Consider the following 41790-nt stretch of genomic DNA (forward strand, 5'->3'; position numbering starts at 1 on the left):
CGACAAGATCATCTGGGCGATGATCCTGATCCCCGGCCTGCTGGCCATCTTCGGCGGCTGGCGGGCCCGCAGGGCCGCCGCCGCTGCGGCCGGCGCGCCGGCCGGCATCCGCTGAAGCACCGGCCCGCGCGCGCGGGCCGTCAGAGCTGGCGCTGCCGCGCCAGCGGCGGGTTCTTCGCGAAGTAGCGCTGGATGCCCACGCTCAGGGCCCTGACCAGCTCTCGCTGGTAGGCCGTGCTGCGCAGCTTGGCTTCTTCCTCGGGGTTCGAGATGAAGGCCGTCTCGACCAGGATGCTCGGGATGTCGGGTGCCTTGAGCACCGCGAAGCCGGCCTGCTCGACACGCGGCTTGTGCAGGCGGCCGACGCGGTCGAGCTCGCCCAGCACCTCGCCGCCCACGCGCAGGCTGTCCTTGATCTGCGCGTGCGTGCTCATGTCGAGCATCGTGCGCAGCACCTGCGCATCGGCCGAGCGCACATTGACGCCGCCCACCACGTCGGCGGCGTTCTCGCGGTTGGCCATCCAGCGCGCCGCGGTGCTGCTGGCGCCGCCCTGCGACAGCGCGAACACCGAGGCGCCGCGCGCCTTGGGCGTGATGAAGGCGTCGGCGTGGATCGACACGAACAGGTCGGCTTGCACGCGACGCGCCTTGTTCACCCGCTCGTGCAGCGGCACGAAGAAGTCGGCATCGCGGGTCATGAAGGCGCGCATGCCGGGCACGGCGTTGATGCGTTCGCGCAGCTGCAGCGCGATGGCCAGCACCACGTCCTTCTCCCGCAGGCCGCTGGGGCCGATGGCGCCGGGATCCTCGCCGCCGTGCCCCGGGTCGAGCGCGACCACGACCAAGCGGTCGATCTTGCTCTGCGTCTCCGCACGCGGCCCGAGGGCCGGCGGCGTGGCCGGGGGCGGCATGGGGGCGGCCGCCACCACCGGCGGCGGCACCACGGCCGGTGCTGGCGGCAGGGTGCCCGGCGGCGGCGCTTCGGCCACGGGCGGCGGCGCACCGACGCGGCCGATGAATTCACCCAACGCATCCTGCACCGACTGCGCCGCCTCGCGCTCGGATTGCTCCTTGTCGCGGATCAGCGCGAGCAGCGGGTCGACCGGCTGCGTGGGGTAGAGGTCGAACACCAGGCGATGCTGGTAGGCCGCCACCGGCGCCAGCGCGAACTGCTGCGGCGCGGTGGACTGCTTGAGGTCGATCACCAGCCGCACGACGCGCGGCTGGTACTGCCCCACGCGGATGCCGGCGATGAAGGGGTCGTCCGCGCGCACCTTGCCCACCAGCTCGCGCAGCTGCGGGCTCAGCTCCAGGCCGTCGATGTCGACCACCATGCGCTCCGGTCCGGTGATCAGCTGGTGCGAGGCGGCGAGGGCCTGGTCGGACTCGATCGTGACGCGGGTGTAGTCTTCGGCCGGCCAGACGCGCACGGCCACGATGCCGGCACCGTAGGCCAGGTCGCCCGCACCGATCAGCAGCACGACGCTGCCGAACTGGCGCAGCACTGCGCGGCGACGGAGCGGGGGCGCCGTCGTCACAGGGCGTGCAGCAGCGCGAGGCCGCAAGGGGTGTGGGCGTGCAGGGTCACGGCCCGTTGATCATCGTCGAGCGGTGCGAGTTCCATGCGGAGGTCCGGTGCGGGCAGGGCGGCGGCCACTTTCTCGGGCCATTCGGCCAGCTTCAGGCCGGGCTGGGCGAACACGTCCCGGAAGCCCGCGTCGTCCCATTCGGCGGCGTCTTCGAAGCGGTAGAAGTCGAAGTGCGCCACGGGCGGGCCGTCGGCCAGCTCGTAGGGTTCGAGCACGGCATAGGTCGGGCTCTTGATGCGGCCCTGCACGCCCAGCGCGCGCAGCAGGTGGCGCACGAAGGTCGTCTTGCCGGCGCCCAGCGGCCCATGCAACTCGATGAAGGCATTGCGCAGCGCAGGCTGCGCCGCCAGCGCCTGGGCGGTGGCGGTGCAGGCGGCCTCGTCGGGCCAGCGCAGGATGCGGGTTTCTAGAATCGGGCGATGCGGGAGCGTCATCACGACATCGACGGGCAGGTACTGCTGGTGCAGCTGCGCACGTGGGCTCGGGAGCTGGGATTCTCCCAGATCGGTGTTTCCGGCGTCGATCTCACCGATGCGGAGCCCGGCCTGCAGGCCTGGCTCGATGCGGGCTTCCATGGTTCGATGGCCTACATGGCGGCGCACGGCCTGAAGCGGGCGAGGCCTCAGGTGCTGGTGCCGGGCACGGTGCGCGTGGTCACCGCGCGCATGGACTACCTGCCCGGCGGCACCGCCGACGGGTGGCGCGATGCCGAGTGGACGCGCATCGGCCGGCCGCAGGCGGCCACCGTGTCGGTCTATGCCCGCGGCCGCGATTACCACAAGGTCATGCGGGCCCGGCTGCAGAAGCTGGCCGACCGGCTGGGCGAGGCCGTCGGGCCGCTGGGCCACCGCGTGTTCACCGATTCGGCCCCGGTGCTCGAGGTTGCGCTGGCCACCCGCAGTGGCCTCGGCTGGCGCGGCAAGCACACGCTGGCGCTGCGCCGCGATGCCGGCTCGATGTTCTTCCTCGGCGAGATCTACATCGACCTGCCGCTGCCGCTGACCGAAGCGGAGCCGCCGCATTGCGGGCGCTGCACGGCCTGCATCGAGATCTGCCCCACCCAGGCCATCGTCGGCCCGTACCGGCTCGACGCGCGGCGATGCATCTCGTACCTGACGATCGAGCACGCCGGTCCCATCCCCGAGCCGCTGCGCGCAGCGATCGGCAACCGCATCTACGGCTGCGACGACTGCCAGCTCGCCTGCCCCTGGAACAAGTACGCGCAGCGCGCCGTGCTGCCCGACTTCGACGTGCGGCCAGCGCTGGCCGAGCCCACGCTGCTCGCCCTGTGGGCGTGGGACGAGGCCGAGTTCCTGCGCCGCACCGAGGGCAGCGCGATCCGCCGCATCGGCCACGAGCGCTGGCTGCGCAACCTGGCCGTGGCCCTGGGCAATGCGTGGCGTACCACCGGCGATCCGGCCATCGCCGAAGCCTTGGCCGGCCGGCGCGACGCGGCGACCCCGCTGGTGCGCGAGCACATCGACTGGGCGCTGGCTCAGCGCAGCGGCGGGCCGAGCGCGGCGAAGGCCGCCAGCGCCAGCGGTACGCTCAGCATGCCCAGCAGCGTGGACACCGTCACCAGCCCGGCGACGAAGCTGGCGTGACCGCCCAGCCGGGCCGCGAGCACGTAGCAGCTCGAGGCGGTCGGCAGCGCCGAGAACGCGACCACGACCAGCTGCTGCACCGGCGGCAGGTCGGTCCAGCGGATGAACACCACCGTCAACAGCGGCAGCGCCAGGTGCCGGATGGCCAGCAGCGCCGCCGCCAGGCGCGGTGCATCCCGCAGCGCGCCGAAGCGCAGCCCCGCGCCCACCGCCATCAGCCCAATCGGCAATGCAGCCAGGCCGATGCGGTTCAGCGTGGTGCCCACGGCCTCCGGGAAGCGCACGCCAATCAGGCTGGCCGCCAGGCCGGCCAGCGTGCTGACGATCAGCGGGTTGCGCACCAGTTCGCGCAGGAAGCCGTGGCCGCCGTGCCGGGCCAGCGGCCACACCGCGGCGATGTTGCAGGCGGGCACCGCGACGGCCACCAGCAGCGCGACCGCCGCCAGCCCGGGCGCCCCGCCGATGCGCTCGGCCAGGGCCAGCGCGATATACGAGTTGAACCGGAAGGCGACCTGGGCGCCCGAGGCGTGGATGCGCGCATCCACGCCGGGCCAGCGTGCGAGCGACAGCGACAGCAGGATGCCGGTGCCCACCACCGCCAGGCCGGCCACGCCCAGCGTCGCCAGTGCGCCGGGCTGCAGCGGGTTGCGCACGATGGAGTTGAACAGCAGCACCGGGAAGAGCAGGTAGTACACGAGGCGCTCGGCGCCGTCCCACACGCTGCGGTCGAGCGGCGTGTAGCGGCACACGAAGAACCCCACGACGATCAGCAGGAAGTCGGGCAGCAGGAGAAAGGCGGTCTGCATGCGGCCGAGTCTGCCATCGCGCAGCGGCATGAATGGCAGGCCACATAATTCCCGCTTCGCAACAGGAGAGCTTGCCGATGAAACGCAACACCCTCAAAGCCCTGGCCTCGCTGAGCGCGCTGACCCTGCTGCCGGCGGTGCTGCCCGCCTGGGCGCAGTCGTATCCCAGCAAGCCGGTTCGCCTCGTGGTGCCGTTTGCGCCCGGCGGGACGACCGACATCATTTCCCGCGTCGTCGCCGAGAAGGCCAACCTGGCGCTGGGCCAGACGGTGGTGGTCGAGAACAAGGGCGGCGGCGGCGGCTCGATCGGCGCGATCGAGCTGATCCGCGCCGCACCCGACGGCTACACGCTGGGCACGGCCACCGTGTCGACCACGGCGTCGAATCCGGCGATCAACACCAAGATCGGCTACAACCCGATCACCGACTTCACGCCCATCATCAACATCGCGGCCACGCCCAACGTGATCGTGGTGCACCCCTCGTTCCCGGCCAAGGACTACAAGACCTTCCTGGAAGTCATCAAGAAGAACCCCGGCAAGTACAGCTACGCCACGTCGGGCACCGGCGGCATCGGCCACCTCCAGACCGAGCTGTTCAAGAGCCTGACCGGCACCTTCATCACCCACATCCCCTACCGCGGCGCCGGCCCCGCGCTGAACGACACCGTGGCGGGCCAGGTGCCGATCATGTTCGACAACCTGCCGTCGGCGCTGCCGTTCATCAAGGACGGCCGGCTGGTCGCGATCGTGGTCGCGGCGCCGCAGCGCCTGGCGGTGCTGCCGAACGTTCCGACGTTCAAGGAAGTGGGCCTGGAAGCCGCCAACCGCATGGCCTACTACGGCATCCTGGGCCCCAAGGGCCTGCCGAAGGACATCGTGGACAAGGTCGCCGCCGCGGTGAAGAAGACCGCGGAACTGCCCGATGTGAAGAAGCGCATCGAGGACACCGGTTCGCTGCTGGTGCTGAACACGCCGGACGAGTTCGCCGCGCAGATCCGCGCCGAGTTCGACGTGTACAAGAAGGTCGTGCAGCAGCAGAAGCTCACGCTGGAGTGATGCCGCAGCCGCCTGGACAAGCCGCGTGAGCCCGCGGGAACAAAGCCAGGCGCTGATCGACCGCTTCGTCGATGCCTTGTGGATCGAGGACGGCCTGGCGGCCAACTCGCTGGCCGCCTACCGCCGCGACCTGCAGGGCTGCGCGGACTGGCTGGCTGCCGAACCGGCCAAGGCGCTCGACGCGGCAGGCGAGGCCGACCTGCTGGGTTACATCGCGGCCCGCCATGCGGGCTCGCGTGCCACCAGCTCGAACCGCCGGCTGACGGTCTTCAAGCGGTTCTTCCGCTGGGCGCTGCGCGAGCGCCTGGTGGCCGCCGATCCCACGCTGCGCCTGCGCATGGCCAAGCAGCCGATGCGTGTGCCCAAGACCTTGAGCGAGTCGCAGGTGGAGGCGCTGCTGTGCGCGCCGGACACCGGCAAGCCGCTGGGCCTGCGCGACCGCGCGATGCTGGAACTGATGTACGCCAGCGGCCTGCGGGTGAGCGAACTCGTGGGCTTGCAGACCATCCAGGTCGGGCTGGCCGAGGGGGTGCTGCGCGTCACCGGCAAGGGCTCCAAGGAGCGGCTGGTGCCCTTCGGCGACGAGGCGCACGCCTGGATCACACGCTACCTGGCGGACGCGCGCGCCGCGATCCTGCAGGGGCAGGCCAGCCAGGCGCTGTTCGTCACCGCGCGCGGCGGTGGGATGACGCGGCAGATGTTCTGGGCCATCGTGAAGAAGCACGCGCTGACGGCGGGGATCACCGCGCCGCTGTCGCCGCACACCCTGCGCCACGCGTTCGCCACGCACCTGCTGAACCACGGCGCGGACCTGCGCGCGGTGCAGATGCTGCTGGGGCATGCCGACATCTCGACCACGACCATCTACACGCACGTGGCGCGCGAACGGCTGCGGGCGCTGCATGCGCGCCACCATCCACGCGGCTGACACCCAAAGAAAAACGGCCCCGAAGGGCCGTTTTCGATTCGGATCCCGGCGTGCCGGAGATCAGAAGTTGTGGCGCACGCCCAGGGCGAAGGAGCTGGGATCCTTGCCGAAGCCGGCAGAGGTGCCGTAGCTGACGTTCGACTTGTTGTCGACGGCCGTGTAGAAGGCGTAGACCTTGGTGCGCTTGGACAGGTTGTAGTTGTAGCCCAGCGTCCACTGCGTGGCCTTGCTGTCGTCGGTGTCGTCCCAGTCGTCAGCCATACCGACGTTCACGTGGAACTCGGAGGCACCCATGGTGTACATGCCCGACAGGCGGAACGCATTGCGCTTGCCGAAGCCGACTTCCTTGACGTCGCTGCGCTGGTAGTAGCCGCCGAACGTGAAGGCGCCGAGTTCATACAGTGCGCGGATCGCGAACTGGTTGCTCTTCGTTTCCGCCTGGCGCTCGTAGCCGAAGCCCAGGTGCAGCGGACCCGCGTCGTAGTTACCTGCCAGGTTCAGCACCTTGGCTTCGTCCACGCCTTCGCCGGCCGACTGGGAGATCTCGCCCACGAAGCCGCCGAAGTTCGGCGTCTGGTAGGAGATCGTGTTCTTGTTGCTGCTCAGGTACGTGTACAGCTTGTCTTCCGACGTGCCGGTGTCGTGGTTGTGCAGGCTGACGTAGTCGGCGGTGGCGTAGTACGCGGCGCTGGTCAGGCGGCCGGCGCGCAGGTTGCCGAAGCCACCCGACAGGCCAACCCACGAGTCGCCCGACCAGAAGTCGCCGTTGGTGGTGCCGGTGTCGCTGTTGAAGCGGTGCTCGAGGAAGAAGTCAGCCTTCAGGCCGCCACCGAGGTCTTCGGTGCCCTTGAAGCCCAGGCGCGAGGCGTTGTTCTGCAGAACGGTCTGCTTGCCGTCGACGGCGACATCCTTCTGGTACTCAACGGTGGTGTTCACACGGCCGAACACGGTCACGGAGCTTTGGGCCAGAGCGGCGCTCGTGCCCAGGGCGGCCACGGCAGCAACGATCAGAGTGCGCTTCATGAGGTTCCTTTTGGATTGAGAGATCGGTCTACGCAACGCCGAGACAACTGCAAGCGCTGCGCGTGAAGAAATTGTAGGAGTCGGTTTGCTGGAAAACGAGCATAGGGGTCACACGGATGTCATCTGCTCGGCAAGAAAACAACAGTGCAACTTTGGGGGGTCCCTGCTAAGCGCAGGCTCGCCGAGCACGCGAAGGCAGAATCCGCCGCCCATGGACCACACCTTCGTCTCCGCGCTGCTGCTGCTGCTGCTGGTGCTCGACCCGTTCGGCAGCCTCCCGATCTTCATCTCGGTGATGCGCAACGTGGCGCCGGAGCGCAGGGCGCGCGTGGCGGTGCGCGAGGTGGTGCTGGCGTTCGGCGTGCTGGCTCTGTTCATGGTCGGCGGCCGTTCGTTCCTGTCGCTGCTGCACCTGTCGGAGCGATCGCTCGAAGTGGCCGGCGGGGTGATCCTGCTGATCATCGCCATCCGCATGATCTTTGCCTCGGGCGGCGAGATCTACGCCACCGACGGCACCGGCCGCGAGCCGTTCATCTTCCCGCTGGCCGTGCCGCTGCTCGCGGGGCCGTCGGCCATGGCCACGGTGCTGCTGCTGGCGTCGCGGCAGCCCGAGCGGCTGGCGGAGTGGGTCGGCGCGCTGACCGTGGCGATGGCCATCTGCGGCATCGTGCTGCTGATGGCGGACCGGCTGCGGCGCCTGCTGGGGGCCTCGATGGTCAGCGCCATCGAGAAGCTGATGGGGCTGGTGCTGACCGCGGTGGCCGTCGAGATGATCCTCGCCGGCCTCAAGCGCTACTTCTTCGGCACCTGAACGGTCATCGCCCGCGCAGGTGCGCCGGCGCTTCGAGCCGCTTGGCCAGGCCCGCCAGCAGCAGCGTGAGCACCAGGTAGATCGCCGAGATGAGCAGGTACGGCTCCCAGTAGCGGGAATACGCCCCCGCAACCGTTCGTGCCGCCAACGCGAGTTCGGCCAGGCCGATCGCGGAGACGAGCGAGGAGTCCTTGATGAGCGTGACGCCCTCGTTGACGAGCGCTGGCATCATTCGGCGGAAGGCCTGCGGCAGGATCACGTGGCGCATCGCCTGGGCGTGCGTCAAGCCCACGCTGTAGGCCGCCTGCGTCTGGCCCCGGTGGATGCTGAGGATGCCGGCGCGGAAGATCTCGGAGATGTAGGCGCCGGCGTTGAGCGTGAGCGCCAGGGCGCCCGAGAAGAAGGCGCCGTACTCCTGCCGGAAGCTGCGCGCCGCCTCGCCCGCCAGCAGCACGCCGTGCTCGGGGTGCACCAGCGTGGGCATCAGCGCGAAGTGCACCAGCAGGATCTGCACGAAGAGCGGTGTGCCGCGGAAGAAGGTCACGTAGGCCAGCGTGACCAGGCGCGCCGCGCGCAGCAGCAGCGCGAGCACCGGCGACTTGGGCGCGGGCGCGTCGGACGAACTGCTGATGAGGCCGAACACCACGCCCAGCACGAGGCCGACGCCGATGGCGACGACGGTGAGCTTCACCGTCATCCACAGGCCCGAAACGAACAGCGGGCCGTAGCCCGCCAGAATTTCCCAGCGCAGGTCCACGGCCCGTCGTCTCCTGGATCAGGCTCAGTTCGAAGCGGCGGAGGCCGGCGCGGCGGCCGACGGCGCGGCACCGAAGTACTTCGCGTAGATCCTGTCGTAGGTGCCGTCGGCCTTGATGTCGGCCAGGCCCTTGTTGATCTTGTCGAGCAGCTCGGTGTTGCCCTTCTTGACCGCGATGCCGTACTGCTCGGGCGCGAAGCTGCTGTCGGACACCGTCTTGAACTTGGCGTCCGGGTTGTTGGCGACGTAGTGGATGACCACGCCGTTGTCGGCCACCACGGCGTCGACGCCGCCCGCTTCCAGCTCCTTGAGCGCCAGCGGCGTGGACTCGAACCGCTTGACGTTGCTGCTCGTCTTGCCCAGCAGCTTGGTCACCACCTCATCGCCCGTGGTGCCGGTCTGCACGCCGACCTTGAGCTTCTTCAGGTCGTCGAACCGGGCCACCTTGCTGTCGGCCTTGACGGCGATCAGCTGCACCGCATCGAAGTAGGGCGCGCTGAAGTCCATCGTCTGCTTGCGCTCCTCGGTGATGGTGATCGACGACGAGAGCAGGTCGCGGTCGCCCTGCTGCAGCGAGTTGAAGATGCCCTCCCAGGGTGTGTTGACGAACTTCACTTCGAAGCCGGCCTTCTGGGCCACGGCGCTGACCACGTCGATCGTGAAGCCGACGATCTCCGCCTTGTCGTTCTGCGATTCGAAGGGGGCGTAGGCCGCGTCGGTCCCGACCACGTAGACCTTGGCCGGGGTGGGCGCGGGGGCCGAGGCGGCTTCGGGGGCGGACGCCACGGGCGCCGGCGCGGGCGGCTCCTGCTTGCCGCAGGCCGCGAGGACCAGACCGGCCGCCATCAGGCCGACACGTTGCAGGAAACGTCGGGTGGAAGCGTCAGGGGACGTGGACATGGAGTTACCGGAAGGGGGATGGAGGTGGCGGCAGTGTAAGGCGGGGTCGGGGCCGCGGCCGATACTCGCAAGCCCTGTTCCAGGCGCCTTCGCCCCCGTGTCAGGGATGGGGCCCGGGCCCCTGTTCGAGCGCGGCCAGCTCTTCCGCGGTGAAGCCGGCCGCCTCCCTCGCGGCGCGGTTGAACGGCGGCCGCAGGCGGGGCGCCTGGTACTCGCGCACCAGCACGGCATAGTGCGCAACGGGGTCGAGCGCGTCGCGCTCGCACAGCCAGCGGTACCAGTGGTTGCCGATCGCCACGTGGCCCACCTCGTCGCGCAGGATCACGCCGAGGATCTCCACCGCGCGCTGGTCGCCCGCCTTGCCGAGCTTGGCCTGCAGCGGCGGCGTGGCATCGAGGCCGCGCGCTTCGAGCGTGCGCGGCACCAGCGCCATGCGCGCGACGACGTCGTGGCGGGTGCGCGCGGTCATCGTCCACAGGCCGTCGTGCGCATCGAAGTCGCCGTAGTCGTGCCCGAGCGACAGCAGGTGCTCGCGCAGCAGCGTGAAGTGCAGTGCCTCCTCGCTGGCGACGCGCATCCAGTCCCGGTAAAACGCATCGGGCATGCCCGCGAACCGCCAGACGGCGTCGGCCGCCAGGTCGATCGCGTTGAGCTCGATGTGCGCGATCGAGTGCAGCAGCGCCGCCCGGCCTTCGGGCGTGTGGGGCGATCGGCGGGGCAGCGCCGTGTGCGGCACCAGCCGCGGGCGGCCCAGCCTGCCGGGCAGGCCGGGCGGCTCGTCGATCGCGGCCGCCGCGTCGATGTGCAGGGTGTCGAGCGCGGCGTACAGCGCACGGGCTTGCGCCGCCTTGGCCACCGGGTCCGCCAGGCGCAAGACCCGCAAAGCGTGACGTCGAAGCTCCATTCCTACAATTCTGCCTTTCTGCGCGTTGGGACCTCGGTGATGAGTGAGTTGCACAAGTTCTTGTTCGAAGGCCTGCCGGTGCGAGGCATGCTGGTGCGCCTGACCGACGATTGGAAGGAAGTGCTGCGCCGCCGGGAATCGCTGGGCGCCTTCGCCGAGCCGGTGCGCCGGCTGCTCGGCGAGATGGCCGCCGCGGGCGTGCTGATGCAGTCCAACATCAAGTTCGAAGGCGCGCTGGTGCTCCAGATCTACGGCGACGGGCCGGTGAAGCTGGCCGTGGTCGAGGCGCAGCCCGATCTGCGCTTCCGCGCGACGGCCAAGGTGGTCGGCGACGTGCCGCCCGAGGCGGGCCTCGCGGCGATGGTCAACGTGCACGGCCAGGGCCGCTGCGCGATCACGCTGGATCCGGCCGAAAAACAGCCGGGCCAGCAGCCCTACCAGGGCGTGGTGGCGCTGCACGGCGACCGGCACGAGCCGCTGCAGCAGGTCAGCGAGGTGCTGGAGCACTACATGCTGCAGTCGGAGCAGCTCGATACGCGGTTGATCCTGGCCGCCGACGACGAGGTGGCCGCCGGCCTGCTCATCCAGCGCCTGCCGGTCGAAGGCGAGGGCAACCTCGGCCGCAACGAGGACGAGATCGGCATCAACGAAGCCTTCAACCGCATCAGCCACCTGGCCTCGACCCTGACGCGCGAGGAGCTGTTGACGCTCGACGCCGACACGGTGCTGCGCCGGCTGTTCTGGGAGGAACAGGTGCGGCGCTTCGAGCCGCAGCGGCCGCGCTTCGCCTGCTCGTGCTCGCGCGAGCGCGTGGCGCAGATGCTGAAGGGGCTGGGGCGCGAGGAGATCGAAGGCATCCTCGCCGAGCGGGGCGACAACGTGGAGATCGGTTGCGACTTCTGCGGCCTGCAGTACCACTTCGATCCGATCGACGTCGGCGGACTCTTCACCCCGGAACGCGACCAGCCGCCGCCGACCTCGGCGGTGCACTGAGGGCGCGTCAGCCGGTGTGCAGCAGGCGCTCGCAGCCGGGATCGAGGCAATCCAGGCAGCGCCGGCGCCAGCGGATCCGCGCCTGGCGTGCCGGTGCCTCGGCGGGCGGCTGGGATGCGGCGGGCAGCACGGGCTGCCAGCGTTCGACGGCCCGCAGTGCGGCATCGACACGCGCGGCGCCTTCGCCGTACACGACGCCGTAGCCGATGCCTGCACGGGAGAGGGCGGTGCGCAGCAGCCGGTCCACGGGCTCGCGCACCTGCGGCCCGTCGCGCATCAGGCCGTCCGGCAGCCAGGGCAGGTCGAGCGCGGTCAGCAGCGTGAGGCCGGCGTGTTCGCGCTGCCAGCGCAGCGCTTCCTCGTACAGCGACGGGTCGTCAAAGATGTAGTCGCTGTAGACCGCGGTCATCAGCGGCGTGGTGTCGGCGATCACCAGCGCTTCGCCGTCCGCATCGAGGGCGGCGTGGATGCGCCGGCGCTGCTCCGCCGCGATGGCGGCCTGTTCGTCGGCCCGGGGCGTGCGGCCGTGTTCGTCGCACCACTCGCGCAGGTATTCGTCGACCGAGCGGCAGGGCCGGTGGCGCCCGATGCGCTCGGCGAGCGCGTGTGCGAGGTCCGTCTTGCCCGTGCTCTCCGCACCGAGCAGGGCGATCAGGCGGGGCGTGTTCATGCCGCCTGGGCCGAGGCCGCCCGCCGCGCCCAGTGCCGCCAGCCGAAGGCCGCCAGCACGGCGAACAGCGCGTAGAGCAGCATCGTCAGCCAGAGCGCCTTCCACGCGAAGAGACCCACGCTGACGATGTTCACGACGACCCAGGCGGGCCAGTTCTCGACGTACTGCCGCGCCAGCAGCCATTGCCCCGCAAGGCTGGCCACGGTGGGGAAGGCGTCGAGCCAGGGCACGGCGCTGTCGGTGTGGCGGGCCAGCAGCAGTGCCAGCGTCGGCCAGGCCGCCAGCGTCAGCGCGATGGCGACGGCCCGGCCGCGAGCGCCGAGGTAGCGCACCCGCAGCGCGGAGCCGTCGGACTGGCGGCCATGCAGCCATTCCCACCAGCCCCAGCCGGCCACCGCGATGAACACGAGTTGCAGGGCGGCCTCGCCGTACAGCCCACTTTCGCGGAACAGCAGCGCATAGACCGCGGAACTGGTGATCGCCAGCGGCCAGGCGAGGGCATTGACGCGGATGTTGAACCACACCATGCCCAGCGCCAGCACGAAGCCGGTGACCTCGGCCCAGCTCACCGGGCTGCCCCAGGCGCTGAACGCCGGCGAAAAAAAAGCGCCGAGCGCGGCGCCCAGGACGTCCATCGGCCTGCCTCAGCGGCGCGGGGTCGCGACCTGGACGAGGATCTCGTTCGGCTTGACCATGCCGAGTTCGGCGCGGGCCTTCTCCTCGACCATCTCCAGGCCTTCCTTCAGGTCGCTGACTTCGGCCGCGAGCTGCTCGTTGCGCATGCGCGCCGCGTGGTTCGCGGCGAGCTGCGCATCGAGTTGCGTCTGCAGCGCCACGGCGTAGGGCATGCCGCCTTTGCCGAACCAGAGCTCGGCCTGCACCAGCGCGAGGAGCGCGATCAGTGCAAAGGTGATGACCTTCATCGCCGGCGGCGCGCGCGCAGTCGCCTCAGCGGACGTTGTAGAACGCCGAGCGGCCGGGGTACGACGCCACGTCGCCGAGGTCTTCCTCGATGCGCAGCAGCTGGTTGTACTTGGCCATGCGGTCCGAACGGCTCATCGAGCCGGTCTTGATCTGGCCGGCGTTGGTGCCGACGGCGATGTCGGCGATGGTCGAGTCTTCCGTCTCGCCCGAGCGGTGGCTGATCACGGCGGTGTAGCCCGCGCGCTTGGCCATCTCGATCGCGGAGAAGGTCTCGGTCAGCGTGCCGATCTGGTTGATCTTGATCAGGATCGAGTTGGCGATGCCCTTGTCGATGCCTTCCTTCAGGATCTTGGTGTTGGTGACGAACAGGTCGTCGCCGACCAGCTGCACCTTCTTGCCCAGGCGGTCGGTCAGCAACTTCCAGCCGTCCCAGTCGCCTTCGTGCATGCCGTCTTCGATGCTGATGATCGGGTACTTGTCGCACCAGGCGGCGAGGATGTCCGTCCACTCGGCGGCGGCCAGCTTCTTGCCGCCTTCGCCTTCCAGCACGTAGAGGCCGTCGTGGTAGAACTCGCTGGCCGCGCAGTCGAGGCCCAGCGCGATCTGCTCGCCCGGCTTGTAGCCGGCCTGTTCGATCGCCTGCAGGATCATCTGGATCGCCGCTTCATGGCTCTCGACGTTGGGCGCGAAGCCGCCTTCGTCGCCCACTGCCGTCGGCAGGCCCTTGTCGCCGATGATCTTCTTCAGCGCGTGGAAGGTCTCGGCGCCCCAGCGCACGGCCTCGCGGAAGCTCGGCGCGCCCACGGGGATGATCATCAGCTCCTGCAGGTCGAGGCTGTTGTTGGCGTGCGCGCCGCCGTTGATGACGTTCATCATCGGCACCGGCAGCTGCATGCCGCCCATGCCGCCGAAGTAGCGGTACAGCGGCAGGCCCGACTCCTCGGCCGCGGCCCGGGCCACGGCCATCGAGACGGCCAGCATCGCGTTGGCGCCCAGGCGGCTCTTGTTGTCGGTGCCGTCGAGGTCGATCAGCGTCTTGTCGAGGAAGGCCTGCTCGGAAGCGTCGAGGCCCAGCACGGCTTCGCTGATCTCGGTGTTGACGTGCTCCACCGCCTTCAACACGCCCTTGCCGAGGTAGCGGCTCTTGTCGCCGTCGCGCAGCTCGATCGCTTCGCGCGAACCGGTGGAGGCCCCGCTCGGCACCGCGGCGCGGCCCATGGTGCCGCTTTCCAGCAGCACGTCGCATTCCACGGTGGGGTTGCCGCGGCTGTCCAGGATCTCGCGGCCGACGATGTCGACGATGGCACTCATGTTGTTCTCCTCAAAGGCAATGGGTATTCGGTCTGTCGCGGCCGGCGGGGCTTCAGGTGCCCTCGACCAGCAGCATGCGCATCACGGCGGCACCCTGGCGGGCGCTGCGCGCGAGGCTGTACTCGGCGGAATTGTTGAAGGCGCGGGCCTGCTCGATGCTCGGAAACTTCAGGATCACCAGTCGCTCGGGCGACCAGTCGCCCTCCAGCACCTCGATCCTGCCGCCCCGCACGCAGACCTCGGCGCCATGCGCCTGGATCGCCAGGGTGGACAGCTTCTTGTAGTCCTCGTACTGCTGGGGATCCGTCACCTGGACGTGGGCGATGATGTACGCGCTGCTCATGGTGGACGTCACTTGGAGGCAGTTGCGCCAGCGAACACCACGGACCCGGCTTCGCCGGTCCGTTGGTGTTGCCCCCTCGAGGGGGCGGCCGCAGGCCGTAGGGGGTGGTCCATCAGCAGCTGAAGTCGTTTTCCAGGAACGGCTGGGCCTTGACGACCCGGTCGAGCGCGGCGAGCTGTTCGAGCAGGGCGTTCATGTGCTTCAGCGGCACGGCGTTGGGGCCGTCGCTCATGGCCTTGGCCGGGTCGGGGTGCGTCTCCATGAAGAGGCCCGCGATGCCCACGGCCACCGCGGCGCGCGACAGCACGGGCACGAACTCGCGCTGGCCGCCGCTGCTGGTGCCCTGGCCGCCCGGCAGCTGCACGCTGTGCGTGGCGTCGAAGACGACCGGCGCGCCCGTCTCACGCATGATCGCGAGGCTGCGCATGTCGGATACCAGGTTGTTGTAGCCGAAGCTCACGCCGCGCTCGCAGGCCATGAAGTTGTCTTCCGGCAGGCCCTTCTCGCGCGCGGCGTCGCGGGCCTTCTGGATCACGTTCTTCATGTCGCCGGGGGCGAGGAACTGGCCCTTCTTGATGTTCACCGGCTTGCCGCTCTGCGCCACGGCGCGGATGAAGTCGGTCTGCCGGCACAGGAAGGCGGGCGTCTGCAGCACGTCGACCGCGGCGGCCACGGCGGGGATCTCGTCCTCGGTGTGCACGTCGGTCAGCACCGGCACGCCGAGTTCCTTCTTCACCTTGGCCAGGATGGCCAGGCCCTTGTCGATGCCCGGGCCGCGGAACGAGGTGCCGCTGGAGCGGTTGGCCTTGTCGAAGCTCGACTTGAAGATGAAGGGGATGCCCAGCGCCGCGGTCATTTCCTTCAGGCGGCCGGCCACGTCCATCTGGAGCTGTTCGCTCTCGATGACGCAGGGGCCGGCGATCAGGAAGAACGGCCGGTCGAGGCCCACCTCGAATCCGCAGAGCTTCATGTCTGCCCCTCGTCCGACGAGTACGTCGACCGGTCCCCCGAGGGGACGCGGGCCGGCTTGGGAGCGGCCCGGCGCTCGGCCCGCCAACGGGTTGTCACGGCTTGGCTCATGCTGCCTCCTTGCGCGCCCCTTCGGCGTGGCGCTCAGTCTGGTGGTCCAGCGCGGCCTTCACGTAGCTCGTGAAGAGCGGGTGGCCGTCCCACGGCGTGCTCTTGAACTCGGGGTGGAACTGCACGCCGACGAACCAGGGGTGCACCTCCTGCGGCAGCTCGACGATCTCGGTGAGCTTCTCGCGCTGGGTGATCGCCGAGATCACCAGTCCGGCGTTGCGCAGCCGGTCGAGGTAGTGCTCGTTGGCTTCGTAGCGATGGCGGTGGCGCTCGGTGACGACCGGTCCGTAGATCTGGAACGCGAGCGAACCGGGCTTGACGTCGGAGCTCTGCGCGCCCAGGCGCATCGTGCCGCCGAGGTCGGAGTTGGCGTCGCGCTTCTGGATGGTGCCGTCGCTGTCCTGCCACTCGTCGATCAGCGCGATCACCGGGTGCGGCGTCTTGGGATCGAACTCGGTGCTGTTGGCATCGGCCAGCCCGGCCAGGTGGCGGGCCACCTCGATGGTCGCGACCTGCATGCCCAGGCAGATGCCGAGGTACGGGATCTTCTGCTCGCGGGCGTACTGCGCCGCGAGGATCTTGCCTTCCACGCCGCGCTTGCCGAAGCCGCCGGGCACCAGGATCGCGTCGTACTGCTTCAGCGTGTCGACCTGTCCGGCTTCCAGGCTCTCCGCATCCACGTACTCGATCTTCACGCGCGCATGGTTGTGGATGCCGGCGTGGCGCAGCGCCTCGTTGAGCGACTTGTACGAATCCGACAGCTCGGTGTACTTGCCGCACATCGCGATGGTGACCTCGCGCTTCGGGTGCTCGACCTCGTGGACGAGGCGGTCCCAGCGCTTCAGGTCGGCCGGGCGGGTCAGCAGCTGCAGCTTCATGCAGATCAGCTCGTCCAGGCCCTGCTCGTGCAGCATGCGCGGCACCTTGTAGATGCTGTCCACGTCCCACATCGAGATGACGCCGGCGGATGCGACGTTGGTGAACAGCGAGATCTTGTCGCGCTCTTCGTCCGGCACCGCACGGTCGGCGCGGCACAGCAGCGCGTCGGGCTGGATGCCGATCGCGCGCATCTTCTCGACCGTGTGCTGCGTGGGCTTGGTCTTCAGCTCGCCGGCCGCCGCGATGTACGGCACGTAGGTGAGGTGCACGAACGCCGCGTTGTTGGCGCCCGAGCGCAGGCTGAGCTGGCGCACCGCCTCCAGGAAGGGCAGCGATTCGATGTCGCCCACCGTGCCGCCGATCTCGACGATCGCCACGTCCACGTCGGCCGCCCCGCGCTTGACGAAATCCTGGATCTCGTTGGTGACGTGCGGGATCACCTGCACCGTCTTGCCGAGGTAGTCGCCGCGGCGTTCCTTCTCGAGCACCGACTTGTAGATCTGGCCGGCGGTGAAGTTGTTGGCCCGCTTCATCCGCGTGTTGATGAAGCGCTCGTAGTGGCCGAGGTCGAGGTCGGTTTCCGCGCCGTCGTCGGTGACGAACACCTCGCCGTGCTGGAAGGGGCTCATCGTGCCCGGATCCACGTTGAGGTACGGGTCGAGCTTGATGAGGGTCACCTTGAGGCCGCGGGACTCGAGGATCGCGGCCAGGGAGGCCGAGGCGATGCCCTTGCCGAGCGAGGACACCACGCCACCGGTGACGAAGACGAACTTGGTCATGTCGTGCTGCATTCGGCCGGGACGCGCCGCGCGAATGCCTTGCTGGTAAAGCGCGATTGTAGGCGAAGCCCCCCGCCGTACCACCGCCGCGGGGCGCTTCAGAACGTATCGATGAGCCGCAGAACCTGGTCGGCCGTGGCGTCGGGCTTTTCCATCGGGTAGAGGTGCGTCCCCTCCAGCCACACGAAACGTTCCCGCGCCAGCGCGCGCGAGGCCTCCAGCCCGCCCTGGCGCATCTCGACCGACTGCGTGCCCGCGATGAACGCGAGCGGGCAGCGCAGCGGGTGGCGCTTCAGCATCGCGCCGATGTGGTGCGGAAGCGTGTCGTAGATGCGTGCCTCGACCTCGCGCTGGAAGGCCAGGACCGTCTTGCCCCCGGCCTCGGCGAAGCCGCTGGCGACGTAGTCGTCGAGCACGCGCGCGTCCCACCGCGCGAACAGCTGCTTGCGCGCGAAATGCGCCTTCACCTCCTCGCGCGAGGGCCATTCGTAGCGCCGCCGCTGGGCGATGCGCCCCGGCGAGACCCGGGGCATCAGCCGTGACGCCTTCATCACCCGCAGGCCGTGGGCGCGCCACCCGGTGACCAGGGGCGAATCGAGCACCACCAGGCCCCGCGCCAGGTCGGGCCGCCTGCTGGCGGCCAGCACGCTCAGCAGCCCGCCCAGCGAGTGGCCGACCAGCACCGCCGGCCGCTCGCCGGCGGGTACCTCTTGTTCGATGAAGTGGATCAGCTGGTCGCGCAGCTTGGGCCAGTTGCTGGTGACCGGGTAGGCCGGGTCATGGCCGAAGCGGTCGAGCGCCACGACGCGCCAGCCCGCCGCCCGCCAGCGCTCGAACAGCACCCGGTACGTACCCGCCGGGAAGCTGTTCGCATGCGAAAAAACGATGGTGCGGTCCATGGATGCGCCGAGAGGCGCTACGGGGTGGTCAAACGATCCTCTCGCCGGGATGCGTGATCTTGCGCATCGTGTCGTAGCGGGCGCTGCGCACCATCATCGGGTGCGCGCTGTCGCCCCCGTCCCAGCGCGGGTCGTCGATGCCCTGGAAGACCTCGTGCAGCCGCTGGCCCCAGGTCTCGTGGATCATCTTGAAGTAGGGGTTCTTGTCGTCGATGCAGACGATGTCGTTGCTGCTGAACTCGCCCTCGCGGTAGACCAGCAGGTCCAGCGGCAGGCCGACCGACAGGTTCGATTTGAGCGTCGAGTCCATCGACACCAGCGCGCACTTGGCGGCCTGGTTCAAAGGCGTGGCCGGCGTGATGACGCGGTCGAGGATCGGCTTGCCGTACTTGCTCTCGCCCACCTGGTAGTAGCAGGTCTCGCCGGTGGCCTCGATGAAGTTGCCGGCCGAGTAGACGAGGAACATGCGCATCGCCTCGCCCTTGATCTGGCCGCCGAAGATGAAGCTGGCGTTGAAGTCGATGCCGGCCTGCTTCAGCGCGCGGCCGTCCTGCTCGAACACCCGGCGCACGGTGGCGCCCAGCACCCGCGCGGCATCGAACATGCTGGTGGCGTTCCAGATCGTGATCGGCTCGCCACTCTTGCCTTCTTCCTCGTGGCCGTCGATCTTCTCGACCTGCAGCAGTTCGCGCACCGATTGCGAGATGCTGAGGTTGCCGGCCGACAGCAGCACCATGAAGCGGTCATCCGTCTTCTCGTAGATGATCATCTTGCGGTAGGTGCTGATGTGGTCCATGCCCGCGTTGGTGCGCGAGTCGGACAGGAAAACCAGGCCGGCGTTGAGCCGGATGCCGACGCAATAGGTCATGGCGTGATGTCGGAGGTGGGTCGGAGGAGTGCCTTGAGCCGGTACAGCGCGTCCAGGGCTTCGCGGGGCGACAGCGTATCAGGCTGCAGCGCGGCCAGCGCTTCCTCCGCCGCCGAGGCCACGGGCGCCGCAGGGGCGGGCGGCGGCGCGAACAGGTCGACCTGCGCGCTGCCGGCCTGCTGCTGCGCCTCCAGCGCCTCGAGCGCATGGCGCGCCTGTCGGATCAGCGGCTTGGGCATGCCGGCCAGCTGCGCCACCTGCACGCCGTAGCTGCGGCTGGCGGGGCCGGGTTCGATCTCGTGCAGGAACACGATGTCGCGCCCGCTCTCGACGGCGCTCACGTGCACGTTCAGCGCATGGGCGTGGCGGGCCGGGAACGCCGTCAGCTCGAAGTAGTGCGTCGCGAACAGCGTGAACGCGCGGTTGCGGTCGTGCAGGTGGCTCGCGATCGCGCCGGCCAGCGCGAGTCCGTCGAACGTCGAGGTGCCGCGGCCGATCTCGTCCATCAGCACCAGGCTGTGCTCGGTGGCGCCGTGCACGATGGCCGCCGCCTCGGTCATCTCGAGCATGAAGGTCGACTGCGCGTTGGCCAGGTCGTCGGCGGCGCCGATGCGGGTGTGGATCGCATCGATCGGCCCCAGGCGGCAGGCGGCGGCCGGCACGTAGGAGCCCATCGCGGCCAGCAGCACGATCAGCGCGACCTGCCGCATGAAGGTGCTCTTGCCGCCCATGTTGGGCCCGGTGATGACGAGCATGCGCGTGCGGGCGTCGAGCCGGCAGTGGTTCGCGATGAACTCGCCGCTGCCGGTCTCGCGCAGGCGCGCTTCCACCACCGGATGGCGCCCGGACTCGATCTCCAGGCAGGGGTGCGTGACGAAGGCCGGCCGGCACCAGTCCAGCGTCGCCGCCCGCTCCGCCAGGCAGGCCAGCGCATCGAGCGCGGCCAGCGCGCGGGCCAGCGCGGCCAGCGTGCCCAGGTGCGGCTGCAGTGCGTTCAGCAGGTGGTCGTACAGCCACTTCTCGCGGGCCAGCGAGCGCTCCTGCGCCGACAGCGCCTTGTCCTCGAAGGCCTTCAGTTCCGGCGTGATGAAGCGCTCCGCGTTCTTCAGCGTCTGCCGGCGCTGGTAGTCCGGCGGCACCCGGTCGAGCCCGCTGGCCGTCACCTCGATGTAGAAGCCGTGCACCTTGTTGTACTGCACGCGCAGGTTGCCGATGCCGGTGCGCGTGCGCTCGCGCGCTTCCAGGTCGAGCAGGAAGGCGTCGCAGTTCTGCGAGATGCCGCGCAGCTCGTCGAGCTCGGCGTCGAAGCCCGGGGCGATGACGCCGCCGTCGCGCAGCAGCACCGCCGGCTCCTCGGCGATGGCCTCGGCCAGCAGCGTCGCCAGCGCGGCGTCGGGATGCAGCGCGGCCTGCAGTTCGTCGAGCAGCGGTGCGCTGCCCACCGGCACGGCCGCGCGCAGCGCCGGCAGGCCCGCCAGCGTGCTGCGCAGGCCGGCCAGTTCACGCGGGCGCACCTGGCGCAGCGCGACGCGCGAGGTGATGCGCTCTACGTCGCTGATGTGGCGAAGGGCCTCGCGCAGCGGCTCGAAGCCGGCGCCCACCAGGCATGCGATCGCCTCGTGGCGCGCACCGGCGACGGCGCGGTCGCGCAGCGGGTGGGTGAGCCAGTGGCGCAGCGCCCGGCTGCCCATGCCGCTCTTGCAGGTGTCGAGCAGCGACAGCAGGGTCGGCGCCGGCTCGCCGCGCAGCGTCTGCGTCAGCTCGAGGTTGCGGTGGGTGGCGGGCGGCAGGTCGAGCAGGTCGCTGGCACGCTCGACCGACAGCGTCTGCACATGGGCGAGCGACTGGCTCTGCGTGTGCTCGGCAAAGGCCAGCAATGCCGCCGCCGCGGCGTGCGCCATGGCCAGCGATTGGGCGTTGAAGCCCGCGAGGCTGGCCGCCTTCAGCTGCGCGCAGAGCTTGCGCGCGCCCAGCGCGCTGTCGAACTGCCACGCGGGCCGCTGCGTGATGGCGGCGCCGCTGCCACGCACGCACGGCGGCAGCTCGCTGCCATCCACCAGGATCTCCGCGGCATCGAGCCGGGCGAGCCAGGCCGGCAGCTCGCGTTCGCTGCACTCGGTCAGGCCGAGCTGGCCGCTCGTCAGGCCCAGCCAGGCCAGGCCGTAGCCGGCCGGGCGGCGGGCGATGGCCATCAGCAGGCTGTCGACCCGTTCGGACAGCAGCTCCGAGTCGGTCACGGTGCCGGGCGTGACCACGCGCACCACCTTGCGCTCCACCGGCCCCTTGGCGGTGGCCACGTCGCCCACCTGCTCGGCGATGGCGACCGCCTCGCCCATCTTGATCAGCTTGGCGAGGTAGCTTTCGACCGAATGCACCGGCACCCCGGCCATCACCACCGGTTCGCCGGCGCTCTGGCCGCGCGTGGTCAGCGTGATGTCGAGCAGCCGGTTGGCCTTGCGCGCGTCGTCGTAGAACAGCTCGTAGAAGTCCCCCATGCGGTAGAACACGAGCGTGTCGGGAAACTCCGCCTTGATGCCGAGGTACTGCGCCATCATGGGCGTGTGCGCTGCCAAGTCCTTGTCTTGGCTGGGCTTTTCTTTGTATGACACCGACTTAGCGACTTCCAGCATTGCAGCTTGTTGCAAGGAGTGGCCGGAAAAACCGAAGTTTCGCGGCTGTTCTGAGGTATGGCGTAGCCAAAGGCGTTGCTACAACCACGCAGGGGACGATGGGAGCAAGCCGCCCGTGAAGGCCGTATTAGACAAGAGGTCGAGCTACCGCGGCCTGGCTTCAAGCACGACGTCGCACGCGGCGCGCCGTGGTCACTCCTCCCTGACTGAGCGCAACCGAAGTGCGTTGCCGATGACGCTCACAGAGGAAAGCGCCATCGCTGCAGCCGCCACCACCGGCGACAGCAGCACGCCGAAGAAGGGATACAAAACGCCCGCGGCAAGCGGAATCCCGGCGACGTTGTAGGCGAACGAGAGGAACAGGTTCTGGCGAATGTTTCGCATGGTGGCATGCGACAAGGTACGCGCGCGGACGATGCCCATGAGGTCACCCTGCAGCAAGGTGATGCCCGCACTCTCCATGGCGACGTCCGTTCCGGTGCCCATCGCGATCCCGACGGTGGCCTGGGCAAGTGCCGGTGCATCGTTGACGCCGTCGCCGGCCATCGCGACCACACCGCCTGCCTCCTGCAGGCGCTTGACCACTGCCGCCTTGTCCTCGGGGAACACCTCGGCCACGACCTCGTCGATGCCAAGTTCGCGACCCACTGCCTCAGCAGTCGTCTTCCCGTCGCCCGTCAACATCACGACTCGAACGCCGGCGGCCTGCAGCGCCTTCAACGCCTGCGGCGTCGTCGCCTTGATAGGGTCCGCAACCGCGACAAAGCCAGCGAGCTTTCCGCCGATGCCGACGAAGATGACCGTCGCGGCCTTCCGACGTTGCGCTTCAGCGGCCGTCGCTAGGCGGTCCGTCTCGATGTTGTGCTCCGACAAGAACTTCGCGCTGCCTGAGACGATGACTTGGCCATCAACCGTCCCAATGACGCCCTTGCCGACGGGGGAGTCGAAGTCGCTGACCGGTGCCAGAGCGAACTTGCGCTCCTGCGCGTCCATCACGATGGCCATGGCCAACGGGTGTTCGCTGGCCCGCTCGACGCTTGCGAGCTTCTGAAGCACATCATCCGCCGTGAAGCCAGGTGCCGGCTCGATGTGGACAACCTTCGGTCGTCCCTCTGTGAGCGTGCCCGTCTTGTCGACCACCAGCGTGTCGACCTTCTCCATCTTCTCGAGGGCTTCAGCATCGCGGATGAGGACGCCATGCTGCGCGCCCTTGCCAACACCCACCATGATGGACATCGGCGTGGCAAGGCCCAGCGCACAAGGGCAGGCGATGATGAGCACTGCCACCGCGGTCACGAGCGCGTAGCTGAACGCTGGCGACGGGCCCCACACAAGCCAGGCGACGAAGGTCATTGCAGCCACGAGGATGACCGCAGGCACGAACCAACCGGCAACCTGGTCGGCCATCCGCTGGATAGGCGCACGACTGCGCTGAGCGGCCGCCACCATGTGCACGATTTGCGAGAGCAGGGTGTCTGCACCCACCTTCTCGGCGCGCATGACGAAGCCGCCGGTCTGGTTCATCGTCCCGGCGGTGACCTTCGAGCCCGCAGCCTTGGTCACCGGGATGGGTTCGCCTGTCACCATCGACTCGTCGACGTTGCCCTTGCCCTCCGTTAGCTCACCGTCGACCGGGACCTTCTCGCCGGGTCGAACCCGCAGCAGGTCACCAACCTGGATGCCGTCTACCTGGACCGTCTCGTCGTTGCCTTGCTCGTCGACCTTGACTGCCGTCTTCGGTGCCAGCCCCAGGAGCGCCTTGATGGCTCCGGAGGTCTTCTCCCGCGCCCGAAGCTCAAGAACCTGGCCCAGCAGCACCAGCACCGTGATGACGGCGGCAGCCTCGAAGTAGATCTGCACCGCGCCATCGGTCACACGGAGCTCCGCGGGGAACAACTGCGGGGCAGCCGTCCCGACGATGCTGTAGAGCCAGGCCGCGCCCGTACCCAGTGCAATGAGCGAGAACATGTTGAGGCTGCGGTTCTTCACCGACGCCACGGCGCGGACGAAGAACGGCCATCCGGCCCACAGCACCACCGGCGTTCCAAGAAGGAGCTGTATCCAGTTCGACAGCTGCTGCCCGAGAAGGTGGTTCAGGTTCGTCAGGTGGCCGCCCATCTCCAGCGCGAACACCGGCACGGTCAGCGCCGTTCCGATCCAGAACCGTCGCGTCATCTCGTGCAGTTCGGGGCTTTCGCCTTGCGCTGTGGTCGCCAGCACCGGCTCCAGCGCCATGCCGCAAATAGGGCAACTCCCCGGCCCCATCTGACGCACTTGCGGGTGCATCGGGCAGGTGTACTCGACCTGGCGTTGGTCAGCCGCGGGCGCCGGCTTCTTCACCGCCGCAGCGTGCGCGTGATGGCCGTGATGCCCACCCTTCATCACGGTGCCGTCAGGCACCACGTGGGTGCCATCTGCGTTGTGATGATGATGCTCGTGCCCTGTTGCCGGGGCAGCCCCTTGGCGGTGCTGCGAGTGGTCGTGGGTGCTGGTCGGCATCGCGCTCTCCATTTGTTGCTTGCAGTGTCGACCTTCCCATCGTCGGAAGGTCAAGGGGCAGAACCATGCCCGCTCCCACCAAAGGGGCGCCAAGCCGGGCCGCCAATCAAGTGGCCCCCGCGAGACCCATCATCCGGACTGCCCCGTCATCGAGCCGCTGGCCGACCAAGGCGTGTCGCTGGCTGGCGGACATCCCCATGCTCGCTCTGGAGCCCTCGGGGTTTCGGCGCGCGAGGCCCGGATGGTGGCCGCTTGACCTTCCAAGTGGGGCAAGGTTTAGACTGGCTAAATCGACCCCGCCCTACAAACTGTCCCTGCTACGCTTACGTCCGTGAAGCCCTGGCGTATCTGGCTCCTGCTGTTGCTTGCCGTGCTGCTCCCCGCCCGGGGTGCGGTGGCCGCGGCCATGCTGTGCCCGGTTGCCGGGTCAGGGATGCAGCTGGAGCTGGCCATGAGTGGCCACCCGGCCGGCCACGAGGCGATGGACCATGCAATGGCGCATGACCACTCGGATAGCCATGGCCATGCAAGCGCTCATGCGCACGGCACGGAAGCTTCCAACGACGGACACGCGGCGCACGAACACGCCGGGTCTGAAGCGTGCAACGCCTGCTCCGCCTATTGTTCGGCCACGCCCCTCGTGAGCGCCATGCCGACGCTCGCAGCACCGCTGGACCCCGCCGCGGTCAAGTTTGCTGAGCTTGCCGCCCCGCCGCCGAGCAATGTCTCGGACGGGCAGGAGCGTCCACCGCGAACCATCTGACCCACTGAGGCCTCCGCGGGAGGCCCGATGGGGCTCGTGCGTCCGCTTGCCGGTCGAAACGAGCGTCTCCTGGCTGTGGCAACGCCGAGCCGATGACTCACATGGTTTCGAACAATGAACAACACCTCTCTCAGGCTGGTGCCTGCTGTGGCGCTGTGCCTGCCGCTGCTCGCGCCTGCCCAAGCCAACCGGCCTGACCCCGCAGACCCGAAGGCCTCGGCTCCGGCGCTGCGCTACCAGTCCGCCTTCGCCGACTACAAGCCTTGGATGGACGCCCAGCCCGGTGACTGGCGCAGGGTTAACGACAGCGTGCGCGCTGCAGCAGTCAAGGGCGGCCACGCCGGGCATGGCGCCGGCACAGCTGCACCGTCCGCTCCCGCACAGAAGGCATCGGCCATGCCCTCCCACGGCAGTCACCAACACCACGGAGGCAAGCAATGATGCGCCTGACTGCAGCCGCGGCAGCGGCGCTCGTGCTGGGCGGATGCGCGTCGTTCTCACCGGACGGAGGTGCCGGGCGGCTGGCTGAACTCACCAAGGAGAGAGTCGGCCAGGCGCCTTCGTACCCGCGCACCGCCAGCGACGTCGACAGCGCGCAGGCTCGCGTGGCCGAACTGCTGAAGCAACCCCTGACCGCCGACAGCGCCGTCGAACTGGCGTTCCTGAACAACCGCGGCCTGCAGGCAAGCTTCAGCGAGCTTGGCATTGCCGAGTCAGAGCTCGTGCGCGCCGGCCGCCTGCGCAATCCTTCGTTCAGCTTCGGTCGCTTGCGTGAAGGCGGCGGCGTCGTGGAAATCGACCGCGCCATCATGTTCGACGTCTTGGGGCTGCTGACGCTTCCCGTCGCGGCCCAGGTCGAGCAACGCCGCTTTGCGCAAGCGCAACTGCAGGCCGCCCACGAAGCCGTCGGCGTTGCCGCGGACACGCGAAAGGCGTACTTCAGCGCTGTGGCCGCCCAGGAACTCGTCAAATACCACGGGCAGGTCAAGGAAGCCGCGGACGCCTCCAACGAACTGGCTCGGCGAATGGTCCAGGCGGGCAACTTCAACAAGCTGGCGCAGATGCGCGAGCAGGCCTTCTACGCCGATGCCACGTCGCAACTGGCCCGTGCACAGCATCAGGCGGTTGCCGAGCGCGAGCGCCTCACCCGGCTGCTCGGCCTATCGGGGAACCAGGCGTTCACGCTGCCGGAGCGACTGCCCGAACTGCCGAAGCAGCCGGCCGAGCCCCAGGACGCCGAACAAACGGCGATGGAAAAGCGTCTGGACGTGCTCATGGCCAAGCGCGCCACCGAGCACGCCGCCAAGTCGTGGGGTCTCACGAAGGCAACGCGCTTCATCAACGTGCTAGAGCTTGGCTACCAGAACAAGAGCGTCACCGGCGAGCCGCGAGCGAACGGCTACGAAGTCGAGTTGGAGCTGCCGCTCTTCGACTTCGGCGCCACGCGAGCTACGCGTGCCGAGGCCACCTACATGCAGGCGGTCCACCGCACCGCCCAGGTCGCCATCGACGCCCGGTCCGAGGTGCGCGAGTCGTACTCGGCCTACCGCACGAGCTACGACCTGGCCAAGCATTACCGCGACGAGGTGGTGCCGCTGCGCAAGCGCATCTCCGAGGAGAACCTGCTTCGGTACAACGGGATGCTCATCGGCGTGTTCGAACTGCTCGCCGACTCCCGCGACCAGGTCTCGAGTGTCACCGGCTATGTCGAAGCCCTGCGTGACTACTGGACTGCTGAGACCAACCTCCAGACCGCGCTCACGGGCCGATCGCCCGGCGCCAGCAGTGCCCCGCGCACGTCTGCATCCGCAGCCCCGGCCGAGTCCGGCGGCGGCCACTGAAAGAACATCCATGTCCGATCGACGCAACTTCTTCAAAACGGCTGGCGCCGTGGCCTTGGGAGCCACTGCCGTCAGCCGAGCCGGCGCCGCCTCATTGCCTGAGGCGGTCTACCAATCCTCGCCGACCATGCAGCCGCCGCTGGTGCCCAACGCCGGCCGTCCGTACAACCCGGTGGCCACGCTCAACGGCTGGTCGCTGCCTTGGCGCATGAACAATGGCGTCAAGGAGTTCCACCTCGTGGCCGAACCCGTCGTGCGCGAGATGGCGCCTGGCATGAAGGCCAACTTGTGGGGCTACAACGGCTCGAGCCCTGGTCCGACCATCGAAGCGGTGGAGGGTGACCGCGTTCGCATCTTCGTCACCAACAAGCTGCCCGAGCACACCACAGTGCACTGGCACGGCATCTTGCTGCCCTCGGGCATGGACGGGGTCGGCGGCCTGACGCAGCCGCACATCCCGCCTGGCAAGACCTTCGTCTATGAGTTCACGCTGCTGCGGTCCGGCACCCACATGTACCACCCGCACGCCGACGAGATGACGCAGATGGCGATGGGAATGATGGGCATGTTCATCATTCATCCGAAGGACCAGCGCCAGTTCCGGGTGGACCGGGACTTCGTGTTCCTGCTTGCGTCCTACGACATCGAGCCGGGCGCAGCCACCCCGAAGACCGCCGAGATGACGGACTTCAACCTCTGGACCTGGAACAGCCGCGTGTTCCCCGGCATCGACCCGCTGGTCGCGCGGACCGGAGACAGGGTTCGTGTTCGCGTCGGCAACCTCACGATGACCAACCACCCCATCCACATGCACGGGCCGCACTTCGTCGTCACGGGCACCGACGGCGGGTGGGTGCCGCCGTCGGCGCGTTGGCCCGAGGTGACCACCGATGTGGCGGTTGGCCAGATGCGGGCGTTCGAGTTCGATGCCATTGCGGGCGACTGGGCCATCCACTGCCACAAGTCCCACCACACGATGAACGCCATGGGCCATGACGTGCCCAACATGATTGGCGTGGACCACCGCGGCGTGGCCGAACGCATCGCCAAGCTCGTGCCTGACTACATGGTGATGGGCGACAGGGGCATGGCCGACATGGGCTCCATGGAGATGCCGCTGCCCGACAACACGCTGCCGATGATGACGGGGACCGGCCCCTTCGGCCCGATGGAGATGGGCGGCATGTTCAGCGTCGTCAAGGTGCGCGACGACGTCCAGCGCGGCGACTACAAGGACCCCGGCTTCTACAAGCACCCTCAGGGCACCGTGGCCTATGAGTACATCGGTGAGGTGCAACAGCCCCCGCGCGTGCCTGCACCCAGGGCAGACAGCAAGACCATCAATGTGCGCAAGCCGACCGGCGGCCACGCCAACCACTGACCCCACGCGGAGAGGATCCAATGAGCATGAAATCAGCCGCCCTAGCCACCGCCGCGTTTGTCCTGGCCTCTGGCGCATTGGCCCATGGCAACGAAGGCCACGCAGGCAATCCCCGGAAGTTCGACGCCAGCAGGGTCGAAGACACCGCCTTCGGCCGCGAAGGCGACCCAGCCAGGGCGACGCGGACCATCCGCGTGGACATGAGCGACGCCATGCGCTTCACGCCCGCGGAACTCACCGTCAAGCGTGGAGAGACCGTCAAGCTGGTCGCAACCAACAAGGGCCAGGTGCTCCACGAGATGGTTCTCGGCACATCGGTGGAACTGCAGAAGCACGCCGAGCTGATGAAGAAGTTCCCCGGCATGGAGCACGACGAGCCCCACATGGCGCATGTCAAGCCGGGCACCAGCGGCGAAATCGTCTGGCAGTTCACCAAAGCGGGTGAGTTCCAGTTTGCCTGTCTCATCCCCGGTCACTTCGAGGCCGGCATGGTCGGAAAGGTCACCGTCAAATGAAACGTCGACACCTCATCACCGCGATTGCCGCGGGCGCAGCTGCTGCCGCATTGCCGGCACTCGCTGCGAACAAGTTGCCGCTCGTCGAGGTCTTCAAGAACCCGACCTGCGGATGCTGTGGTGCCTGGGTCCAGCACCTGGAGCAGGCCGGCTTCCCCGTCAAGGTGGTGGAGGTCGACGACACCACTGTCACCCGCAAGCGCTACGGCCTGCCGGACAAGTTCGGCAGCTGCCACACCGGTATCGTCAACGGCTACGTAGTCGAAGGCCACGTGCCGGCTACTGAAATCAAGCGTCTGCTGGCCGCGAAGCCCACCGCAATAGGCCTGGCTGTGCCTGGCATGCCCGTGGGCTCACCTGGCATGGAATACGGAGACCGCAAGGACCCGTACGACGTCTACCTCATCGACAAGAGCGGTCGCGAGACCGTCTTTGCCCACTACCCGAAATCCTGAAGGAGTCCGCGATGAAGTTCACCCGCATCATCACCGCGGCGGCCATGGCTTCCGCCGCATCCCTCGTCCACGCCCAGCCCGCACCGGCCTCCGCCGCCGACCACTCCGCCCATCACCCGGCGGCGAACTCGGTTCCGCAAAGCGACGGCGAAGTGCGCAAGATCGACAAGGAGCAGGGGAAGGTGACGCTGCGGCACGGTCCGCTGGCCCATCTCGACATGCCGGCGATGACGATGGTCTTCAAGGTTGTCGACCCCAAGCTGCTGGAGGGTCTGAAGGACGGCGACAAGGTCAAGTTCACGGCAGAGAAGGTCAACGGCGCCTTTACCGTGACCGCCATCCAACCAGCCAGGTGAGGTGGACGTTGCGGCGCTTCGTCGCACTTCCAGCCTTGGCGCCGTGACCCGCCGATGGTCGGCGGCATGGTCACGGCCCCGCTGTTGAGCATGCTCGTTGTCCCGGCCGCCTGCCTCGCTCACCGCCCCGCCCGCGGCCGCGGCCCCAGGCGTACCGCGCCGGCCTCGCCCAGTGAGTCCTGCAGCATGCGGTGCACCGATTCCAGGTGCGAGCGCATCAGCCGCGCCGCCTCTTCGCTGTCGCGGGCACGCAAGGCGGCGAGGAACGCCCGCCGCTTCTGCACCAGCCGGGGCTGGGCCTTGCCGCCGGCCGCGACACGCGCGTAGACGAACTGCATCAGGATCTCGGTGATCGACTGCACCATCATGTCGAGCACGCCGTTGTGCGTCGCCGCGCCGAGCAGCCGGTAGAAGTCGCGCGAGCACTCGACCCGGTCCAGGTACCGGCCCGCCTCGGTCATCGCCTCGGTCCGCTCGATCACCGCCTCCAGCGCAGTGAAGTCCGCCTCGGTGGCCCGTTCGCAGGCCAGCCGCACGACCAGGTCCTGCACGTGGATACGCGCCTCGGTCAGCTCCGACACCGAGATCGAACCGAGGCTGAACATGTCGCGCACGACGGCATCCATGCGCCCCGGGTCGCCGGGCCGGATGAAGGCGCCGCCCTTCACGCCCTTGCGCAGCTCGACGATGCCGGCGATCTCCAGGCTGCGCAGCGCCTCGCGCAGCGCGTTGCGGCCCACGCCCAGTTGCTGCGCCAGATCGCGCTCCGCCGGCAGCTTGTCGCCGGGCTTGAGCTCCCCGCTGGACACCCGCTCGCGGATGCGCTCGCAGATCTCCTCGAAGGTGCGGCGGGTCTGGATCGGTTCGAACTGCAGCGGCGCCAGTGCGCTGTCCATGGTGTGCGGCCGCGGGTGCGGCGGTTGGTATTCAGGGGATCTTCGCAAAGTGTGCATCAGGTTCTCACTGGCTTGACGGGCCTTTCAAGTGGTTCTAATAATAAATGGTCCTACCAATCAGCACGCCAGCAAGAGGTCCTCGATGCAGTTTTCCGAAGAGCAGGTCGCGTTCCGCGACTCGATCCGGCGCATGGTCGCCAAGCATGTCGCGCCGATCGCGGCTGAGGTCGACGCCAGCGACCGCTTCCCCGAGGAACTGGTCAAGCTCTATGGCGAGATGGGGCTGATGCAGCTGTGGATCCCCGAGCGCTACGGCGGCCCGGAGGGCAACCTGACGATGATGTGCATCGCCCGCGAGGAGATCTCGCGCGTGTCGCCCGCCTGCGGCTCGATCGCCGGGCTCAACACGATGTTCATCATGCCGCTGCTGCACTTCGGCACCGAGGAGCAGCGCCAGCGCTTCCTGCCGGCGGTGGCCAAGGGCGGCGTGGTCACGGCGATCGCGATCTCGGAGCCGCAGGCCGGCTCGGACGTCGGGGCGATGAAGACACGCGCCGTGCGCGATGGCGATGCCTACGTCCTCAACGGACGCAAGCAGTGGTGCAGCTACGGCTGCGTGGCCGACTACATCGTCGTGATGGCCCGCACCAGCGGCGACTCCGGCGCCGAGGGCATCAGCGCCTTCGTGGTCGAGCCGAAGAAGATGGCGGGTGTGAGCTTCGGCCGGCACGAACGCAAGATGGGCTGGCGCGGCGCGCCCAACACGCCGATCTTCCTCGACAACGTGCGCGTGCCGGTCGAGAACCTGATCGGCGAGGAAGGCAAGGGCTTCAAGGCCTCCATGCGTGCGCTCGACCTCAACCGGCCGACCATCGGCGCGCAGTGCGTGGGCCTGGCGCAGGGCGCGCTCGATGCGTGCGTCGAGTACGCCAAGGAGCGCAGGCAGTTCAAGCGCGCCATCGCCGAGTTCCAGGGCGTGCAGTTCATGCTGGCCGACATGGCCATCGAGATCGAGGCGGCGCGGGCGCTGGTCTATGAATGCGCCCGTGCCGGCGACGCAGGCGACTGGGAGCGGCTGAACCTGCTCGCCAGCATGGCCAAGTGCTTCGGCAGCGACATGGCGATGAAGGTCACCACCGATGCGGTGCAGGTCTTCGGCGGCTACGGCTACACGCAGGACTACCCGGTCGAGCGGATGATGCGCGATGCCAAGCTGGCGCAGATCTTCGAAGGCACCAACCAGATCCAGCGCGTCGTCATCGCCAAGCAATTGCTCGCCTGACGCCGGCGCAGGCGCTGCGCTGCGACGGCCGTCGATACACCACCAAGGAGACAAGCCATGAAGAAGTTGCTGGCCCTGCTGCTGGCCGCCGCGTGCGCCGCGCCCGCCACCGGCTGGGCCCAGGCCTACCCGAGCAAGATGATCCGCCTCGTCGTGCCCTATCCGGCCGGCGGCACCACCGACATCATGGCCCGCGTGCTGCAGGAGCCCCTGCAGAAGGCGCTGGGCCAGACCGTGCTCGTCGAGAACAAGCCCGGCGCGGCAGGCGCGCTGGGCGCTCGGGAGGTGGCGCGGGCGCCCGCCGACGGCCACACGCTCTTCTTCGTCAACAACGGCATCCTGTCGGTCACGCCGCAGGTGGTGAAGAGCGCGGGCTTCGACGGGGTGAAGGATTTCGCGCCGGTGGCGCTGGTCTCGACGGCGCCGATGTTCGTCGTCGTCAACGGCTCGGTGCCGGCGACCGACGTGCGCAGCTACGTCGAGTACGTGAAGAAGCAGCCGCAGCCGGTCGCCTACGCGTCGGCGGGCATCGGATCGTTTGGCCATCTGACGAGCGAGCTGTTCGCGCGCACCGCCGGGCTGAAGATGACGCACATCCCCTACAAGGGGCAGGCCGCCACCACCAATGCGGTCGTCAGCGGCGAGGTCGGGCTGCTGGTGACCACCGCGTCGGCGGCGATGAACGAGTTCATCGCCAGCGGCCGGCTGCACCTGCTGGGCGTGACGTCGCCCGAGCCGTCTCCGCTGGCGCCGGGCGTGCCCACGGTGGGCGCCACGCTGCCGGGCTTCACCGCCGAGAGCTGGTTTGCCATCCTCGCGCCGGCCGGCACGCCGCCGCAGGTGGTGGCCCGGCTGAACGCGGTGATCAACGAGACGCTGGGACACGAAGACATCCAGCGCCGCTTCCTCGGCTTCGGCGTCGTCGCCACCACCGCGACGCCCCGGAGGCTGGCCGACATGGTCGCCGAGGACGTCGCGCGCTGGGCGCCGGTGATCCGCGAGCGGGCGATCAGCACCGAGTGACCCCGCCAGGAGCCCGCCACGATGTACGAGAACGTCCGTGAACTGGTCTTCTTCCTGCGGGTGTCGGAGGAAGCCAGCTTCTCCGCCGCCGCGCGCAGCCTGGACCTCGATCCCTCGACCATCAGCAAGGTGGTGCAGCGGCTGGAGAACCGGCTGAACGTGAGGCTCTTCCACCGCACTTCGCGCGTGCTGCGGCTGACGCAGGAGGGCGAGCAGCTGCTGCAGGCCGCGCAGAAGGTGATCCAAGCGCTGGAGGAGGCGGAGGAGGCGCTGAGCCCGGCGCTCGCCGGGCCGAGCGGGGTGCTGCGCGTCGGCAGCACGCCGGCCTTTGCGCGGCATTGCCTGGCGCCGCTGATGCCGTCCTTCATCGCCCGCTACCCGGCGCTGAAGGTGGAGTTCGTGCTTGGCGGCGCGGCACCCGACATCGTCGAGCAGCAGATCGACATCGCCTTCCAGAGCGGCAGCATCCCCGATTCGACGCTGGTCGCACGCCGCATCGGCAGTGCGCGCTGGCGCATCTGCGCGTCGCCGGGCTACCTGTCGCAGCAAGGGACGCCGCAGGCGCCCGAGGACCTCGAGCGCCACCGCTGCCTCAACTTCCTGCCCGGCTCGTACCGCAGCCAGTGGAAGTTCCAGGGCGATGCGGCCGCGCCGCAGCGCGGGCCGGCCGGGGCCGCGGTGGCCGCCAACAATGGCGACATGCTGTGCGCGCTGGCGGTGGCCGGCATGGGGCTGGCGAGGCTGGCCGATTACCACATCGCCGATGCGCTGGCGGCCGGCCGGCTGGTCACGGTGCTCGACGAGTTCCAGGCGAACAGCGAGCCCATCTACGCCGTCTACCCCAGCCGGCGGCACCTCGGTGCGCGTGTGCGCGCCTTCCTCGAACACGTCGAGGCACCCCTCGCGGCCTGACGCTTGCCGCTGTGCCGGGCGTGCACAGATGCTGTTCCGCCGGCGGCCTTGTTGGCAGGGGCGATGAAGTCGAAGCTTCGCTTCATGAACACCCCGACTCCCCGCAAAGACGCCCTGGCCGGCCTCGTCGTCGCCGACTTCACGATCGTGATGTCCGGCCCCATGTGCACCCGCATGATGGCCGACGCCGGCGCCGACGTGATCAAGATCGAATCGCCCGAAGGCGACGTGGTGCGCCAGCGCCCGCCGGTGCGCGGCGGCATCAGCACCTACTACGCGTCGATGAACTGCGGCAAGCGCAGCATCGTGCTCGATCTGCAGACCGAGGAAGGCCGCCGCCTCGCACGCGAGATCGCGCTGAAGGCCGACGTGCTGGTGGAGAACTTCCGCCCCGGCGTGATGAAGCGGCTGGGTCTTGACTACGAATCGCTGTCGGCCGAGAACCCGCGGCTGGTCTACGCGTCGATCTCCGGCTTCGGCCAGAGCGGCCCGCGTGCGCAGGCACCTGCCTACGCGCCGGTGATCCACGCGGCCTCGGGCTACGAGACGGCCTACAACGAATACCAACGTTCGAGCACCCGGCCCGCGAACAACGGCATCTTCATCGCCGACGTGCTGGGCGCGTCGCACGCCTTCGGCGCCATCCAGCTCGCGCTGTATGAACGCACGCGCAGCGGCAAGGGCCAGTGCATCGACGTCTCGCTGATGGACTCGGTGCTGGGCATGCTGATCTACGAGATGCAGGCGGCGCAGTTCCCGCCCGAGCGGCCGCGCCAGGTGTACGAGCCGGTGAAGAGCCGCGACGGCTTCGTGATGGTGGCGGCGGTGACGAAGAAGAACCTCGACGTGCTGTTCGACGTCGTCGGCTTCCCGGAGGGCAAGACCGATCCGCGCTTCGCGACCGTCGCCACCAAGGAATCCAACTGGCCGCTGCTGCTGGAGATCATCGAACGCTGGACCAGCCAGCGCAGCGGCGAGGAGTGCGAAGCCGTGCTGATGAAGGCCGGCGTGCCGTGCTCGCGCTACCGCACGGTGAAGGAGGCGATGGCCGATCCGCAGATCGCCGAACGTGGCACGCTCACGCGGCTGGGCACGCGCGACGACGGCTTCCTCGTGGCGAACGCGCCGTACAAGCTCTCGGCCACGCCCACCGCGGCGCGGCGCCGTCTGGCGCGGCTGGGTGAACACAGCGCCGCGGTGCTGCACGAGTTGTTGGGCCTGTCTGCCGGCCAGATCGCGGAGCTGCGCGCCGAGGGCGTGCTGGGAAGGGCAGCGTGATGCGCCGCACCGTGGCTGCCGAATCGCTGCCAGGCAACGAGGAGCGCACGATGCTGCGCGACTCGGTGCGGGGCTACCTGCAGACGCACTGGCCGGCCGCGAAGGCCGGCGGCTCGCACGATGCAGCGCGCGAAACCGCCCTCTGGCAGGGGTGGTCGGGCCAGGGGCTGGGCGCGCTCGGTGCCGACCCGGAAAGCGGTGGCCTGCGCGAGCTGTGCATCGTGATGGAGGAGCTGGGCCGTGCCGCCGCACCCGTGCCCCAGCTCGGCGCCGCGCTGCTCAACCTGGCCGCCTGCGCGACGGGCGTGCAAGGCGAGCTGGCGCGGCTGCTCGACCGCCTGCACGGCGGGCAGGCGCGGGTGGCGTTTTCGTTCGGCGAACTCGACCCGGAGCCGCTGGCGGCCAGCCTCTCGCTGAACGGTGATCGGCTGGAAGGCACGCTGCGGTTCGTGGACGGTGCCGCCACGGCGACGGACCTGGTCGTCGCCACGCCTGACGGCCTGGTGGTGGTCGACGTGGCTTCGGCCGGCGTCGACGTCGTCCCCACGCGGGCGCTGGGCGCCGACGGCTGGTGCGAGGTGGTGCTGCGGGCCGCCGAGGTCTGCCGTGTGCCGCTGCCCGAGCCGTTGCTGCAGCGCCTGCGCACCGTGGCCGGCCTGCTGCTGCTGGCCCGTGCGCACGGCGCGGCACGGCGTGCGTTCGAGCTGGTCGTCGACTACGCGAAGGAGCGCCGGCAGTTCGGCCAGCCGATCGGCCGTTTCCAGGCGATCCAGCACAAGCTGGCCGACAACCTGATCGCGCTGGAAGGTGTGCGGCTCACGCTCGAGCACGCCGCCGAGCGGCACGATCTCGGCGATCCGCGCCAGGCCTACTACGCCCACGCCGCGCTGGCATTCGGCGGCCCCGCGCTGCGGCAGGTGGCGCTGCAGACGCAGCATGCCTTCGGGGCCATCGGCTACGCCGAGGAACACGAGGCGCCGCGCCACTTCCGGCGGGTGCACCTGGATACCACGGTGCTGCACGGCGAACGGGTCGGCCTGGAAGCGCTGGCCGCCGAGCTGCTGGAGGGGGAGGACGCCAGGCTGCCCGAGTACGACCTCGGTGAGGCGGGCAACGCCTTCCGCGAGGAGGTGCGGGGCTGGCTGGCCACGCACTGGTCGGGCGAGCGCAAGGCGGCTTTCGATGCACGACCCTTCCACGACCGCGAGTTCGACGCGAGTTTCGCCCGCGACCTGGGCCGCACCGGCTGGCTGGGCCTGAGCTGGCCGGTCGTGCTCGGCGGCCAGGCCCGCACGCCGATGGAGCAGCTCGCGTTCATGGAGGTGATGGAGCGGGCCGAGGCGCCGCGCATCGGGGCCTCGGTGCAGGCCAACGCGCTGATCATGCACGGCACCCCGGCGCAGCAGGCGCGCTACCTGCCGGAGATCCTGCGCGGCGAAGCCATGCACGGCATGGGCTACAGCGAGCCCGACAGCGGTTCCGATCTGGCCTCGCTGCGGACCAGCGCGGTGCGCGACGGCGACCAGTGGGTCATCAACGGCCAGAAGATCTGGACCACGACCTGGTGGGGGCAGTACATGTTCCTCGCCGCGCGCACCGATCCGCGAGCCACGCCGCAGCACGCCGGCATCAGCATGTTCATCGTGCCGATGGACACGCCCGGCATCAGCGTGAAGCCGGCGACGACGATGTACGACGGCAGCTTCGCGAACATCTTCTACGACGACGTGCGCATTCCCGCCGAGAACGTCGTCGGGCCGGTCAACGGCGGCTGGAAGGTGCTGACCGACGCACTGGCCAACGAGCGGGGCCTGGTCGGCGGCGGCATCGTGCTGAAGGTGGCGCATGGCTTCGACCTGCTGTGCCGCGAGATCCGCCGCCAGCCGACGCTGGTGCAGCAGGCCCGTGTGCGCGACCGCATCGGCCGCCTGGCGGCCGAGATCGAGGTGGGCCGGCGCCTGATGATCCATTGCGCCGAACTCGCCGAAAGCGGCACCACGCCGCCCGAGACGGGCGCGATCAGCAAGGTGTTCTCGGGTGAGCTGATGGAGCGTTACGGCGAGGCCGCGCTGGAACTGCTCGGCCCTGCGGCCGCGTTGTCGCAGCACGCGGCGGGTGCGGTGGCCGGCGGCCGGTTCGAGCAGCAGCTGCGGCATTCGCTGATGTGGGTCATCAGCATCGGCACCAACGAGATCCAGCGCAGCCTGATCGCGCAGCGCGGGCTGGGGCTGCCGCGCTGAGGGGCTGCGGCTGGCGGCCGGTCAGGTCGCCAGGGTCGCGATGCAGCCGGCGGCGGGGGCGTGGTCCTCGCCGGCCATCAGCTGCCCGATGAAGCGATCGGCGCGGCCGGGCGGCAGCGACGGGCCGGCGATGCGGCGGAACTTGTCGATCACGTCGTCGTCGGCCAGGGGTTCGGCCGGCGAGCCGCGCGGCGCGTCGAGCGCCTGGGCCGCGAGCACGGCGCCCTGTGCGTCCTTCAACAGCAGCCGGCACTGGTGGTAGTGCGTCAGGTCGCCGTCCGGCACCACGTGGATGCGGTCCATCGCGGCGGCGACGTCATCGCGCGCCAGGTGCCCGGCATGGTCCAGGCTGTGCTCGGGGTCGATGCGATCGGCGCCGCACAGCACCAGCGCCAGGCAGTACTGCAGGTGGAACCGCGCATCGTTGGCCGACACCGGCGGCCGCGGCTTGTCCACCGCGTCGGCGGTGTAGGGCGGCACGTGCACCTCCAGCGTGGTGTGCGGCGTCAACGGCGCCTGCGCGCGCAGGCGCACCGCCGCATCGACCGCCGAGTGCAGGTAGCCGCAGCAGGCGTGCAGCTTCCTGCGCGGCGCGGCCAGGCCCCAGCGCTCGGGGGGCAGCTCGGCCTGCAGGCGCGCCGCGGTGGCGGCGGTGGCGAAGTAGCCGAGCCGGCTCTCCAGCAGCCGCAGCGGACCGGTCATGCCTTGCTGGGCGTAGAGCGCCGCGGTCACGCCGGTGGCACCGGTCTGCGCGCCGAACAGCATCGGCTTCAGGGTGCCGCCGTCGCCGAAGATCACCTCGGCAGGGCACCAGCCGGCGAGGGCACCGGCGATCGCCATCGCGTGGGCGGTCCGTTCGGCATCCAAATCCAGCAGCCTCGACGCGGCCGCGGCGGCGCCGATCGACGACGGGATGCCGACCGGCACGAGCCCCGATTCGGTGAAGCGCTTGAGCGACGGGTACACGGCGCTGTAGATGCGGTGGGTCACCTCGATGCCGCGCAGCACGGCCTCGACCATCGTGCCAAGCGGCGCGCCGCGCACTTCCGCCAGCGAGAGCGCGGCACTGACCACACCGATGCTCGCGTGGCCGCCGATCAGGTCGTTCAGTTCCAGCACGTCGCCCAGGTAGCCGTGGATGCGCACCGTGGACAGCAGGGGCTGGCGCGCGGGCGTGCCCAGCACGGTCGCCGCTGCCCCCGCGGCATCACCTTCGCAGCGCAGGATCAGCGCGGCTTCTTCCGTCCGCCCGCCGGCGACGATGCAGCCGGCGGTGTCGAGGATGCACAGCCGCGCCTGCGCGACGATCTCGGGCGGGCAGCGGGAGAGCGTCCAGGCTTGCGCAGCCTGGGCCAGGGCCGGCAGGCCCGCGTCGATGGTTGTCGGCATGCGGCTATTGCTTCTCGATGCCGGCCTGGCGGACGATGTGCTCGTACTTGCCCGTCTCACGCACCAGCAGCTCGCGGTACGCGGCCGGCGGCATGCTCACCGCGTCGAGGGCCGCGTTGGCATAGACCTGCCGCACCTCGTCGCTGTCGACCGCCTTGGCGATCTCCTCGTGCAGCCGCTGCACGATGGCGGCCGGCGTGCCGGCCGGCGCGAGCACGCCGATCCAGCCGTTGAAGTCGAAGTCCTTGTAGCCCAGCTCCTGCATCGTCGGCACCTGCGGCAGCAGGGCCGAGCGCTTGCCGCTGAGCACGGCCAGCGGCTTCGTGCGCCCGGCCTGGATGAGCCGCGTGGCCGCGCCGAGCGAATCGGGCTGCACCGCCAGCCGGCCGCCGATCAGGTCGTTGGCCGCTTCGCTCGGCCCCTTGTAGGCCACCGCGGTGAGGTCGATGCCCGCCTGGATCTTCAGCGACTCCATCGCGAGCAGGAAGAGGCCGGCCGAGTTGCCGTAGCTCAGCGCGCCCGGCGACTTCTTCGCGGCCGATACCAGCTCAGGGATGGAGTTGATCGCGGACTCCTGGGGTGCCAGCACCAGCAGCGTGGTGCCTGCGATCACCGACACCGGCACGAAGTCCTGCAGCAGGTTGAAGGACGGTGTCTTCATGATGGCCGCGGGCACGGCCGTCGAAGAAATCGACCCCACCACCAGCGTATAGCCATCGGGCTTGGCCCGCGCCACCGCCTGCATGCCAATCGCCCCGTTGGCGCCAGGCCGGTTCTCGATGAGCACCGGCTGGCCCAGCGGGCCCTGCATCTTCTGCGCGACGGCGCGCGCGGCGATGTCGGAGGTCGAGCCGGGCGTGAACGGCACGACCATGCGGATCGGCTGCCGCGGGTAGCCCGGCTCGGCCTGAGCCGGCCAGGCTGCGACGATGGCCAGGGCCGCGAGGGCCGGGCGGAAGAAGCGTTTCATAGGGGGTGTCTCCGGTGGCGTGTCGGCGGCGAGGTCTCGTGCCTCTATCGGCTCGGCCTGGCGCGCGGCCGTGTCGCGGGGTGCGTCAGTTCGACTGGCCGAAGCGGGGCCGGCGCTTCTCCTTGAAGGCGCGTGTGGCTTCCTTGTGGTCGGCCAGCTCGAAGGTGACCTGCTCCAGGGCCATCGACGCCTCGAGCAGGTGGTTCACGCGCTCCTTCACGATCTGGTTGACGGACAGCTTCGTCCAGCGGATGGCCCAGGTGGGGCCGTTCGCGAGTTCGGTGGCGATCTGCTCGGCCTGGGTGCGCACCTCAGGGGCCGCGACGCAGTGGTTCACGAGGCCGATGCGCTCGGCCTCGCGGCCCTTCAGCAGCGTGCCGCGCATCAGGAACTCCTTCGCCTTGGCCACGCCGACCAGCAGCGGCCAGATCACGGTGCCGCCGTCGCCGGCCACCAGGCCGACGCGGCTGACGTGTGTGTCGCCGATGCGGGCGTCTTCCGACATCACGGTGACGTCGCACAGCAGCGCGATCGTCGCGGCCAGGCCGATGCAGTCGCCGTTGATGGCGCAGACGATGGGCTTGTCGAGCTCGAGCAGGCGGTTCACGAGGCGGCGGCTGATCATCGGATCGTGCACCTCGCCTTCCTCCAGCACGTCGCCGCCCGGGCGGTCCGACATCGCCTTGACGTCGCCGCCGACGCTGAAGAACGGGCCTTCGCCGGTCAGCAGCACGGCATTGACCGCCGGGTCGTCGGCGAGGTCGTCCCAGATCGTGCGCAGCTCGCGGATCAGGCGCTGGTTGATGGCGTTGCGGGCCTCGGGCCGGTGGATCGTGACCGTGGCCACCTTGCCGGCGACGTCGATCTTCAGGTCATGGTATTTCTCGTAGCGGGACATGGCGTTCTCGATGAAAAGGAAAGGGGAGGGGGCTCGTGGCATCCGGTGCTCAGCCTACCCAGGCGCTGCGCCGGAACAAGCGGCCGGCGCGCACAGCAGCTGTGCCGGGGCGGCACGGTCGCGCCGCGGGCCGCCATCGTTGAACCCGGCTCACACGAGCTGTGCGGCGCCCGCGCTTGCCGCGCAGGCCGCGGCCGCACACCATGCGGGCAGGAGACCCCCAATGCAACGACGTCGCTTCCTCGAGTTCGCCGCATCCGCCGGCGTGTTGTCTTCACCGGCCCTGCCTGCCGCGGCGGCCGACCGCACGGTGCGCATCGTCGTGCCCTATGCGGCCGGCGGGCCCACCGACGCCATGGCCCGGCTGCTGCAGGGCCCGCTGCAGCGGGCGCTCGGGGCCACGGTGCTGGTCGAGAACGTGCCCGGCGCGGGCGGTGCGCTCGGCGCGCAGCAGGTGCTGCGGGCGCCGGCCGACGGCAACACCTTCTTCCTCGGCAACAACGGCCCCAGCGCGGTGACGCCGCTGCTGCAGAAGGCCGCTGCGTTCGATCCGCTGAAGGACTTCCAGCCGGTCGCGATGATCGCGAAGGCCACGATGCAGATCGCGGTGAGCGCCCAGGTGCCGGCCGCCGACATGCGGTCCTTCATCCGCCATGTGCGCGCCCACCCGGGCGAGCTCAACTACGCCAGCGCCGGCATCGGCTCGCTCGGCCACCTGGGCAGCGAACTGCTGTCCAAGCAGGCGGGCCTCGTGATGACCCATGTGCCCTACAAGGGCCAGGCGCCCACGCTCAACGCCCTGCTCGGCAACGAGGTGCAGGTACTGCTGACCACGCCCACCGATGCGATGCGGGCGCACATCGCCAGCGGCCGCATCAAGCTGATCGCAGTGACTTCCGAGCAGCCCTCGCCGCTGGATCCCGGTGTGGGCACGGTGCAGGCGGAGGTGCCGGGCTTCGTGCTGTATTCGTGGTTCGCGCTGATGGCCAAGTCCGGCACGCCGCGGGCGGCGCTCGACGGCATGCGCCGGGTGCTGGCGGACGCGCTGGCCACCGACGAGATCCAGAAGCGCTTCGAGGGCCTGGGCGTGGCGGTGGACCGCGGCGGCCCGGACGAGGTCACCGCCTACATCCGGCAGGACCTGGCCCGCTGGAGCACGATCATCCGCGAGCGGGACATCCGGGCGGAATGAGCCAACCACACGAGGAGCACAAGCGCATGAAGATCCTGGTCCCGGTAAAGCGGGTGGTGGACTACAACGTGAAGGTGAGGGTGAAGGGCGACGGCACGGGGGTGGACATTGCCAACGTGAAGATGTCGATGAACCCGTTCGACG

Annotated in this window: 41 protein-coding genes and 2 pseudogenes (1 of these 43 cut by a window edge); 21 read left to right on the forward strand and 22 right to left on the reverse strand. The window is 69.3% G+C overall.

What is annotated here, in order from left to right; translation table 11 throughout:
• A protein-coding gene (locus V4F39_RS00255) for a DedA family protein (RefSeq protein ID WP_332287213.1) crosses the window boundary here: on the forward strand, nt 1-115 show its final stretch. 557 nt of this gene lie to the left of the window's left edge; the window shows 115 of its 672 coding nt (coding positions 558-672); the start codon falls outside the window, past its left edge; it ends in the stop codon at nt 113-115.
• A gap of 25 nt (nt 116-140) precedes the next feature.
• Here V4F39_RS00255 and V4F39_RS00260 read toward each other — a convergent pair whose 3' ends face one another.
• The gene (locus tag V4F39_RS00260; RefSeq protein WP_332287214.1) at nt 141-1505 is read right to left on the reverse strand and encodes an N-acetylmuramoyl-L-alanine amidase; all 1365 of its coding nucleotides are present in this window, start codon (nt 1503-1505) and stop codon (nt 141-143) included.
• A 29-nt stretch (nt 1506-1534) separates the two neighbouring features.
• On the reverse strand, nt 1535-2023 hold the full coding sequence (gene tsaE / locus V4F39_RS00265) for a tRNA (adenosine(37)-N6)-threonylcarbamoyltransferase complex ATPase subunit type 1 TsaE (protein WP_332287215.1): 489 nt from the start codon (nt 2021-2023) through the stop codon (nt 1535-1537).
• On the opposite strand from tsaE, the gene queG reads away from it, so the two are divergent.
• Entirely contained in the window at nt 2009-3193 is a 1185-nt protein-coding gene (gene queG / locus V4F39_RS00270; RefSeq protein ID WP_332287216.1) for a tRNA epoxyqueuosine(34) reductase QueG, read from the forward strand. The genes tsaE and queG overlap by 15 nt on opposite strands.
• On the opposite strand, the gene V4F39_RS00275 is transcribed toward queG, so the two are convergent.
• Complete coding sequence (locus V4F39_RS00275) at nt 3085-3999, reverse strand: AEC family transporter (protein ID WP_332287217.1); 915 nt, start codon at nt 3997-3999, stop codon at nt 3085-3087. The two genes, queG and V4F39_RS00275, sit on opposite strands and share 109 nt — an antisense overlap.
• Nucleotides 4000-4076: 77 nt before the next feature.
• Here V4F39_RS00275 and V4F39_RS00280 point away from each other — a divergent pair, with 77 nt between their 5' ends.
• Both V4F39_RS00280 and xerD read left to right on the forward strand, forming a co-directional pair.
• Nucleotides 4077-5057 carry a tripartite tricarboxylate transporter substrate binding protein BugE gene (locus V4F39_RS00280; protein WP_332287218.1) on the forward strand — a complete coding sequence of 327 codons (981 nt, stop codon included), beginning with the start codon at nt 4077-4079 and terminating at the stop codon, nt 5055-5057.
• 25 nt (nt 5058-5082) lie between these two features.
• On the forward strand, nt 5083-5985 hold the full coding sequence (gene xerD, locus V4F39_RS00285; RefSeq protein ID WP_332287219.1) for a site-specific tyrosine recombinase XerD: 903 nt from the start codon (nt 5083-5085) through the stop codon (nt 5983-5985).
• Nucleotides 5986-6045: 60 nt separating this feature from the next.
• Here xerD and V4F39_RS00290 read toward each other — a convergent pair whose 3' ends face one another.
• Nucleotides 6046-7008: a porin gene (locus tag V4F39_RS00290; protein WP_332287220.1), complete on the reverse strand. Its 963-nt coding sequence runs from the start codon at nt 7006-7008 to the stop codon at nt 6046-6048.
• Nucleotides 7009-7219: 211 nt separating this feature from the next.
• Between V4F39_RS00290 and V4F39_RS00295 the strand changes: the two genes are divergently transcribed.
• Complete coding sequence (locus V4F39_RS00295) at nt 7220-7819, forward strand: MarC family protein (protein ID WP_332287221.1); 600 nt, start codon at nt 7220-7222, stop codon at nt 7817-7819.
• A 4-nt stretch (nt 7820-7823) separates the two neighbouring features.
• Here V4F39_RS00295 and V4F39_RS00300 read toward each other — a convergent pair whose 3' ends face one another.
• From V4F39_RS00300 to V4F39_RS00310, 3 genes are all read right to left on the reverse strand, one after another.
• Entirely contained in the window at nt 7824-8576 is a 753-nt protein-coding gene (locus V4F39_RS00300; RefSeq protein ID WP_332287222.1) for an amino acid ABC transporter permease, read from the reverse strand.
• Between the two features lie 24 nt (nt 8577-8600).
• Nucleotides 8601-9476 carry a basic amino acid ABC transporter substrate-binding protein gene (locus V4F39_RS00305; protein ID WP_332287223.1) on the reverse strand — a complete coding sequence of 292 codons (876 nt, stop codon included), beginning with the start codon at nt 9474-9476 and terminating at the stop codon, nt 8601-8603.
• A gap of 100 nt (nt 9477-9576) precedes the next feature.
• Nucleotides 9577-10380, reverse strand: a complete 804-nt coding sequence (locus V4F39_RS00310; protein ID WP_332287224.1) for a ferritin-like domain-containing protein — start codon at nt 10378-10380, stop codon at nt 9577-9579.
• 39 nt (nt 10381-10419) lie between these two features.
• Between V4F39_RS00310 and hslO the strand changes: the two genes are divergently transcribed.
• Complete coding sequence (gene hslO / locus V4F39_RS00315; RefSeq protein ID WP_332287225.1) at nt 10420-11373, forward strand: Hsp33 family molecular chaperone HslO; 954 nt, start codon at nt 10420-10422, stop codon at nt 11371-11373.
• Between the two features lie 7 nt (nt 11374-11380).
• On the opposite strand, the gene V4F39_RS00320 is transcribed toward hslO, so the two are convergent.
• From V4F39_RS00320 to V4F39_RS00370, 11 genes are all read right to left on the reverse strand, one after another.
• Nucleotides 11381-12043, reverse strand: a complete 663-nt coding sequence (locus tag V4F39_RS00320) for an ATP-binding protein (protein WP_332287226.1) — start codon at nt 12041-12043, stop codon at nt 11381-11383.
• Complete coding sequence (gene pnuC, locus V4F39_RS00325) at nt 12040-12678, reverse strand: nicotinamide riboside transporter PnuC (RefSeq protein ID WP_332287227.1); 639 nt, start codon at nt 12676-12678, stop codon at nt 12040-12042. The genes V4F39_RS00320 and pnuC overlap by 4 nt, the downstream gene beginning before the upstream one ends.
• A gap of 9 nt (nt 12679-12687) precedes the next feature.
• Nucleotides 12688-12966 carry a cell division protein FtsB gene (gene ftsB / locus V4F39_RS00330; RefSeq protein WP_332287228.1) on the reverse strand — a complete coding sequence of 93 codons (279 nt, stop codon included), beginning with the start codon at nt 12964-12966 and terminating at the stop codon, nt 12688-12690.
• Nucleotides 12967-12991: 25 nt separating this feature from the next.
• The gene (gene eno, locus V4F39_RS00335) at nt 12992-14278 is read right to left on the reverse strand and encodes a phosphopyruvate hydratase (RefSeq protein ID WP_332287229.1); all 1287 of its coding nucleotides are present in this window, start codon (nt 14276-14278) and stop codon (nt 12992-12994) included.
• Nucleotides 14279-14330: 52 nt separating this feature from the next.
• A complete protein-coding gene (locus V4F39_RS00340; protein ID WP_332287230.1) occupies nt 14331-14621 on the reverse strand; it encodes a DUF1330 domain-containing protein in 291 nt (96 codons plus the stop codon).
• Nucleotides 14622-14733: 112 nt separating this feature from the next.
• On the reverse strand, nt 14734-15591 hold the full coding sequence (gene kdsA / locus V4F39_RS00345) for a 3-deoxy-8-phosphooctulonate synthase (protein WP_332287231.1): 858 nt from the start codon (nt 15589-15591) through the stop codon (nt 14734-14736).
• Between the two features lie 106 nt (nt 15592-15697).
• Nucleotides 15698-17359, reverse strand: coding sequence for a CTP synthase (gene pyrG, locus V4F39_RS00350; RefSeq protein ID WP_332287232.1), 1662 nt, complete (start codon nt 17357-17359; stop codon nt 15698-15700).
• A gap of 98 nt (nt 17360-17457) precedes the next feature.
• The gene (locus V4F39_RS00355) at nt 17458-18258 is read right to left on the reverse strand and encodes an alpha/beta hydrolase (protein ID WP_332287233.1); all 801 of its coding nucleotides are present in this window, start codon (nt 18256-18258) and stop codon (nt 17458-17460) included.
• Between the two features lie 28 nt (nt 18259-18286).
• The gene (locus tag V4F39_RS00360) at nt 18287-19126 is read right to left on the reverse strand and encodes a proteasome-type protease (RefSeq protein WP_332287234.1); all 840 of its coding nucleotides are present in this window, start codon (nt 19124-19126) and stop codon (nt 18287-18289) included.
• The gene (mutS, locus tag V4F39_RS00365; protein WP_332287259.1) at nt 19123-21681 is read right to left on the reverse strand and encodes a DNA mismatch repair protein MutS; all 2559 of its coding nucleotides are present in this window, start codon (nt 21679-21681) and stop codon (nt 19123-19125) included. Before mutS ends, V4F39_RS00360 begins: the two co-directional genes overlap by 4 nt.
• 267 nt (nt 21682-21948) lie before the next feature.
• Nucleotides 21949-24255 carry a copper-transporting P-type ATPase gene (locus V4F39_RS00370; RefSeq protein WP_332287235.1) on the reverse strand — a complete coding sequence of 769 codons (2307 nt, stop codon included), beginning with the start codon at nt 24253-24255 and terminating at the stop codon, nt 21949-21951.
• Between the two features lie 331 nt (nt 24256-24586).
• Here V4F39_RS00370 and V4F39_RS00375 point away from each other — a divergent pair, with 331 nt between their 5' ends.
• From V4F39_RS00375 to V4F39_RS27160, 8 genes and pseudogenes are all read left to right on the forward strand, one after another.
• On the forward strand, nt 24587-25018 hold the full coding sequence (locus V4F39_RS00375; RefSeq protein ID WP_332287236.1) for a hypothetical protein: 432 nt from the start codon (nt 24587-24589) through the stop codon (nt 25016-25018).
• A gap of 114 nt (nt 25019-25132) precedes the next feature.
• Entirely contained in the window at nt 25133-25459 is a 327-nt protein-coding gene (locus tag V4F39_RS00380; RefSeq protein WP_332287237.1) for a hypothetical protein, read from the forward strand.
• Nucleotides 25456-26859 (forward strand): TolC family protein, encoded by a 1404-nt coding sequence (locus V4F39_RS00385; RefSeq protein ID WP_332287238.1) that lies wholly within the window; start codon nt 25456-25458, stop codon nt 26857-26859. The genes V4F39_RS00380 and V4F39_RS00385 overlap by 4 nt, the downstream gene beginning before the upstream one ends.
• A gap of 10 nt (nt 26860-26869) precedes the next feature.
• Nucleotides 26870-28240: a multicopper oxidase family protein gene (locus tag V4F39_RS00390; protein WP_332287239.1), complete on the forward strand. Its 1371-nt coding sequence runs from the start codon at nt 26870-26872 to the stop codon at nt 28238-28240.
• Between the two features lie 20 nt (nt 28241-28260).
• The gene (locus tag V4F39_RS00395; protein ID WP_332287240.1) at nt 28261-28755 is read left to right on the forward strand and encodes a cupredoxin domain-containing protein; all 495 of its coding nucleotides are present in this window, start codon (nt 28261-28263) and stop codon (nt 28753-28755) included.
• The gene (locus V4F39_RS00400; protein WP_332287241.1) at nt 28752-29210 is read left to right on the forward strand and encodes a DUF411 domain-containing protein; all 459 of its coding nucleotides are present in this window, start codon (nt 28752-28754) and stop codon (nt 29208-29210) included. The genes V4F39_RS00395 and V4F39_RS00400 overlap by 4 nt, the downstream gene beginning before the upstream one ends.
• A gap of 11 nt (nt 29211-29221) precedes the next feature.
• Nucleotides 29222-29566 carry a copper-binding protein gene (locus tag V4F39_RS00405; protein WP_332287242.1) on the forward strand — a complete coding sequence of 115 codons (345 nt, stop codon included), beginning with the start codon at nt 29222-29224 and terminating at the stop codon, nt 29564-29566.
• Between the two features lie 51 nt (nt 29567-29617).
• A pseudogene (locus V4F39_RS27160) lies at nt 29618-29737 on the forward strand (cation transporter); the annotation flags it as partial.
• Here the strand turns inward: V4F39_RS27160 and V4F39_RS00410 are convergent.
• Complete coding sequence (locus V4F39_RS00410) at nt 29686-30519, reverse strand: FadR/GntR family transcriptional regulator (RefSeq protein ID WP_378235166.1); 834 nt, start codon at nt 30517-30519, stop codon at nt 29686-29688. The pseudogene V4F39_RS27160 and the gene V4F39_RS00410 overlap by 52 nt on opposite strands.
• An 85-nt stretch (nt 30520-30604) precedes the next feature.
• On the opposite strand from V4F39_RS00410, the gene V4F39_RS00415 reads away from it, so the two are divergent.
• The 5 genes from V4F39_RS00415 (at nt 30605) to V4F39_RS00435 (ending at nt 37197) form a co-directional block, all read left to right on the forward strand.
• Nucleotides 30605-31744 carry an acyl-CoA dehydrogenase family protein gene (locus tag V4F39_RS00415; RefSeq protein ID WP_332287244.1) on the forward strand — a complete coding sequence of 380 codons (1140 nt, stop codon included), beginning with the start codon at nt 30605-30607 and terminating at the stop codon, nt 31742-31744.
• Between the two features lie 57 nt (nt 31745-31801).
• Nucleotides 31802-32767: a Bug family tripartite tricarboxylate transporter substrate binding protein gene (locus V4F39_RS00420; protein WP_332287245.1), complete on the forward strand. Its 966-nt coding sequence runs from the start codon at nt 31802-31804 to the stop codon at nt 32765-32767.
• Between the two features lie 21 nt (nt 32768-32788).
• Entirely contained in the window at nt 32789-33679 is an 891-nt protein-coding gene (locus tag V4F39_RS00425; protein ID WP_332287246.1) for a LysR family transcriptional regulator, read from the forward strand.
• 84 nt (nt 33680-33763) lie between these two features.
• On the forward strand, nt 33764-34957 hold the full coding sequence (locus tag V4F39_RS00430; RefSeq protein WP_332287247.1) for a CaiB/BaiF CoA transferase family protein: 1194 nt from the start codon (nt 33764-33766) through the stop codon (nt 34955-34957).
• Nucleotides 34957-37197 (forward strand): acyl-CoA dehydrogenase family protein, encoded by a 2241-nt coding sequence (locus tag V4F39_RS00435; RefSeq protein ID WP_332287248.1) that lies wholly within the window; start codon nt 34957-34959, stop codon nt 37195-37197. The genes V4F39_RS00430 and V4F39_RS00435 overlap by 1 nt, the downstream gene beginning before the upstream one ends.
• A 21-nt stretch (nt 37198-37218) precedes the next feature.
• Here V4F39_RS00435 and V4F39_RS00440 read toward each other — a convergent pair whose 3' ends face one another.
• From V4F39_RS00440 to V4F39_RS00450, 3 genes are all read right to left on the reverse strand, one after another.
• Nucleotides 37219-38586 carry an MmgE/PrpD family protein gene (locus V4F39_RS00440; RefSeq protein WP_332287249.1) on the reverse strand — a complete coding sequence of 456 codons (1368 nt, stop codon included), beginning with the start codon at nt 38584-38586 and terminating at the stop codon, nt 37219-37221.
• 4 nt (nt 38587-38590) lie between these two features.
• Nucleotides 38591-39556, reverse strand: coding sequence for a Bug family tripartite tricarboxylate transporter substrate binding protein (locus V4F39_RS00445; RefSeq protein ID WP_332287250.1), 966 nt, complete (start codon nt 39554-39556; stop codon nt 38591-38593).
• A gap of 85 nt (nt 39557-39641) precedes the next feature.
• A complete protein-coding gene (locus V4F39_RS00450; RefSeq protein WP_332287251.1) occupies nt 39642-40454 on the reverse strand; it encodes an enoyl-CoA hydratase/isomerase family protein in 813 nt (270 codons plus the stop codon).
• Between the two features lie 223 nt (nt 40455-40677).
• Here V4F39_RS00450 and V4F39_RS00455 point away from each other — a divergent pair, with 223 nt between their 5' ends.
• Complete coding sequence (locus tag V4F39_RS00455) at nt 40678-41646, forward strand: Bug family tripartite tricarboxylate transporter substrate binding protein (protein WP_332287252.1); 969 nt, start codon at nt 40678-40680, stop codon at nt 41644-41646.
• A gap of 26 nt (nt 41647-41672) precedes the next feature.
• Nucleotides 41673-41790 (forward strand): annotated as a pseudogene (locus tag V4F39_RS00460) (electron transfer flavoprotein subunit beta/FixA family protein); the annotation flags it as partial.

It is taken from the genome of Aquincola agrisoli, assembly GCF_036621135.1.
Lineage (GTDB): Bacteria > Pseudomonadota > Gammaproteobacteria > Burkholderiales > Burkholderiaceae_C > Aquincola > Aquincola agrisoli.

What these genes read in the sequence shown, in the direction of transcription:
- queG (WP_332287216.1), top strand. Translation starts at nt 2,009, where the DNA reads ATGCGGGAGCGTCATCACGACATCGACGGGCAGGTACTGCTGGTGCAG.
- tsaE (WP_332287215.1), bottom strand. Translation starts at nt 2,023, where the DNA reads ATGACGCTCCCGCATCGCCCGATTCTAGAAACCCGCATCCTGCGCTGG.
- V4F39_RS00275 (WP_332287217.1), bottom strand. Translation starts at nt 3,999, where the DNA reads ATGCAGACCGCCTTTCTCCTGCTGCCCGACTTCCTGCTGATCGTCGTG.
- V4F39_RS00280 (WP_332287218.1), top strand. Translation starts at nt 4,077, where the DNA reads ATGAAACGCAACACCCTCAAAGCCCTGGCCTCGCTGAGCGCGCTGACC.
- V4F39_RS00290 (WP_332287220.1), bottom strand. Translation starts at nt 7,008, where the DNA reads ATGAAGCGCACTCTGATCGTTGCTGCCGTGGCCGCCCTGGGCACGAGC.
- V4F39_RS00295 (WP_332287221.1), top strand. Translation starts at nt 7,220, where the DNA reads ATGGACCACACCTTCGTCTCCGCGCTGCTGCTGCTGCTGCTGGTGCTC.
- V4F39_RS00305 (WP_332287223.1), bottom strand. Translation starts at nt 9,476, where the DNA reads ATGTCCACGTCCCCTGACGCTTCCACCCGACGTTTCCTGCAACGTGTC.
- V4F39_RS00310 (WP_332287224.1), bottom strand. Translation starts at nt 10,380, where the DNA reads ATGGAGCTTCGACGTCACGCTTTGCGGGTCTTGCGCCTGGCGGACCCG.
- hslO (WP_332287225.1), top strand. Translation starts at nt 10,420, where the DNA reads ATGAGTGAGTTGCACAAGTTCTTGTTCGAAGGCCTGCCGGTGCGAGGC.
- V4F39_RS00320 (WP_332287226.1), bottom strand. Translation starts at nt 12,043, where the DNA reads ATGAACACGCCCCGCCTGATCGCCCTGCTCGGTGCGGAGAGCACGGGC.
- pnuC (WP_332287227.1), bottom strand. Translation starts at nt 12,678, where the DNA reads ATGGACGTCCTGGGCGCCGCGCTCGGCGCTTTTTTTTCGCCGGCGTTC.
- ftsB (WP_332287228.1), bottom strand. Translation starts at nt 12,966, where the DNA reads ATGAAGGTCATCACCTTTGCACTGATCGCGCTCCTCGCGCTGGTGCAG.
- eno (WP_332287229.1), bottom strand. Translation starts at nt 14,278, where the DNA reads ATGAGTGCCATCGTCGACATCGTCGGCCGCGAGATCCTGGACAGCCGC.
- V4F39_RS00340 (WP_332287230.1), bottom strand. Translation starts at nt 14,621, where the DNA reads ATGAGCAGCGCGTACATCATCGCCCACGTCCAGGTGACGGATCCCCAG.
- kdsA (WP_332287231.1), bottom strand. Translation starts at nt 15,591, where the DNA reads ATGAAGCTCTGCGGATTCGAGGTGGGCCTCGACCGGCCGTTCTTCCTG.
- pyrG (WP_332287232.1), bottom strand. Translation starts at nt 17,359, where the DNA reads ATGACCAAGTTCGTCTTCGTCACCGGTGGCGTGGTGTCCTCGCTCGGC.
- V4F39_RS00355 (WP_332287233.1), bottom strand. Translation starts at nt 18,258, where the DNA reads ATGGACCGCACCATCGTTTTTTCGCATGCGAACAGCTTCCCGGCGGGT.
- V4F39_RS00360 (WP_332287234.1), bottom strand. Translation starts at nt 19,126, where the DNA reads ATGACCTATTGCGTCGGCATCCGGCTCAACGCCGGCCTGGTTTTCCTG.
- mutS (WP_332287259.1), bottom strand. Translation starts at nt 21,681, where the DNA reads ATGATGGCGCAGTACCTCGGCATCAAGGCGGAGTTTCCCGACACGCTC.
- V4F39_RS00370 (WP_332287235.1), bottom strand. Translation starts at nt 24,255, where the DNA reads ATGCCGACCAGCACCCACGACCACTCGCAGCACCGCCAAGGGGCTGCC.
- V4F39_RS00380 (WP_332287237.1), top strand. Translation starts at nt 25,133, where the DNA reads ATGAACAACACCTCTCTCAGGCTGGTGCCTGCTGTGGCGCTGTGCCTG.
- V4F39_RS00385 (WP_332287238.1), top strand. Translation starts at nt 25,456, where the DNA reads ATGATGCGCCTGACTGCAGCCGCGGCAGCGGCGCTCGTGCTGGGCGGA.
- V4F39_RS00390 (WP_332287239.1), top strand. Translation starts at nt 26,870, where the DNA reads ATGTCCGATCGACGCAACTTCTTCAAAACGGCTGGCGCCGTGGCCTTG.
- V4F39_RS00395 (WP_332287240.1), top strand. Translation starts at nt 28,261, where the DNA reads ATGAGCATGAAATCAGCCGCCCTAGCCACCGCCGCGTTTGTCCTGGCC.
- V4F39_RS00400 (WP_332287241.1), top strand. Translation starts at nt 28,752, where the DNA reads ATGAAACGTCGACACCTCATCACCGCGATTGCCGCGGGCGCAGCTGCT.
- V4F39_RS00405 (WP_332287242.1), top strand. Translation starts at nt 29,222, where the DNA reads ATGAAGTTCACCCGCATCATCACCGCGGCGGCCATGGCTTCCGCCGCA.
- V4F39_RS00410 (WP_378235166.1), bottom strand. Translation starts at nt 30,519, where the DNA reads ATGCACACTTTGCGAAGATCCCCTGAATACCAACCGCCGCACCCGCGG.
- V4F39_RS00415 (WP_332287244.1), top strand. Translation starts at nt 30,605, where the DNA reads ATGCAGTTTTCCGAAGAGCAGGTCGCGTTCCGCGACTCGATCCGGCGC.
- V4F39_RS00420 (WP_332287245.1), top strand. Translation starts at nt 31,802, where the DNA reads ATGAAGAAGTTGCTGGCCCTGCTGCTGGCCGCCGCGTGCGCCGCGCCC.
- V4F39_RS00425 (WP_332287246.1), top strand. Translation starts at nt 32,789, where the DNA reads ATGTACGAGAACGTCCGTGAACTGGTCTTCTTCCTGCGGGTGTCGGAG.
- V4F39_RS00430 (WP_332287247.1), top strand. Translation starts at nt 33,764, where the DNA reads ATGAACACCCCGACTCCCCGCAAAGACGCCCTGGCCGGCCTCGTCGTC.
- V4F39_RS00435 (WP_332287248.1), top strand. Translation starts at nt 34,957, where the DNA reads ATGCGCCGCACCGTGGCTGCCGAATCGCTGCCAGGCAACGAGGAGCGC.
- V4F39_RS00440 (WP_332287249.1), bottom strand. Translation starts at nt 38,586, where the DNA reads ATGCCGACAACCATCGACGCGGGCCTGCCGGCCCTGGCCCAGGCTGCG.
- V4F39_RS00445 (WP_332287250.1), bottom strand. Translation starts at nt 39,556, where the DNA reads ATGAAACGCTTCTTCCGCCCGGCCCTCGCGGCCCTGGCCATCGTCGCA.
- V4F39_RS00450 (WP_332287251.1), bottom strand. Translation starts at nt 40,454, where the DNA reads ATGTCCCGCTACGAGAAATACCATGACCTGAAGATCGACGTCGCCGGC.
- V4F39_RS00455 (WP_332287252.1), top strand. Translation starts at nt 40,678, where the DNA reads ATGCAACGACGTCGCTTCCTCGAGTTCGCCGCATCCGCCGGCGTGTTG.